The 55,935-nt window shown below is 60.7% G+C and carries 56 protein-coding genes and 2 pseudogenes (2 of these 58 cut by a window edge); 32 read left to right on the plus strand and 26 right to left on the minus strand.

The features are described from left to right. The 12 genes from JKL45_RS12030 to JKL45_RS12085 form a co-directional block, all read left to right on the plus strand. On the plus strand, positions 1-419 hold the 3' portion of the coding sequence (locus tag JKL45_RS12030) for a DUF5602 domain-containing protein (RefSeq protein ID WP_201861372.1). Its footprint begins 1 nt before the window's first position; 419 of the gene's 420 nt are visible here — the last part of the coding sequence; its start codon straddles the left edge of the window (only 2 of its three bases are visible, at positions 1-2); the stop codon is at positions 417-419. Then, positions 419-946 carry a plastocyanin/azurin family copper-binding protein gene (locus JKL45_RS12035; protein WP_201861373.1) on the plus strand — a complete coding sequence of 176 codons (528 nt, stop codon included), beginning with the start codon at positions 419-421 and terminating at the stop codon, positions 944-946. The genes JKL45_RS12030 and JKL45_RS12035 overlap by 1 nt, the downstream gene beginning before the upstream one ends. Before the next feature lie 90 nt (positions 947-1,036). Next, positions 1,037-2,839 (plus strand): family 1 glycosylhydrolase, encoded by a 1,803-nt coding sequence (locus tag JKL45_RS12040; RefSeq protein WP_246498498.1) that lies wholly within the window; start codon positions 1,037-1,039, stop codon positions 2,837-2,839. After that, positions 2,832-3,380 (plus strand): hypothetical protein, encoded by a 549-nt coding sequence (locus JKL45_RS12045; RefSeq protein WP_201861374.1) that lies wholly within the window; start codon positions 2,832-2,834, stop codon positions 3,378-3,380. Before JKL45_RS12040 ends, JKL45_RS12045 begins: the two co-directional genes overlap by 8 nt. A gap of 86 nt (positions 3,381-3,466) precedes the next feature. Next, complete coding sequence (locus tag JKL45_RS12050) at positions 3,467-4,177, plus strand: RNA polymerase sigma factor (protein WP_201861375.1); 711 nt, start codon at positions 3,467-3,469, stop codon at positions 4,175-4,177. Between the two features lie 68 nt (positions 4,178-4,245). Beyond that, positions 4,246-4,713, plus strand: a complete 468-nt coding sequence (locus JKL45_RS12055) for a DUF2231 domain-containing protein (protein WP_201861376.1) — start codon at positions 4,246-4,248, stop codon at positions 4,711-4,713. Positions 4,714-5,092: 379 nt separating this feature from the next. Further along, positions 5,093-5,359, plus strand: coding sequence for a hypothetical protein (locus tag JKL45_RS12060; protein WP_201861377.1), 267 nt, complete (start codon positions 5,093-5,095; stop codon positions 5,357-5,359). After that, positions 5,343-5,741 carry a nuclear transport factor 2 family protein gene (locus JKL45_RS12065; protein ID WP_201861378.1) on the plus strand — a complete coding sequence of 133 codons (399 nt, stop codon included), beginning with the start codon at positions 5,343-5,345 and terminating at the stop codon, positions 5,739-5,741. Before JKL45_RS12060 ends, JKL45_RS12065 begins: the two co-directional genes overlap by 17 nt. A gap of 612 nt (positions 5,742-6,353) precedes the next feature. Then, the gene (locus tag JKL45_RS12070; protein ID WP_201861379.1) at positions 6,354-6,659 is read left to right on the plus strand and encodes a hypothetical protein; all 306 of its coding nucleotides are present in this window, start codon (positions 6,354-6,356) and stop codon (positions 6,657-6,659) included. A gap of 355 nt (positions 6,660-7,014) precedes the next feature. Next, entirely contained in the window at positions 7,015-7,863 is an 849-nt protein-coding gene (locus tag JKL45_RS12075) for a LysR family transcriptional regulator (protein WP_201861380.1), read from the plus strand. 281 nt (positions 7,864-8,144) lie between these two features. After that, positions 8,145-8,585: a PAS domain-containing protein gene (locus tag JKL45_RS12080; protein WP_201861381.1), complete on the plus strand. Its 441-nt coding sequence runs from the start codon at positions 8,145-8,147 to the stop codon at positions 8,583-8,585. A 5-nt stretch (positions 8,586-8,590) separates the two neighbouring features. Further along, positions 8,591-9,133: a DUF488 domain-containing protein gene (locus JKL45_RS12085; RefSeq protein ID WP_201861382.1), complete on the plus strand. Its 543-nt coding sequence runs from the start codon at positions 8,591-8,593 to the stop codon at positions 9,131-9,133. A 50-nt stretch (positions 9,134-9,183) separates the two neighbouring features. On the opposite strand, the gene JKL45_RS12090 is transcribed toward JKL45_RS12085, so the two are convergent. From JKL45_RS12090 to JKL45_RS12100, 3 genes are read right to left on the minus strand one after another with little or no spacing between them, the layout of a single operon-like run. Next, on the minus strand, positions 9,184-10,161 hold the full coding sequence (locus tag JKL45_RS12090; RefSeq protein WP_201861383.1) for a bile acid:sodium symporter family protein: 978 nt from the start codon (positions 10,159-10,161) through the stop codon (positions 9,184-9,186). Between the two features lie 43 nt (positions 10,162-10,204). Next, positions 10,205-10,999, minus strand: coding sequence for a YoaK family protein (locus JKL45_RS12095; protein WP_201861384.1), 795 nt, complete (start codon positions 10,997-10,999; stop codon positions 10,205-10,207). A gap of 57 nt (positions 11,000-11,056) precedes the next feature. After that, the gene (locus JKL45_RS12100) at positions 11,057-11,209 is read right to left on the minus strand and encodes a hypothetical protein (protein ID WP_201861385.1); all 153 of its coding nucleotides are present in this window, start codon (positions 11,207-11,209) and stop codon (positions 11,057-11,059) included. 96 nt (positions 11,210-11,305) lie between these two features. On the opposite strand from JKL45_RS12100, the gene JKL45_RS12105 reads away from it, so the two are divergent. Continuing rightward, positions 11,306-12,016, plus strand: coding sequence for a FadR/GntR family transcriptional regulator (locus JKL45_RS12105; protein WP_201861386.1), 711 nt, complete (start codon positions 11,306-11,308; stop codon positions 12,014-12,016). Positions 12,017-12,222: 206 nt separating this feature from the next. Here the strand turns inward: JKL45_RS12105 and JKL45_RS12110 are convergent, their stop codons facing one another. Next, positions 12,223-13,170 carry a LysR family transcriptional regulator gene (locus JKL45_RS12110; protein WP_201861387.1) on the minus strand — a complete coding sequence of 316 codons (948 nt, stop codon included), beginning with the start codon at positions 13,168-13,170 and terminating at the stop codon, positions 12,223-12,225. Positions 13,171-13,659: 489 nt separating this feature from the next. On the opposite strand from JKL45_RS12110, the gene JKL45_RS12115 reads away from it, so the two are divergent. The 4 genes from JKL45_RS12115 to JKL45_RS12130 all read left to right on the plus strand — a co-directional run bounded on the left by JKL45_RS12115 (position 13,660) and on the right by JKL45_RS12130 (position 17,277). After that, entirely contained in the window at positions 13,660-14,619 is a 960-nt protein-coding gene (locus tag JKL45_RS12115) for a Bug family tripartite tricarboxylate transporter substrate binding protein (RefSeq protein WP_201861388.1), read from the plus strand. 12 nt (positions 14,620-14,631) lie between these two features. Continuing rightward, positions 14,632-15,510, plus strand: a complete 879-nt coding sequence (locus JKL45_RS12120) for an MBL fold metallo-hydrolase (RefSeq protein ID WP_201861389.1) — start codon at positions 14,632-14,634, stop codon at positions 15,508-15,510. 718 nt (positions 15,511-16,228) lie between these two features. Next, positions 16,229-16,810 carry a hypothetical protein gene (locus tag JKL45_RS12125; protein WP_201861390.1) on the plus strand — a complete coding sequence of 194 codons (582 nt, stop codon included), beginning with the start codon at positions 16,229-16,231 and terminating at the stop codon, positions 16,808-16,810. 17 nt (positions 16,811-16,827) lie between these two features. Continuing rightward, positions 16,828-17,277, plus strand: coding sequence for a DUF421 domain-containing protein (locus JKL45_RS12130; RefSeq protein ID WP_201861391.1), 450 nt, complete (start codon positions 16,828-16,830; stop codon positions 17,275-17,277). A 271-nt stretch (positions 17,278-17,548) separates the two neighbouring features. Here JKL45_RS12130 and JKL45_RS12135 read toward each other — a convergent pair whose 3' ends face one another. The 4 genes from JKL45_RS12135 to JKL45_RS12150 all read right to left on the minus strand — a co-directional run bounded on the left by JKL45_RS12135 (position 17,549) and on the right by JKL45_RS12150 (position 20,921). Continuing rightward, positions 17,549-18,031 (minus strand): nucleoside deaminase, encoded by a 483-nt coding sequence (locus JKL45_RS12135; protein WP_201861392.1) that lies wholly within the window; start codon positions 18,029-18,031, stop codon positions 17,549-17,551. Positions 18,032-18,055: 24 nt separating this feature from the next. Beyond that, positions 18,056-18,691 carry an ankyrin repeat domain-containing protein gene (locus tag JKL45_RS12140; protein ID WP_246498499.1) on the minus strand — a complete coding sequence of 212 codons (636 nt, stop codon included), beginning with the start codon at positions 18,689-18,691 and terminating at the stop codon, positions 18,056-18,058. Between the two features lie 153 nt (positions 18,692-18,844). After that, a complete protein-coding gene (locus tag JKL45_RS12145) occupies positions 18,845-19,654 on the minus strand; it encodes a pseudouridine synthase (protein ID WP_201861393.1) in 810 nt (269 codons plus the stop codon). A gap of 19 nt (positions 19,655-19,673) precedes the next feature. After that, positions 19,674-20,921: a Glu/Leu/Phe/Val family dehydrogenase gene (locus JKL45_RS12150; RefSeq protein ID WP_376771028.1), complete on the minus strand. Its 1,248-nt coding sequence runs from the start codon at positions 20,919-20,921 to the stop codon at positions 19,674-19,676. Between the two features lie 482 nt (positions 20,922-21,403). On the opposite strand from JKL45_RS12150, the gene JKL45_RS12155 reads away from it, so the two are divergent. Together JKL45_RS12155 and rnk (JKL45_RS12160) are read left to right on the plus strand one after the other, a co-directional pair. Continuing rightward, positions 21,404-21,850: a GreA/GreB family elongation factor gene (locus JKL45_RS12155; RefSeq protein ID WP_201861395.1), complete on the plus strand. Its 447-nt coding sequence runs from the start codon at positions 21,404-21,406 to the stop codon at positions 21,848-21,850. A 17-nt stretch (positions 21,851-21,867) separates the two neighbouring features. Next, on the plus strand, positions 21,868-22,305 hold the full coding sequence (gene rnk, locus JKL45_RS12160) for a nucleoside diphosphate kinase regulator (RefSeq protein WP_201861396.1): 438 nt from the start codon (positions 21,868-21,870) through the stop codon (positions 22,303-22,305). Positions 22,306-22,753: 448 nt separating this feature from the next. On the opposite strand, the gene rnk (JKL45_RS12165) is transcribed toward rnk (JKL45_RS12160), so the two are convergent. Both rnk (JKL45_RS12165) and JKL45_RS12170 read right to left on the minus strand, forming a co-directional pair. Then, positions 22,754-23,179 carry a nucleoside diphosphate kinase regulator gene (gene rnk, locus JKL45_RS12165; RefSeq protein ID WP_201861397.1) on the minus strand — a complete coding sequence of 142 codons (426 nt, stop codon included), beginning with the start codon at positions 23,177-23,179 and terminating at the stop codon, positions 22,754-22,756. A gap of 37 nt (positions 23,180-23,216) precedes the next feature. Further along, positions 23,217-23,384 carry a hypothetical protein gene (locus JKL45_RS12170; RefSeq protein WP_201861398.1) on the minus strand — a complete coding sequence of 56 codons (168 nt, stop codon included), beginning with the start codon at positions 23,382-23,384 and terminating at the stop codon, positions 23,217-23,219. A 676-nt stretch (positions 23,385-24,060) separates the two neighbouring features. Between JKL45_RS12170 and JKL45_RS12175 the strand changes: the two genes are divergently transcribed. Next, entirely contained in the window at positions 24,061-24,243 is a 183-nt protein-coding gene (locus JKL45_RS12175) for a hypothetical protein (protein WP_201861399.1), read from the plus strand. Positions 24,244-24,388: 145 nt separating this feature from the next. Here the strand turns inward: JKL45_RS12175 and JKL45_RS12180 are convergent, their stop codons facing one another. The 4 genes from JKL45_RS12180 to JKL45_RS12195 are packed head-to-tail and all read right to left on the minus strand — an operon-like array spanning position 24,389 to position 28,211. Continuing rightward, on the minus strand, positions 24,389-25,522 hold the full coding sequence (locus JKL45_RS12180) for a CobW family GTP-binding protein (RefSeq protein WP_201861400.1): 1,134 nt from the start codon (positions 25,520-25,522) through the stop codon (positions 24,389-24,391). Continuing rightward, a complete protein-coding gene (locus tag JKL45_RS12185) occupies positions 25,515-25,844 on the minus strand; it encodes a hypothetical protein (RefSeq protein WP_201861401.1) in 330 nt (109 codons plus the stop codon). Before JKL45_RS12185 ends, JKL45_RS12180 begins: the two co-directional genes overlap by 8 nt. A gap of 53 nt (positions 25,845-25,897) precedes the next feature. Next, positions 25,898-26,779, minus strand: a complete 882-nt coding sequence (locus JKL45_RS12190) for a polysaccharide deacetylase family protein (protein ID WP_201861402.1) — start codon at positions 26,777-26,779, stop codon at positions 25,898-25,900. Between the two features lie 52 nt (positions 26,780-26,831). Then, a complete protein-coding gene (locus JKL45_RS12195) occupies positions 26,832-28,211 on the minus strand; it encodes an amidase (protein WP_246498501.1) in 1,380 nt (459 codons plus the stop codon). Between the two features lie 762 nt (positions 28,212-28,973). On the opposite strand from JKL45_RS12195, the gene JKL45_RS12200 reads away from it, so the two are divergent. The 3 genes from JKL45_RS12200 (at position 28,974) to JKL45_RS12210 (ending at position 31,568) form a co-directional block, all read left to right on the plus strand. Continuing rightward, positions 28,974-30,308 carry a sulfite oxidase gene (locus JKL45_RS12200; RefSeq protein WP_201861403.1) on the plus strand — a complete coding sequence of 445 codons (1,335 nt, stop codon included), beginning with the start codon at positions 28,974-28,976 and terminating at the stop codon, positions 30,306-30,308. A gap of 12 nt (positions 30,309-30,320) precedes the next feature. Further along, entirely contained in the window at positions 30,321-30,692 is a 372-nt protein-coding gene (locus JKL45_RS12205) for a hypothetical protein (RefSeq protein ID WP_201861404.1), read from the plus strand. Between the two features lie 180 nt (positions 30,693-30,872). Beyond that, positions 30,873-31,568, plus strand: a complete 696-nt coding sequence (locus JKL45_RS12210; RefSeq protein WP_201861405.1) for a gamma-glutamylcyclotransferase — start codon at positions 30,873-30,875, stop codon at positions 31,566-31,568. Positions 31,569-31,586: 18 nt separating this feature from the next. Here JKL45_RS12210 and JKL45_RS12215 read toward each other — a convergent pair. Next, positions 31,587-31,766: pseudogene (locus tag JKL45_RS12215) on the minus strand (rhodanese-like domain-containing protein); the annotation flags it as partial. Between JKL45_RS12215 and JKL45_RS12220 the strand changes: the two are divergent. Further along, positions 31,723-32,103, plus strand: a pseudogene (locus tag JKL45_RS12220) (DUF2243 domain-containing protein); the annotation flags it as partial. The pseudogenes JKL45_RS12215 and JKL45_RS12220 sit on opposite strands and share 44 nt — an antisense overlap. Positions 32,104-32,113: 10 nt before the next feature. Here the strand turns inward: JKL45_RS12220 and JKL45_RS12225 are convergent. Then, positions 32,114-32,725, minus strand: a complete 612-nt coding sequence (locus JKL45_RS12225; RefSeq protein WP_201861407.1) for a DUF938 domain-containing protein — start codon at positions 32,723-32,725, stop codon at positions 32,114-32,116. A 1,186-nt stretch (positions 32,726-33,911) separates the two neighbouring features. Here JKL45_RS12225 and JKL45_RS29920 point away from each other — a divergent pair. The 3 genes from JKL45_RS29920 to JKL45_RS12235 all read left to right on the plus strand — a co-directional run bounded on the left by JKL45_RS29920 (position 33,912) and on the right by JKL45_RS12235 (position 36,661). Next, positions 33,912-35,630, plus strand: coding sequence for an AAA family ATPase (locus tag JKL45_RS29920; protein ID WP_246498503.1), 1,719 nt, complete (start codon positions 33,912-33,914; stop codon positions 35,628-35,630). Positions 35,631-35,656: 26 nt separating this feature from the next. Further along, positions 35,657-35,989, plus strand: a complete 333-nt coding sequence (locus tag JKL45_RS30660) for a DUF6634 family protein (RefSeq protein ID WP_312896951.1) — start codon at positions 35,657-35,659, stop codon at positions 35,987-35,989. Between the two features lie 531 nt (positions 35,990-36,520). Further along, complete coding sequence (locus JKL45_RS12235) at positions 36,521-36,661, plus strand: hypothetical protein (protein ID WP_201861408.1); 141 nt, start codon at positions 36,521-36,523, stop codon at positions 36,659-36,661. 3,219 nt (positions 36,662-39,880) lie between these two features. Here the strand turns inward: JKL45_RS12235 and JKL45_RS12240 are convergent. Continuing rightward, positions 39,881-41,758: a recombinase family protein gene (locus JKL45_RS12240; RefSeq protein ID WP_201861409.1), complete on the minus strand. Its 1,878-nt coding sequence runs from the start codon at positions 41,756-41,758 to the stop codon at positions 39,881-39,883. A gap of 140 nt (positions 41,759-41,898) precedes the next feature. On the opposite strand from JKL45_RS12240, the gene JKL45_RS12245 reads away from it, so the two are divergent. Beyond that, the gene (locus JKL45_RS12245; protein WP_312896952.1) at positions 41,899-42,924 is read left to right on the plus strand and encodes a helix-turn-helix domain-containing protein; all 1,026 of its coding nucleotides are present in this window, start codon (positions 41,899-41,901) and stop codon (positions 42,922-42,924) included. A gap of 18 nt (positions 42,925-42,942) precedes the next feature. On the opposite strand, the gene JKL45_RS12250 is transcribed toward JKL45_RS12245, so the two are convergent. The 8 genes from JKL45_RS12250 to JKL45_RS12280 all read right to left on the minus strand — a co-directional run bounded on the left by JKL45_RS12250 (position 42,943) and on the right by JKL45_RS12280 (position 51,171). Next, a complete protein-coding gene (locus JKL45_RS12250) occupies positions 42,943-43,911 on the minus strand; it encodes a hypothetical protein (RefSeq protein ID WP_201861411.1) in 969 nt (322 codons plus the stop codon). Between the two features lie 338 nt (positions 43,912-44,249). Next, on the minus strand, positions 44,250-46,025 hold the full coding sequence (locus JKL45_RS12255; RefSeq protein ID WP_201861412.1) for an ABC-three component system protein: 1,776 nt from the start codon (positions 46,023-46,025) through the stop codon (positions 44,250-44,252). Then, positions 46,022-46,273, minus strand: a complete 252-nt coding sequence (locus JKL45_RS30665; protein WP_312896953.1) for an ABC-three component system middle component 6 — start codon at positions 46,271-46,273, stop codon at positions 46,022-46,024. The genes JKL45_RS12255 and JKL45_RS30665 overlap by 4 nt, the downstream gene beginning before the upstream one ends. Next, entirely contained in the window at positions 46,270-47,199 is a 930-nt protein-coding gene (locus JKL45_RS12260) for an ABC-three component system protein (protein ID WP_201861413.1), read from the minus strand. The genes JKL45_RS30665 and JKL45_RS12260 overlap by 4 nt, the downstream gene beginning before the upstream one ends. 834 nt (positions 47,200-48,033) lie before the next feature. After that, a complete protein-coding gene (locus tag JKL45_RS12265; protein ID WP_201861414.1) occupies positions 48,034-49,305 on the minus strand; it encodes a tyrosine-type recombinase/integrase in 1,272 nt (423 codons plus the stop codon). A gap of 26 nt (positions 49,306-49,331) precedes the next feature. Further along, positions 49,332-49,577, minus strand: a complete 246-nt coding sequence (locus tag JKL45_RS12270; RefSeq protein WP_201861415.1) for a hypothetical protein — start codon at positions 49,575-49,577, stop codon at positions 49,332-49,334. Between the two features lie 231 nt (positions 49,578-49,808). After that, entirely contained in the window at positions 49,809-50,108 is a 300-nt protein-coding gene (locus tag JKL45_RS12275) for a hypothetical protein (RefSeq protein ID WP_201861416.1), read from the minus strand. Between the two features lie 367 nt (positions 50,109-50,475). Then, complete coding sequence (locus JKL45_RS12280; RefSeq protein ID WP_201861417.1) at positions 50,476-51,171, minus strand: hypothetical protein; 696 nt, start codon at positions 51,169-51,171, stop codon at positions 50,476-50,478. A 1,130-nt stretch (positions 51,172-52,301) separates the two neighbouring features. Between JKL45_RS12280 and JKL45_RS12285 the strand changes: the two genes are divergently transcribed. From JKL45_RS12285 to JKL45_RS12300, 4 genes are all read left to right on the plus strand, one after another. Beyond that, on the plus strand, positions 52,302-52,709 hold the full coding sequence (locus JKL45_RS12285; RefSeq protein ID WP_201861418.1) for a hypothetical protein: 408 nt from the start codon (positions 52,302-52,304) through the stop codon (positions 52,707-52,709). 89 nt (positions 52,710-52,798) lie between these two features. After that, positions 52,799-53,128: a hypothetical protein gene (locus JKL45_RS12290; protein ID WP_201861419.1), complete on the plus strand. Its 330-nt coding sequence runs from the start codon at positions 52,799-52,801 to the stop codon at positions 53,126-53,128. Positions 53,129-53,137: 9 nt separating this feature from the next. Continuing rightward, positions 53,138-53,392, plus strand: coding sequence for a hypothetical protein (locus JKL45_RS12295; RefSeq protein WP_201861420.1), 255 nt, complete (start codon positions 53,138-53,140; stop codon positions 53,390-53,392). 75 nt (positions 53,393-53,467) lie between these two features. Continuing rightward, complete coding sequence (locus tag JKL45_RS12300) at positions 53,468-55,117, plus strand: FG-GAP-like repeat-containing protein (protein WP_201861421.1); 1,650 nt, start codon at positions 53,468-53,470, stop codon at positions 55,115-55,117. A gap of 327 nt (positions 55,118-55,444) precedes the next feature. Here the strand turns inward: JKL45_RS12300 and JKL45_RS12305 are convergent, their stop codons facing one another. Beyond that, positions 55,445-55,935, minus strand: partial view of a recombinase family protein gene (locus tag JKL45_RS12305; RefSeq protein WP_201861422.1) — the 3' portion only. It continues 85 nt past the right edge of the window; only the last 491 of its 576 coding nucleotides appear in the window; the start codon falls outside the window, past its right edge; its stop codon occupies positions 55,445-55,447.

A 55,935-nucleotide genomic window follows, 5' to 3' on the forward strand; every position in this document is an offset into this window, starting at 1 on the left:
TGAGAATTGCTTTCACCACACTTGCCCTGGCTGCCGCCTTCAGCCTGCCGGCCCTCGCCGCCGACCAGGTTGAGAAGGCGCCACCGACAGGTGCCTACAAGAAGGTGAGCGAACTTGTGAAGATACCCGACTTCCTGCCGGGCCTCGGCCAGCTCTATGTCGACCCCAAGACCCTGCCGGCCGGCCCGTTCCTCGCCTATGACCGAGACGGGCGACTTGTGAGCACGGTCTACATGCTGCCCATCGAGGATCTCTCGAACAAGGACAAGCGCTTCGACGATCTCGCCGCACCGGGCGGCAAAGTCGATCATGTCGACGTCTACTTCAACGCCGGCCATCCGGGTGTTGAGAAACCTCACGCCCATGTCGTCCTGTGGCATGTGCCCAAGGCCGACGAGCAACGGGTGGCGGCGAAGTGATGATTTCACGCAGATACATCCTGCGGATCGGCGGGGGTCTCCTCGCCGGTCTGGCAAGGCCCCGGCTCTCGCTTGCTGGTGAACCGGTCGAGATCCGGATGCAGGGCAACACGGACAGCTCGCATGTCTGGTTCGATCCAATTGGCCTGCGCGTTGAGCCCGGACAGACCATCCGCTGGATCAATCTCGATCCCGGCAACTCCCACACGGCCACAGCCTACCATCCGAAGAACTTCGAGCGCCCGCAGCGCATTCCGGAGGGGGCAGAGCCCTGGGACTCGGACTATCTGCTGCCGAACGAGAGCTTCTCGGTCACGCTCACGGTGGAAGGCGTGTACGACTTCTACTGCGTCCCGCACGAGCATGCCGGCATGGTCGGGCGGATCATCGTCGGTCAGCCCGGCCGGTCTCCAGCTGCCAGCGTGTCGGCGCAAGCGGCCGGCGGGGAGCCCCTCCCCGAGATCGCTCTCCAGGCTTTCCCGTCCATCGACGAGATCATGCGCCGGGGCGTCGTCAGGCGCACGTAAGGGCTGATCCAACATTGGCGGGAACCTTCCTGGTTCCTTCCGATCCAATGGTCATCCCAAAGGGCCCCACCAGGCACAGAGGAGGGCGCCATGATCCGCTCGGTTGCCTTCACAAAGGCGGTTATCGCCGGCATGGCGGGCGCCATCGCTTGGGAGATCGTCGCCCGGCTGCTGATCTGGGCCGGCGTTCCATTCTTCGACCTTGTCATGACACTCGGGACACTGGTTCTTCCCAACGCGAGCCCATGGGTGTCCTGGCTGGCCGGCATGCTGCTGCACCTGATGGTCGGCGCAATCTGGGCCGTGTTCTACACCTATTTCTTCTGGTCCGTCCTGCCGCTGCGCCCTGTCCTCCAGGGAATGGCGTTCGCGTTCGTGCCGATGCCGCTGGCGATCTTCATCATGCATCCGCAGTTCGACCTCATGCACCCGCTCGTGCAAAGCGGTGTGATGTCCTCCTCCGGCCTGTTCGGTTTAGGCGGGGAAATGCACGAGCCGCTCTCTATCGCAGCCGGCCACCTGATCTGGGGCAGCGTGCTGGGCCTGCTCTACACCCGACCCGTCGGGTATGCGGCGAGCCAACCGCCAGCCCTGAATACCCGGCCTGGGAGTTTACACCTGCCTGTCAGTTCGTCCCGTGCTCCGGTCGAACACAGGTTCATGTTCGCGACCGGGATCGAGTGCAGCTATCCCACCCTTGAGGGTGGGCGATGGCGCATGGACCAAATGGCAGCCTGCGGCCATTACCACCACTGGCGCACCGACCTCCAGCTCGTGCGGGATCTTGGCCTGCGTTACCTGCGCTACGGCCCTCCCCTGCACCTCATCCATCGCGGCCCCGGCCAGTATGACTGGGCTTTTCTAGATGAGGTTGCCGCCGAGATGCAGCGGCTTGGCATCGTGCCAATCATGGACCTGTGCCATTTCGGCCTGCCCGACTGGCTGCAGAACTTCCAGAACCCGGAGGTGCCGCAGGCGCTCGCCGACTATGCCAAGGCCTTCGCCCAGCGCTATCCGTGGGTGCAGCTCTATACCCCGGTCAACGAGATGTATGTCTGCGCCAAGCTCAGCGCGCTCGAAGGATTGTGGAACGAGCAGTGCCGGGACGAGCGCGCTTTCGTCACGGCTGTTCGTCACCTAGCCAAGGCCAACGTGCTGATGATGCAGGCGATTGCGGCCGAGCGCCCAGATGCCGTATTCGTCAACAGCGAGAGCGGCGAGTTCTACCAGCCCTGCTGCCCTGATCCCAAGGTTCGCCGCATCGCCGCTTTCGAAAACGAACGGCGCTTCCTGCCGCTGGATCTCCTGTATGCCCATCCTGTGCACGAGGACACCCGTGCCTACCTCCTCCAGAACGGCATGCCACCTGACGAATACGCGTGGTTCATGCAGCAGAACGTGCGCAACCGCTCGATCCTTGGGGTCGACTATTACGAGTGGAACGAGAAGCTCATCGACAGCAATGGTCATGCGCAGGTGTTGGGCGAGCTTTTCGGCTGGTATGCCGTCGCCGGCCAGTACTACCAGCGTTACCTGCGACCGATGATGCACACCGAAACCAACCGAATGGATGCCCGCGATGGACCGCGATGGCTCTGGCGGCAATGGCACAACGTGCAACTCATCCGCCAGACAGGCGTGCCGGTCGTCGGCTTCACCTGGTACTCGCTTACCGATCAGGTCGACTGGGACATCGCTCTGCGGGGGCCGCTCGGCAACGTCAATCCGGTCGGCCTGTTCGACCTCAACCGGGACCCGCGGACGGTCGGCCTCGCGTACCAGCACCTCGTGAGCCTCTTCGGGGCTGACCTCAGCGAGGCATCTTCCATCGAGGCGGTGCTGGAGGAAGCCTCAAAAATCATGACACGGGAAGCGAGGAGGCTGCATGCTTAGGATGCTCCAGGCCCATGGCCTTGATGCGGGCCCGACCCAACGGCCATTCCTGGCAGGCGCCATCGCAGGCGTGATCGCCACGGTCCCGGCTTTGGCTGCCCTCATCGGTTTCCAGGCGCTCGATGCGCCTGCCCGGGCAACCGGCACGTCCGTGTTCGCTGCCGGCCTCGCCTACGCCGGTCTGATGCTTCTCGGCGGGGTTGTGTACGGTTGGCTGTTCCAGCGCGCGGCCAATGACCCGCGGGGTGGCTGGCTGTTCGGGATGGCATTCGGCTTCGTGCTCTGGATGCTCGGACCGGTCCCGCTGCTGCAATGGCTGCCGGACCAGCCCGTCCTGCGCGGCTATCCTGCTGCGGGATTGCTGCTGGCCCAGTTGCTCTGGGGCCTCGCGATGGGATTGATGTTCCCGCTGGTTCACCGCCGCCTGCATGCCAGCCTGCAGAGCGAAGCCCGAACAGCATCCAGGGGCACGGGACCGGAAGCGGCGGCCCAGAGGCAGATGCTTCGGCCGCTCCCGTCCTCCCAGCCCCCATCCTCCTGATAGGACCTGCCCTTCCCATGATCGGGGCCCGTTCGGGAACCTTTGTCAGCATTCCCCATCTAATGGATAGCAACAGGAGCTTGGCCATGCAAACGCAGGCGGTCGCGGCAACAGGGTTGGACGGGATCGATGATCTGGCGCTGGTTGAACGGGCCCGCAACCGGGACGGGGCCGCGGTCCGGCTCATCATGCAGAGACACAATCGGCAGCTTTACCGCGTGGCCCGCAGCGTCCTTCATGACGATGCCGAGGCCGAGGATGTGGTCCAGGAGGCCTATGTCCGTGCCTTCACCCACCTGGACGGCTTTCGCGGCGAGGCGCAACTCTCCACCTGGCTCACGCGCATCGCTCTCAACGAGGCGCTAGGACGGCTCCGACGGCGGCGCATCACGGTCGGCTTGAAGGACATCGATGCCATCAACGATCAGGGGGAGGCCCGCGTGATCTACCTGCCGTCGGCCCGCCAGGACGGTGATCCGGAAGCCGCCGCGGCCAGAGCCGAGGTGCGGCGTCTGCTCGAACGGGCCGTGGACCAGTTGCCTGATTCCTTCCGCATGGTCTTCGTGCTTCGGGACATCGAGGAGATGAGCATCGAGGAGACCGCCGCTCACCTCGGCCTGCGGCCTGAGACGGTGAAAACGCGGCTTCATCGCGCCCGGCGCCTCCTGCGGCAATCCCTCGACAGAACCCTGTCATCGGCCGTGGGCGACCTCTTCCCGTGCGCGGGCGCCCGCTGCGCCCGGATCACGGAAGCGGTGCTGGAGCGTCTCGGCCTGCCGGAGCCTCCGGAGGGATGACTGAGCCATTCGAGGAGATGAACAGCATCATCGCAGGATTTCATTTTGAATGAGGAATGGAGAACGTCATGCGAGCCGATAATCCCGTACGCACAGGAAATCCTCAAAGCACCGCGCAGATCGCCGGTCATCCGCTGCATCCGATGCTGATCCCCTTCCCGGTCGCCTTTCTCGTGGCCACCCTCGTGTGTGACCTGCTGTTCTGGAACACGGGCAGCAGCGCTTGGAGCATGGCTTCGCTCTACCTTCTGGGCGCCGCGCTCATCATGGCAGCCCTTGCGGCCCTTGCCGGCCTGACTGACTTCATGGGCGACCGGCGCATCCGCAATCTGTCCGCGGCCTGGCACCACATGTTCGGAAACGTCGTCGTAGTCCTGCTCTCATTGTGGAACTGGTATCGCCGCTACGAGGCCGGGGACGCCGCCGTTCTGCCGACGGGGCTCGTCATCTCGCTCGTCGTCGTTCTCCTCCTGCTCTACACCGGCTGGCGCGGATGGGAGATGGTCTACCGTCACCGCGTCGCCGTCTCGGATTAGGGGACCTGATCCGAATTCTCGACGTCGCCGTGCTGCCAACCGCCAGCAGCACGAGGTCGCAGGCAGGACAGAGTACCCAGAGAGAGCCGGTGTCCGCAGTTGGGCGACGTAAAGCAACGAAACCGGTCTCAGGGAGCAATACAATTCGTTTGATAACACTGCCGACATCCACCAACCTCAACCCACGAGGTTAGTGCACGGCGCACCGGTTGGAATGTTTCAAATGACCTGCACCTGACAAGGCGAACCTGCCCATAACCATCTCGGTCGAGGGCTTTGAAGGGGCCCTGCGACCCGGAGAGGTTCGAAGGCCGCAGATGGATGGTGGGAACACGCATGCGGTTGCAGCCAAGGACTGTTGCTGTGGGAGAGCAGGGCCATGGACGAGGACGAGCAACTTCACCTTCTGAATGAGGCTCTTCATTGGGCGCTCATGACGCTTCATTCCGCCAGGTCTGAATACCAAAGGCTTTCTCCCCCTGGCGATCCCTTTTTGATGGAGCGTAGCGAGTTCTTGGCCGCCCGGCGAAACCTGTACATCGCTGCGCATACTGTCGGGGAGATCAGACGGAGAATATCAAGCAGGAAGCAGGCGCTGGGGATCTCGTCGGAAACGTTGAGGGCTGACGATGTCGTCCTACACTGACGCCGTGAGCATCACGACGCGTTCGGCGGAAGAGGTCTTTGAGGATCACCTGAGGCTGAGGGTTGCCGGCAAGATCGAGGAGGATCTTCGCCGCAACTACGCGAAGAATGTTGTTCTGCTCACGATCAACTCGAATGTTCGTGGACACGACGCAATCCGGATGTCCGCGCGACGGCTTCGCGATCAACTCCCGGATGGCCGGTTCGAGTTCCTGTCGAAGCAAGTCAATGGTCCGTATGCGCTGCTTATCTGGCAGGGTCAGTCATCCCGTTTCAACGCGATGGAAGGAGCAGACAGCTTTGTGATCCGGGATGGAAAGATCCAATTCCAGTCAATTCATTATAGATTGGACCATCCATTGCCGCTGAATGCATTGCTCTGAAATCAAGCTTTGATCTGGCGAAGAGAAACTCCGGAGCTGACTGCAACGTACCATGACCTGGAACGGCGATGATTTCCGTGCCTGATCAGGTCAGATGCGCCGCCGCGGTGGCCTCCTCCCTCAGGCAGGTTTGGATCATCGTGCATTCGCCTTCTGCATCCGGCAAGGGATCCTCCTACCTGTGATTGGGGCCTGCGCATCCCCGCAACGCCGTTCGCACCCGGACCATGAGATGAGCACCCTGCTCGTGGGGGTGTCCACCCCGGCCGCTCCGCCACAGCAGTGATATAGGTGTCCAGGCGGACCAACGGAAATCTTGCAGTCATCACGCAAGATTATTCGTTTTCGTGATCCGGTTGAACGGCCTATCCTGCATGGGTGCGTCCTTGCGGCGCCCGGGCCCATGATCTGCGGGGCTGCCGTCGCTGCCGCAGGGCCGCTTGGAGGCCATCATGAGATACAGGTCTGTCGACGAACTGCGCGGTGCATCCGTGGTCCAATCAACCCTGCCGCAACCGATGACGCGTGATGAACGGCTCGGACGCTGGGCCATGCTGCTGGAGGCGAGACCCGACCGCCTGGTTCACACTTTGTCGGAAATCGAAACCAAGCATGGATGGCCGCCAGCGCGACGTCCTGCGTGCGGACAACTCGGCCCTGACCGTCGCGTTCGAAGATCCTGTCCTGCGGGACGAGGGTCTGCAAAGCGACACACTCGCCGATGCGATCACCTTCTTTGGGCTGTCCGAATGCGACGCCCATTATGTGCTGTGTTCATGCCTCAACGGACAGACGATGACGGCGGGCGCTGCAGCGTTGAAGGTGCGTGGGCTGGCCGGTCAGAAGGTGTCGCTGCTCGCAGCCTGCCTGATCGCTGGTGCGCTGATGGCAGTTCCGTTCGCGGTTTCCTTCATTTGAGTCCGGGTCCTGACAGCGCATGGACGACGAACCCAGAGGCTTCAGGACGGGACCACCCATCTCAGCCCCCGATGGGACACCGGCGACCCGTGAAGTCGAGCGGGATGGTGCGGAAAGATGCATCATGGGTTTCAAGCCCGTGGCGTCGCGGTTCATGAGGCCTGAAGCGACGACGCGCTGCCGTCTCGTCGGCATCGGAAGGCGTTGATGGCATGATCAGGTCCTGCGGCTCCACTTTCCGTTAGCGAGGGAGATCCGCACGTGAGCCCAGATTGATTGGGGCCCAGAAGGTGCGCATCTATAGGATAACTGGTTTTGATTGACATTTGAGTGCAGTTTCCTTGTTATAGAAGGCATGGACATTGAGCTCGCCCGGACGTTTCTTGAAATCGTTTCGACGGGAAGCTTTGTTCGGGCCTCGGAGAGGCTGAACGTCAGTCAGACCACGGTCAGCGCGCGGGTCCGCAACTTGGAACAGCAGCTTGGCCGGCAGCTGTTCGTCCGCCACAAGGGTGGAGCCTCTCTGACGCCGGCCGGCGAGCAGTTCCTGCGTCATGCACCCATGTTCGTTCAGTTGTGGCAACGGACGCTTCATCAGGTTGCGGTGCCGCCCGGCCGCCGCGCGGTGTTGACCGTCGGCAGCGAGGTGAGCCTCTGGCAGCCGCTTCTGCTGGACTGGGTCCAATGGATACGCCGTTCACTGCCGGATATCAGCCTTCGCGTGCATGTGGACGTTCCGCAGGACCTGATCAACCAGGTTGCATCCGGGCTCGTCGACGTTGCCATCATGTATGCGCCCCAGCAGCGGCCCGGACTGAGGGTCGATCTTCTGCGGGAGGAGAAGCTCGTGCTCCTCACAACCAACCTCGATGGACGCCTCCAGGACGGAACGGACTATGTGTACATGGACTGGGGGCCCGATTTCGTGCTTCACCACGGCATGAACTTTCCCGATGTCGTGCCGGATGTCTTTATCGATCTCGGCCCGCTCGCCCTTAACTATGTTCTTTCATCTGGCGGGTCCGGTTACTTCAGGATGAGCGCGGTTGAGCCCTATATTGCATCCGGGCGGCTGCACCTGGTCCGTGACGCGCCCCAATTTTCTTATCCGGTCTATGCGGTGCATTCCGTCACGGCGGACATGTCCGTGGTGAGCCCCGCCTTGGGTGGCCTGCACACGATTTCAGGCATGAAAGCCGAGTGAAGCAGCGGGGGCCCGCATTTGCAAGCTTGGTTCTCTGCTCGCAAATCAGGGTGGGGTATCATCAGGGGCAGGTTTCGGCGCGAGCTGAACGAGCTCCCCAGTACCGAAGTGCGGCGCGTCAGGTGCATCAAGCCTTCAGAGGCGCATCCCTGAGGACCCCCAAATAAGCCTGGAAATGGTCTGAGGAAGGAAAGACCGTTCCGGTCGCGGATCTGCTCCGATGCGGAGGTAGCATTCTGCCCGGTCCACCCCACATGACCTTGGCAGCAAAGGAGGCCTGAATGGAACTGACCGGACTGGTTGCCAATGCCATTCTTTCCGCCGCCGCGGATGCGGTCGTGGCGACCGACCGCGAGGGTATCATCCGCGTGTGGAACCCCGGGGCCGAACGGGTCTTCGGCTACCACGCCGACGAGGCGCTGGGTCAATCGCTGGATCTCATCATCCCGGAGCGCCTGCGCGCCCGCCATTGGGATGGCTTCCGGCACGTCATGGCAACCGGCGAGAGCCATTACGGCGCAGGCGATCTCCTGTCTGTCCCGGGCCTTCGCAAGGATGGCCAACGCATCTCGCTGGAGTTCACCATCGTGCCGCTCAAGGACGAACAGGGGCAGATGCACGGACTCGCCGCGGTCATGCGTGACGTGACCAGCCGCTTTGAGGAGATCAGAAGCCTGAAGCAGAAGCTGGCAAACGCAAGCGCTCCACCGAGCCCCCACTGACGGGCATGACAAACCCGTTCTACACCATCGGGCATTCCACCCGCTCCATTCCGGAGTTCGCGGATCTCCTGCGCGAGGCCAACGTCCGTCTTGTGGTGGACGTCCGGACCGTTCCGCGCTCCCGGACGAACCCGCAGTTCAACCGTGATGCCTTGCCCGACAGCCTGGCGGGTTATCAGATCGGCTACGAGCACATCGCCGAGCTCGGCGGGCTGCGCGGCAGGCAGCGCCAGATGCCCCCTTCCCCTAATGAGTATTGGGAGAACAAGAGCTTCCGGAACTATGCCGACTACGCCTTGAGCGACACATTCCGCTCCGGCTTGGCGCGGCTGCGCGATCTCGGCGGTGCGAGCGTCACGGCGATTATGTGCGCCGAGGCGGTGTGGTGGCGTTGCCACCGGCGGATCATCACCGACTACCTGCTCGCCTCCGGGTGCGGCGTGTTCCACATCCTTGGACCCGGCAAGATCGAGCCGGCGTCCCTCACGCCCGGCGCCCGCCCCTCCCCTGATGGAATTCTTTACCCCGCCCGGGACCAAGCCTCCTGAGACACCCCGGCTGAGCCGGCGCGCACCTGTCGTCTGCACTCCCGGACACTTCATCCAGAAACTGCCATCGTCGCCCCATTCTGCGCATAGCGCCGGGCAAGAACCGCGCCCACGAGGATCTGGATCTGGTTGTAGAACATGATGGGCAGCACGATCATGCCGAAGCCCGGCGCAGTGGCGAACAGCACCTTGGCCAGGGGCAGGCCTGATGCTAGGCTCTTCTTCGAACCGCAAAACACCGCCGCGATCTCGTCTCCCCGAGAGAAGCCGAAGCGGCGGGCGATGTACGCGGTGACGGCCAGCACGACGGTCAACAGAACCAGACACAGCACCGCCGTCAGGGCCACACTGGCAGGCGGAAGCCGGGACCACAGGCCGTCGACCACCGACTGCGAGAATGCCGCATAGACAATCAGCAGAATGATCGCCTGATCGAACTGGCCGATCCGGCGCTCGTGCCGGGCCATGACCCGGGACAGCCATGGGCGGACAATCTGGCCGGCGGCAAAGGGGACCAGGAGCTGGAGAACCACGTCGCCCAAGGCCCTGGTGAGGTCGAAGCCGCTCTCGACCGAGGTCCGAGTCATCAGAGACAGCAGCACGGGCGTCAGCAGTAGGCCAAAGACGTTGGACGCCGCCGAGCTGCAGATGGCGGCCGGCACGTTGCCCTTCGCCATGGCGGTGAAGGCAATGGAGGATGACACCGCCGACGGCAGCGCCGCCAGGTAAAGGAAGCCCAGCAGAAGGTCCGCGGGTACCCATGCTGATGGCAGCACGCCTAACGGCATCACGGCCACGGGAAACACCACGAACGTGATGGCGAAGATGAAGAGGTGCAGCCGCCATTGGATGAGGCCCTGAATCACCACCTCCCGCGGAAGGGCCGCGCCATGGACGAAGAAGAGCAGCGCGATGCCGAGGATCCCCAGAGTGTCAAGGATCTCGGCGCTGGTGCCCTGCGCGGGAAGGACGCTGGCCACGGCGACTGCCGCCATGATCAGCAGGAGAAACGGGTCGATCTTACGCATGATTGGATCCTGTTGGATTGTGGAGGGCAGTCGGCCGCAGGGCTCAGTAGTACGGCCACACCTGGGGATGATCCGGGTCTGGATCGCAATGCCGACGGCATTCCCGCGGACGTGCCGGGTGGGACTGTGCTCTCGCCAGCACGGGCACCGCACTGAGCATCGCGAGACTGGCGACCAATGCGGCCGGAACCGTCAGGGCCATCAGACCAAAGGCGCCGTGCAGGGTTGCGCCGGCCGCGGCCCCGGGCACGAGTGTGCCACAGAGGAGGGCATGGCCTCCCAATTGCCATGGCCGTGCCCTGCCGCTCAGGGTCTGACCCAACGCCTTTCCCAGGCTCACCAGCGTGCCGGTAATGAAGGTCGCGCCCAGCCGCACACCATCCACCGGCTGCATGACGGTGTTCTGCACGCCCATTGCCGCCACGAGCGGAAGGATCGAGGTGGAGATAGGCCATCCGGAATTGGCCAGAAGAGCGGCCCCCGCCAGAAGGAGCGCCTCCAGCAACAGGACAGCCGGGAGGCGCCATGCTTCAGCGAGACTGGCCAGGACGGTCGCAACCGCGACGCCCCCCAGGAACGAGCCGATCATCAACGCGCCCTGGTGGACCGGACTCCATTGGCCGTCGCCCAGTCCGACGCCGAGCGACATGCTGGCCCCGCTCATGAAAGACGCGAACAGCCCGCCTAGGCCGATGTACCCAATGGCGTCAACAAAGCCGGCCAGGGCCGTCAGCAACCCACCCATGGCAATCTGGTCCGCCTTATCGGCGAGCGGCAGCCGGACGTCCGATGCCGTGCGGCAGCTGGATGGCATCGTCTCGCTACTGCGGCAAAGCATGGCAGCCTCCCCGAGCCGGGTGCCGGACGTGGCGTTCGCGTCCAATCATTCCATCCCTCACAGAACCCGAAAGAAGCCGTCGATGACGATCCAGACGAACATCGGGTAGAGCGCAAGTCCCAGGGTGGTGCCGATGCGGCGGCCCCAGCGGACAGCCGGATCATGGGATGGCTCATCGCCGAAAAACCGGTCGACAACTGTGGCTCTCATCAGGCGTTCTCCTCGGCTTCCTGCTCCACCGCGGCTTTCGCGCTGGATCCAGACCTGCTACATAGACCCAACATAAATTGGTCTGAATGCGAAGCGATGCCCGGAACACGCCTGTCGGCGAATGATGCCACTCGGCGCCTGCGTGCCCATCTGCGGCAGCGGGCATACGGCCCGCAGGACAAGCTGGAGCCGGAGCGGGTCTTGGCGCCCAGGATCGGCTGCAGCCGCGAAACCCTGCGGGCGGCGCTTGATGTGCTGGAGAAGGAAGGCCTGATCTGGCGGCACGTGGGCCAGGGCACCTTCGTTGGCCCTCGCCCGGCCCATGAGCCGATCCGCCCGTCGGTCCTGGCCGAGATGGCCTCAGCCGCCGATGTGCTCGACGCCCGACTCCTGATCGAACCGCCCATCGCGGGCGAGGCGGCGCTGCGCGCAACCCCCAACGAGATCGCCCTTCTGCGTGCCGACGCGCTGAGGAGCAGCCAGGCGCCCGACTGGCAGGCCTACGAGCAAGCTGACGACGCCTTCCACAAAGGGATCGCCCGGATCACCGGCAATCCGCTGCTGATCGCCTTCCTCGATGTTCTGTCATCGGTGCGCGGCCGCGCCCGCTGGCAGCGGCAGCACGACCTCGCATTTCGCCGAGCACGCAAGAAGGAATACGCGGCGCAGCAGGGGCGCATGCATCTGGCCATCGTGGACGCCATCGCAGCGCGAGATCCCAAGGCGGCACATCGGGCCATGTTCGACCACCTGAGCGCCATCCGGAGCATCATGGTTCATGAAGGAGCCGGTCAGGCAGGCGGGTGAATGACCACCTTCTACCTCATTGCGGACGTTCGCTCTTCTTCCGCTCCGTGCCAATTCCTGACCTTCAAAGTATGTCCAAGCTTGCCCTGAAGCGTTGCATGCAACGCTTCAATCTGGCCTGAACCCTTGCAGGCTTAGGAAACCTGATTGCTTGTAGCCACTTGTAATCTGACCATTCGGGTGGTGCCGCTTTGCGCGCATTCCTCTCAAATGCATTCAGGGCCCGTAAGCATCCGCGATGTCACCTCATGTGCTCGTGCAACAAACGTCCCGAGCACTGGGCTCATGCTCCTCCCTTGCAGCTTCACCAAGCCCACCGGGCGTTCAGTCTCAGGAAGCTCCAGTGGGATTGCGACTATGGCAGGTTGAGCACCGGGAAAACGCAACATGGCTCTCGGAAGAAGCGTCAGGTGAGGACCACCGCTCATCAGGCTCAGCCGCAGTTGAAGGGAGGGGGCCACCACAGCAGCGCGGGGCGGCTCAAGTCCACGCACCCGAAAGATCTCGGCTCCAAATCGACCGAGCACCGTCTCCGGAGGGGGAAGAACCCAGGGCTGATCGATGAGATCGGCCAGGCTGATTGACTGGCGTCTTGACCATGGATTGTGTGCTCCCGCCGCCACCACAAGTGGGTCAGCAAACAGCACCTCCATCTCTAGGTCGCTTTCGGCATCAAGCTCCGGCATGCGCGTGAGCGCTACGTCCAGCCGCCGCTCGCGTATTGCCTCGTAAAGCACCGCTGTGTCGCCAACCATCACCTGAAACCGGATCTTGGGCATCAGAGCCAGAAGTTCGTTGATGATGACGGCCAACACTGGCGTGACGGGCTCGGGAGCGCCGACCCTCAGCTCCCCTTGCGTCGGATCCCGCAGGAACTCGATCTCGGCGAGCCCCTGCCTCAGGTCATCGAACACGGCGGCCCCATGCCTCAGCAGGGCACGCCCGTAGGCGGTCACCTCGACACCTCTCGGCGTCCGGTCGAGCACGGGCACGCCGAGCGTATGCTCCAGATCGGCAATGGCCTTCGAAACGGCAGGCTGTGAGACGGCCAACCGCTCGGCGGCCTTGGACATGCTCCCGGCCTCCGCGATCACTTGCAGCGTGTGAAGGTCCCGCAGCCGCAATCGCCGGCCGATGCGCTCGTCCCACTGCATGAGGCTCTTCCGAAAAGTTATAGGCCCATTCCAGAATACGAATTCTCTTTATAGCTCAACCAGGCAACACTCACGACATAAATGATGCGGAGGCGGCTATGACCTTGGGCGAGGCTGCGTTTCTGGCGTTCTCGGCGTGTAACTTTCTGCGGCTGGGGTCCTATGTGCCCCAGATCATCCGTGTGGCACGTGACCAGCACGGGGCGTCATGCATCTCGTTCACGTCGTGGTCGATTTTCCTCTTAGCCAACAGCACGACGGCGGCTCATGCGGCGGTCAACCTCGGGGACGGTTTGCTGGCCCTGATCAGCGCAGTGAACGCCATCTGCTGCCTGGCCATCGTCGGTCTCACAGCCTGGAAGCGTGCCGCTCTGAGGTCGGATCTCTGGCCTCGGGTGCTCTCCTGCCTGCCGCGTTACCCATACCGTTGGCCTCGGCGGCAAGCCACCGCCTCATGGTCGGGCCAGCGGCAATCCTAGGGAGGTTCTCATGAAATGGATGCTCGCTCCTATCCTGGCCCTGGTTGCTGGCTTGGTCTCCTCCGGGAGTTCGGCAACGGAAGCGGTCCGGCTTGTCATGCCGTTCGCCGCCGGCTCCGCCACGGACGCTCTCTCCAGGGTCATTGCCGACGAACTTGAGACAGGCCTGGGCCGGGCGGTCGTGGTCGAGAACAGAACCGGCGCGGCCGGACGCGTCGGCGTGCAGGCCGTCAAAAGCGCTACCCCTGACGGAGCCACGCTCCTGTTCACCCCCATTGCTCCCATGGCCGTCTACCAGCACGTCTACCCAGTGCTGGGATACGATCCTGTTCAGGATTTTGAGCCGGTCTCGCAGGTAGCCACATTTGACTTTGCGGTCGCCGTGGGGGCTGAGATCCCGGCAGACTCTCTGTCCAGCTTGGTAGAATGGCTCAAGGCTCATCCTGGACGGGCCAACTACGGCACGCCGGGGGCCGGCACTCTTCCCCATTTCTTTGCCGTGCTGTTCGGCCGTGAGACAGGTCTGGATCTGCGTCATGTTCCCTACCGGGGGACGTCGGCAGCCATCAACGACCTCCTCGCCGGCCAGCTCCCGATGGTCTTCACCAACACGGGCGAACTGCTGGAACTGCATAAGGCAGGGCGCATTCGGATCCTGGCGACTTCCAGCACCTCACGCTCGCCTTTTCTGCCGGGCGTTCCGACCTTCCAGGAGACGGGCTACGCGATTGCCGGAGCAGGCTGGCACGGTGTCTTTGCGCCCCGTGGCACACCCGCGGACGTTCTTGACCGGTTCAATCAGCTCATCACTGCTGCTTTGCAGAAGGAGCAGGTGAAAGAGCGGATCATCGCTATGGGATTTGAACCGACCGGGACATCCCGTTCACGGCTTGCCGAAATCCTGAACCGGGATGCAGCAATGTGGGCCCCGGCGGTGAAGGCAGCTCGCTTTACACCCGACCAGCAGTGAGAGGACCTGCCAATGTTCCACGACGCAACCCCATGCGATCCTCCGGCCGAGGACAGGCTCATTCTTCTGGGCACGAAGGGTGGGCCACGCCCGAGCCTCCTGCGGTCCAACCCGGCCAATCTGATCCTCTCCAAGGGCTCAGCCTATCTGGTCGACTGCGGCTACGGCACCACACGGCAGCTTCTGTTGGCAGGAGTGCAGCCTCATGAACTCGACGCGATCTTCATCACACATCATCACTCCGATCATACGCTGGAGCTCGGGCCACTGCTCTACCAAGCCTGGGTCGGAGGTCTGCGCCGACCCATTGACGTGTTTGGACCGCCCCCTCTCGCGACACTGATCAACGGCTTCTTTGCATCTCTCTGGTTTGAGATCGCCACGCGCATGGAGGATGAAGGACGCTCCAATCCACAGCACCTCGTTCGCATACACGAGATCGATGCACCAAGCGTTGCGCTGGAAACAGCGAAGATCCGGGTGACGGTCGGCCCGGTCCACCACCCTCCCCTGCGGCATGCATTTGCGTATCGGTTTGATACCCAGCACCGTTCACTTGTCCTGTCCGGCGATACGGCCATCTGCCCGGAGCTGGTCGCGTTGGCTCGGAAGGCGGATGTGCTGGTGCATGAGGTCATGCGAGTGGAGAGCCTGCCGAGGCTGATCGCCGGATTGCCGAACGCACCTGCGCTACACGCGCACCTTCTGGCCAGTCACACCACTACGGAGCAGGTCGGCGCTGTTGCGGCCCGGGCCGAGGTTGGAACGCTGGTGCTGAACCACTTCGTCCCGGGCGACGATCCTGCGATCACTGAGGAGATGTGGCTCGCCGCACCAAGGAGGGTGTTCGAAGGCACTGTGATCGCGGGCCGCGATTTACTTGCTGTGTAACAGTTGGTCGTCCGCCTTGGGTCAAAAACGTCGCTTAAGCATTACTTAGTAGAGGTCCGCTCACGGCGCCGATGCAGAAATTCAGACATGGTCCGCCCTGTGCCACACGGCGGCATTGTAGTCTGGTCTTCCATTTCGCAAAGCAAATGAACGACCTTGATCGAGACGGCCTCCAGCGATCAGGAATGGCCAACGGCGTCGGTTCTTTGCTCAATTCACACTGGAAGGGCACGGCCTGCCAACTCGACCCAATAAGACACCCCATAGGGGATGGCCTCATCGTTGAAGTCAAAGGCTGCGTTGTGGACGGGGCGCTGTCGCCAATGCCGATCAGGATATACGCGCCTAGCACCTGACGCAGGATGAAAGCGAAGTCCTCGGACCCCATCAGGGGGCTGCAGCATAGGTTTCATTTTCGAGCCAGCGAATAGCCGCTTCAAGCCGGGATCGTGGGTCGGTTGAATTCCAGAGGCTGGGCTCCATGTCCATTGGATCATGTTCGGACCTTTGTCGCAGAAACGGTACCTGACCCGCGCCGGGAGCCTTCAAACGGGCTCATAACCTGGCTGGGGAGGTGCGCCTCATAGGCCCTCCCAGCCGGGCGGACATGCTCTTCCAACACGCATGATTGATCAAGCGCCTCGCCACAGGCGTACCGTACGCCCGTCGCTAAACGGAGCGACCGTATGGGCACGTCACGAGACCATGTGAGGAACAGGTGAAACCTCGCCATAGCAAACTGGCCTCCCTGGCCAGCGACGACGCCTATGCGAAGGCCTCCGGTCGCAACTCCAAGCCAAAGGAAGCACGCTCGGTCCAAGTCGACGAGGACATGGTCTGGCAGCGACGGACGTGGACTATCCAGCGCCTCGGCTGGCTGGCCATGGGCGGTCTGGTCCTAACCGCTCTGACCGGGGTTTTCGGGTACGGCCCCGTGAGCTGTCAGCAGGCAACCGACCCGGCTGGCCTCGTGCGGGTCGAGTATGAGCGCTTCCAGCGCCAAGGATCCGAATTTACCTTGCGAGTGGACGTCGCGCCTCAAGCGACTGCAGACAACGTCGTCCCGCTTCGCGTGAGCGGCAGCTTCCTCGATGCGGTCGAGGTGAAGGGGATTGCTCCCGAGCCCCGGGAGGCCAGAAGCCTAGGAGCCGATATCGAGTACATGATCCCGGTGGCGCAGTCGGGCCAGGCGGCCACGATCCGCTTCGCGCTGAAGCTGCGGGAGGTCGGCTCCCACTCGGCCGAGATTGGTCTGAGCGGACGCGAGCCGGCCCGCTTCACCCAATTCGTCTATCCCTAAGCCCTGGAGCCACAATCATGGACTCGGTGCTCAGAGCCGCCTTCATCTATTTCTTTCTACTGATCGTGTTCCGCATCGCAGGCCGCCGCACGCTGTCCGAGATGACGACGTTCGACTTCGTCCTGCTGCTGATCATCGGCGAGGCGACCGAGCCGGTGCTGCTTGGCGACGATCCGTCGGTCGTCTATGCAGCCATCGTGATCATCACGCTGTTGTTCATCAACATCGCTATGTCGCTGATTAAAAGCCGCTGGAAGACCATGGAAAAGCTCATGGACGGTGTGCCGACGATCATCGTTGAGCATGGTCGTCTCATGCAGGATCGTATGAGCACGGCGCGAGTGAGCCGGGATGACGTCATGGAGGCCGCACGTCGCATGCACGGGATCGAGCGGCTGGAGCAGATCAAGTACGCCATCGTCGAGGTCAGCGGCGGCATCACCATTGTGCCCCAAGCGAGCGGTTAGCACTCGCAGGACATGCATTGGCCTCTCCCGCAACCTTGGACAATCTGCCATGAAATCGATGTACAGGATCCTCTATCGCCCGCTGCCACGTGCGCTGCGGAGACGCCCTGCCACAACCGCGGAGGACATCAGGAAGGCTACGCGATGGCATGCCGGCCTGGCGATCATTGTCGCCGTTCTGGCGTGGGCACTCTATGGATTTTACCATTGACAGGGGTGGACGCGATCCTGTCAGCCGCAATGGACTCGCCCGGCATGTCCGTTCCGACGCCTATTCGCCTGTCACCGGAGGCGCACGGCTGTGATCCCGCCACATCTCGTAGAGATCACCCTCCTCAGGATGGACGGGCAGGTAGGTAACTTTTAGCGACTGGTGTGCCAACGGCTTTGCCAATTCGGCATAAATGGCCGCCGTGGAAAGTCCACAGGGCTCGCCGTCCTCGTTGGAATAGGCGTAGGTCGCTTCACGAATACCAGTCAGATACATGGCTGAAAGGCACATTGGACAGGGCTGGCCGCTGGCATAGATCACACAGCCGTCGAGACGCGGGCCGCCGAGCGCCCGGCTTGCGGCACGGATCGCCTGGAGTTCGGCGTGGGTGGTCGGGTCCTGCGTTGTATGGATCTCGTTGACGCCCGTGGCGACAATGGCACCGTCCTTGACGAGGACCGCTCCAAATGGACGTCCACCCTTGCGCACATTCTCGCGCGCGAGATCGATGGCTTCACAGAGGAAATTCCGGGCCGTGGACATGTCGTTCCTCCTCTCCTGGCGCGATCAGCGGGCGCCAGCCGCCGTCAGGAGCTGCTCGATCCCGCGATAGCCCCGCTGGCGCGCATGCTGCAGCGGCGTGACCCCGTCACGGTCGGCGAGGTTGGCGTTCGCTCCCGCGTCGAGCAGCAGGTGAACAATTTCAGCATGCCGCGGCCCGCCGTCCCCGAGGATGATCGCCTCCAGCAACGCGGTCCAGCCCAGCTTGTTCACGTGGTCGACATCCACACCAGCTTCAATCAAGGTGCGCACCGTCTCCACGTGCCCGCGCTCGGCAGCGGGGATGAGCGCCGTGCCGCCATAGCGGTTCGTGCTCCTGAGATCGGCGCCATGGGCCAGCGTGAGGCGGAGGATCTCAAGGTAACCTCTGGCCCCGGCGAGCAGATAGGGACTGTCGTTGATCTCGTCCTTCGCGTTCACGTCGGAGCCGATCTCGATCAGGGCTCGTGCGGTCGCGACATGGTTGTTCTGGACCGCTGCCATGAGGGCCGTGCGCTGGCGGCTGTCACGCGCGTCAATGCTCGCCCCTTCACCCAGGCCCCGCCTGACGCCGTCGGTATCCCCCTGCTCCGCGGCGGCGATGAGTTGGCGGTCGAGCGGCGAAGGGGAGCTGGTCGAACCAAGACCCGTGAGTGTGCTCATCAGCAAGGCTCCCAATACCATGACAGGAAACAACAGTCTCATCATCGTGCCATCCACAACATCGGTCAGGCCCTTCCCGGTCCGGGATATTGGCCCGCCATGCAATTTGGGAAGAGCACGCACGGTGCGAAGGGCGATTGATCGTGGCATTCCTTACCGAACTCTGGAGTGGCCGAGTAGATCCGAGGCGGTCTGGACCGGAATGTCCAGCATCGCCTTCTCGGCGGGCGTGAGATGCCGGACGGCGCCCCTCGGGAGATCGCCCAGCCGCACTCCGCCCACATCGATCCGCACGAGGCGGAGCACCTCCGCATCGACGGCGTCGAGCAGGCGTCGGATCTGGCGGTTCCTGCCCTCGCTGAGAACAATTTCGAGCCATGCGTTGCGTGCTCCGGCACGGAGCAGGCTGGCCGATTTCGCGACGAGGCGCTCGCCGTCGAGCACCATGCCGGCCTGGAGGCGTTCCAGCATTGCCTCATCCGGCATGCGGTCGATTTGGACGTGGTAGACCTTCTCGACGTTCGACGCGGGATCCAGCACACGCTGCGCCCAGCGCGTGTCGTTGGTCAGGAGCAGCAGGCCCTCGCTCGCCTTGTCGAGGCGTCCCACGGGCGCAACGAACGGGAGGTCGAGCCCTTCTAGGCAGCCGTAGACCGTCGCACGCTCGTGCGGATCGTCGCGGGTTGTGACCAGGCCGCGTGGCTTGTTGAGCATCAGGTACACCTTGCACTCGGCTACGACCGGTTGGCCATCAACAGTGATGCGAGCGCGTCCTGGATCAACGCGGGCCGCCACGTTGCGGACGACCCGGCCGTCGACACGCACGCGACCCTCCAAGATCAGGACCTCGGCCTGCGTGCGGGAGCAGAACCCGAGCTTCGACAGGGCGCGCGGCAGGTTCACCACGGCGCCGTTTTGACGCCGGGGCCCACCCGCGCCCCGCAATCGGGGCGGTGGTTTCATGATCGTGTCGGTCCGGACGTCAGCTCGTGAAGAACTGCTGCGTGCCGTGCGCCTCGATGGCGCCCGCAAGCCGCGAGAGCGCATGCACGTAAGCGGCGCTGCGCAAGGTGATGCCCTTGTCCCGGGCGAGCGCCCAGATGGCGTCCCCTTCCCGCTCCATCATCGACTTCAGCCGCGCATGCACATCCTCGACCGGCCAGTAGTAGCCCTGCCGGTTCTGCACCCATTCAAAGTACGAGACGGTGACTCCCCCCGCGTTCGCCAGGATGTCCGGCAGAACGACGATGTTCTTGGCCGCCAGGATCTCGTCGGCCTCAGGGGTGATCGGGCCATTGGCGAGTTCGAGCACGACGCGAGCCTTGACGCCCGAGGCATTGCCCTCGTGGATCATGTCCTCCAAGGCGGCCGGGACGAGCAGGTTGCAGTCCACCGAAACGAGCTCGTCGGCAGGAAGAGCGGAGATGCCATCAGCCCCGGCGAGGCTTGTGACACTCCCTTGGGCCTTGGCTGCGAGCAGCTTGACGATGTCGAGGCCGGCCGGGCAATGGATCGCGCCCTTCGAGTCGGAGACCGCCACGATCTTGTAGCCGTCGGCTGCCAGAAGCCGCGCGATGTGCTGGCCGGCATTGCCGAAGCCCTGGATCGCCACCCGCGACCCCGGCTCCAATCCAAGCTGCCGGGCGAGGCGCTGGACGAGATAGTAGCCGCCACCGGCGGTCGCGTCGTCACGCCCGAGGGAGCCACCGAGCGCAATGGGCTTGCCCGTGATCACGGCTGGCGTTGCCTCTCCCACGATAGAGGCGTACTCGTCGGCCATCCAGCCCATGATCATCGAATTGGTGTAGACGTCGGGCGCCGGGATGTCCCGGTCAGGCCCGATGATCTTGGCGAAGGCCTGAACGTAGGCGCGCGACAGGCGCTCCAGTTCGGCTTTCGAGAGGGTGTGGGGATCGACCTGCACGGCACCTTTGCCGCCGCCATACGGCAGGTTCATCACGGCACATTTGAAGGTCATCCAGAAAGCGAGCGTCTCCACCTCCTCCATGGTCGAAGCGGGGTGGAAGCGGATGCCGCCCTTGGTCGGCCCGCGGGTGTCGTCATAGCGACAGCGCCAGGCCATGAAGGATTTGCGCGAGCCGTCGTCCATGCGGATCATCAGACGGACCTTCGTGGTCTCACGCGGGTACTTCAACTTTTCGAGAACGTCCGCGTCGAGGGCGAGGTGCCGGGCTGCTTCGTCGAGGCGTGTCAGGGCCTGGTCGAGCATGGAGGCTGCATGCAATTGATCTCACTCCTGTGTGTTGGTTTCGTTGTGCGCAGGTTGTCGCTGGGGAGCTTAATGGCGGCTTCCGCTCCGGAGCGCAAGATTTCGGGGATCACTGCGTCGATCCGGAGTAGGCTGGGTGCTGCCGCTAGCCGCGCCGGGCCCGTACTCCCTGCGCACGAGCGCCTGCGTCAACCGAGAGCTTGCATTCCCCGGCGTCGGGCGTATCTTGAGAGTGTCATGATGAAGCTCGTGAGAAATCTTCGCCTCTTTGCGCACGCGGGCTGCCTCAAAGCAGGCACGTAAGCCCCAGGAGCCGGCTTGACCCGCTGTGGTCGCCGGCGCTCCGGGGCACCAAATCTCCCTCACACAATCTTTGAGCTGTCGCATGCGCCGTTCAGGCGTGTGTCGGCCCGTCACGTCCGTCCGCCCTGCGGGAACGCGTGCCTGCGTGTCCGGCAGTTGACCGTCTTGAGGAGGCTTTCATGAGCAAGCAGCAACAGCTCCCCCCAATCACCCTCGCAGCCAACGACTACAACCGCCTGCTGTTCACCGCGATGATCCAGCAGAAAGACAAACGCATGGCATCCGACTTCCTGCTCACGGAGTTGCGTCGCGCGCACGTCTGTCATCCGGCGGCGCTGCCGGAGGACGTCGTCTCGACGAACTGCCGCGTGATCTTTCGCATCGACGATGAGCCGAAGTCGCGGGCGCATCTGCTCGTCCATCCCGAAGACCTGATCTGGCCCGGCGCCGAGATCTCCGTGACCACACCGTTGGGGACGGCGCTCCTGGGCCTACGCGTTGGCGACCGCATGTCGTTCGTGGACAATGGCGCGCTCCATGAGGTGTTCGTGGAAGGCATCGGCCTTCGCTTCCTGGACGACGGCACGACGGTCACGCGCATCCCCGGCAGCATCACGTGGGCCTGAGGCGAGTCGAGGACACGATGATCAAGCAAGAGTCACTTCCACCCGTGACGATCTCGACGGGCGACTACGACCGGCTCGCCTTTCTCGCATCGTTCGGCCTGACCTTCCAGCAGGACCGCCCGGCAGCGGCGATGCTCGCCAATGAGCTGCTCCGGGCAACGGTGGTGACGCCATGTGCTATTCCGCCATTCGTGGCCACGATGAACTCGCGGCTGGAGTTCCGGGATGACGCCACTTGGGATGTCCGCTGCGCAACACTGGTCTATCCCGAGGAGGAAGACGGCGAGGCGGACCGGGTCTCTGTGCTGTCGCCGGAAGGCGCGGCGCTGATCGGCCTGAGCGAAGGCCAGTCAATCACGTGGCGGACACCCAAGGGATGGCGCAGCCTGACGCTGCTGCGCGTCCTCCATCAGCCGCATGGACGCTTCGTCGAGCCATGGCGGGAACTGTCATAAAGCCCTTCCAAGCAGCATCGCCAGAGCTGCTTGGATCGTTTAGCCTATGGATGGAGGCCTGAAATGATGAGCCAAGTGCTTTCGTCCATCGTGCTCATCCTGGGTTGCTTCCTTGCCTACCAGGCGGCCGTTCGCTCAGGAGCCCCGCAGCACCCAGACCATCACAATGCTCGGGAGTGAATGTTCAAGGGTTCGCTCAGAACCACATCACCATCGTCGGCATGACGGGCCAGGTGCTTCGGGCTGGCGACGCTTGGAACGGTGGCTGGCCTTCGTGCTGATCGGGCGATGCGGCTTGCGTCATTGCACGTGCGATAGCGCCGATACAGTTGGTTTCGGCCATTCAGTTCTCGATTGGCAGCAATTCTGTCGATTGCAGCAATGAGGCCGCGCGGCCGGCGAAGGCCGCGTGGCGTGCTGTTCATGCGGCGTGCCGCGGCATGCGCGCTTAGGCGGGCTGGCCCTCCGTAACCGCAGGCTCGCGCACCTGCAGCACTGTCAACCGCTTCGACTCCCCGGTACGGGTTGTCCAATCAATCGACTTGCCGACGGGAAGACCGATCAGGGCGGTTCCGATGGGCGTCAGCACCGAGATCCTTCCCTTCGAGATGTCGGCCTCCTGCGGGTAGACGAGGATCACCGTCTGCACCCGCCCCGTCATGTCGTCGCGGAAGTCAACCTCGCAGCCCATGCAGACGGTGTCGCCGGGATGGCGGCCCGCGGCAAGGACATGCGCGCGGTCGAGCTCGTCCGCAAGTTCGGCTGCGACCTCGGGCATGGTGTTCGCGGCCGCATTGGCGAGCACCGAGAGCTTCTCGTGGTCGGTGGCGGTCAGGATGATGCGGGGCTTGGCACCGCCAGCTTTCTTGGTCATGGGATGTCTCCTATTCTGTTGGACGCGACGGCAGGATTCAGGCTGCCGACGGGCCGGGATCATTGTCGTCGCCAGGTGTTGGCGGGCTTGGGGCCCGCTCCGTAGCGGGGCGCCGCCGAGGCATCAGCCGGACGACCTTGCCATCCGGCTGCTCCGTATCCTGCGGCGCGGGCTTGGATGACGGTTCGTTCGGGGACTGACCCATGGCACGGTCTCCTCTGCTTTCTGCATTTCTCTGGGCAAGTGCTGACCTGAGCACCTCTGCCAGGAATTCGGCTGTGGGACGTTCGAACGCGGGACGCGCTGCGTCCATTGGCAGGCTGCGCCACTGGCCTGCAGCTTGCATGGGCTTTGGCGCCGCGAAGCGGAACACGAGGTTGAAGAATTGTTGAAGCATACCGCCACACCGGATGCGCCAGCACCCGGCCTCACAAGATGTCCGAAGGTTTAAGGATCTTGCGCTCCCCCGAACTCGGGGTGCGGATGCACGTCGAGCTCGGGGCTACTTGCCCGCGATGAGGTTGCCTGCCCGATGCAGGCCGCGACGGTATTGTGCGATGCTCAACATGATGCCTCGATGCTGGTACACATCGTCCCGTTTGTCAAATCGCCGAAGCGCGGCGTGATGGGATGTCCGGTTTATGGTGACGCAAGCTCGAAATACAAGCGGCCGTTATCCTTGAAACCGTGGAGATGGCCACCTCACCGGATTGGCACGCCCAGGTCCGCGGCGGCCCTCCTCACCGTCGCCGCGATCCTGCTGGACCTGTTCGACCTGCTCGGCAGCGCCTACCGGCTGGCGAAGATCTGGCGGGCTTGTACAGGCGCGGTTCAGGCTCCTTGGCCTAAACACCCGCAATCGCTGACGAATGAGGATCATCATGCTGATCTGGACCGCTCTTGCCGCGGCCCTGCTGTCCGGCCTGGCACTTGGCTTGTTGCCGAATGATGCGCCTGAATGGGCCACCCAGACCGTTGAGCTGGTCACGGTCGTGGCGGTGTTCGTGCTGGTCTGCCTTGTTGAAACCACTGAAGCGCGCTCGGACAAGTCAAGTTCCCGTTAGGTCATAGAAGACTCCGGGTGTCCGTTCCTAAACCTGGACACCCGCCACCGTGGTCGTCGGAACCGCGGCACGGTAGCGGGTGTCCATAAAGCCAAGCTTGCTTTTTCAAGAGCCAGTGCCCGCCGCGCGGGCCACCTGTTGCTCTTCAGGACACCGATACTGGGCATGCACGCGTCGTCACGTCCGGCAACCCATTCGACTGCAAGAAGGCGGACAGGGAACGTTCAATCAGGGCACGATCAAGACTATCGACGATGAAGACGAGGCGCGAGCGGCGGTCCTCGTCCGGCCATGCCGTCATGTGCACGGGAGGGTGGACCAGATGCTGCACGCCATGGACGGCCACGGGCGCGGGCGAACCCGCAACGTTGAGGATGCCCTTTACACGCAGGACCGCTGTCCCGTGGCGATTGAGCAGCATGGTCAGCCAGATACCGAATGCCGTCCAATCAAGCGGCTTGTCGAACACCAGCGCGAACGCATGGATGCCGTCGCAGTGGCGGCTCGGGTTATGGCCATGCACTTCCCCGGCGCCGCTTAGGCGGCCCCCTGTGCTGTGATTCAGCCCATCTAAAGGGTTTCCGTAACGACGCCATCTCGCCTTGACCTCGTCGGCAAACCAGCGCTGCGCCATCTCGCTCTTGTCTGACAGCTCAAACGTACCGTGCGAGAGAAGTGCCTCCGCATCCAGAGGGTCGTACGGGGCACGCCAGAGCGGAGCGGAGGGATTGAGCTGGCGAACATCTGAGATGACGGTCTCGGTGGTCCGCTTATCGGCCAAATCCGTCTTGGTGAGGACCAGCCGGTCGGCCACTGCCACCTGTCTGGCACTCTCCCTTTGACGAGCGAGTTGGATGCCGCCGTTCACGGCATCAACCGTGGCGATCACATTGCCTAAGCGGAAGTGGTGCTTCAGCACTGGATCGGCCTGCACCGTTGAGAGGATTGGGAACGGATCCGCCAGCCCTGTGCTCTCGATCACCAGCCGTCGGAAGAATGGTATCCGGCCGCCCTCGCGCCTGGCGTGCAGATCCTTGATCGCGGACGAGAGCTCCCCCCGGATTGTGCAGCACAGGCAGCCAGACTGCAGAAGCACCGTGGTCTCGTCGATGCGCTCCAGCAGATGATGATCAAGGCCGACCTCGCCGAATTCGTTGATCAGGACAGCCGTGTCGGCAAGGGCCGGATCCCGCAGCAGGCGCTGAAGCAGGGTTGTCTTGCCGGAACCCAGGAAGCCGGTGATCAGGTTGACCGGGGTCAATGATGCCGCCTCAGTCATGCGCCGCCTCAAGCCGGGCGATCAGCGCCGGGTCGAGAGGATCGCAGAGGCGGCCGGTCAGCTTCTCGGCCTTGATCCACAGGTGGGCGAGATGATCGACTATCTCCGTCTTGCCGGTGGCGGTGGAGAGCAGGAAGGCGGAGCCCTGCCAGTCGCTCAGCTTCAGACCGTACAACTTCAGTACCCGGTTGGCACACTGCACGCGTCGCATGCGCTCGCGCCGACGCTCAGCTGCATCCGAATTGCGGCTGAACACGCCTGGACGGGCGATGGCGTCCGTCCAGTGATCGGCATTGCCCAAGACGCCGCACAGCGCACACATGGTTCACTCTCTCCTCTTGCGGCAGCCTGGCAAAGTGCGGGAAGCTGCCGGGCTTACTTCTTTCGTGGGAAGCGCCGTGCAAAGTCATCGGCGATCTCGTCCATGGTGACGAAGCGGACGCCCGGATGGCTAATCATGTGATGATAGAGGCGCTCCAGCATCATCAGCACCTGCGGTCGCCCGGACACATCCGGGTGGATCGTGATCGGGAATACCGCATAGTCATACTCGCGGTAGACCCAGTCGAACTGGTCGCGCCAGAGCTGCTCGATATCGCGCGGATTGACGAAGCCGTGGCTGTTTGGTGAGGCCTTGATGAACATCATCGGCGGCAGGTCATCGAGATACCAGCTCGCCGGGATCTCGATGAGGTCCGTCTCCTCGCCCCGAACAAGGGGCTTCATCCATTCGGAAGCCTTCTTTGAGTAGTCGATCTTGGTCCAGCGGTCGCCGACGCGCACGTAGTACGGCTGATAATCATGGTGCATCAGTGAGTGGTCGTACTTGATGCCGCGTTCGAGCAGCAGCTCGTTGGTGACGGTTGAGAACTCCCACCAGGGGGCGACATAGCCTGTAGGCCGACGGCCGGAGAGCTGGGTCACGAGCTCGATGCACTTGTCGAGAACCTCGGTTTCCTGCTCCCGGGTCATCGCAATCGGGTTCTCGTGGCTGTAGCCGTGGATGCCGATCTCATGGCCCGCGTCGGCGACGGCCTTCATCTGCTCCGGGAAGGTCTCGATGGAATGACCCGGAATGAACCAGGTCGTTTTGATGCCGAACCGCTCGAAAAGCTGTAGCAGGCGCAGGCTGCCCACCTCACCCGCGAACAGGCCCCGGGAGATATCGTCCGGGGAGTCCTCACCTCCATAGCTTCCAAGCCAGCCTGCGACGGCATCGACGTCGATGCCGAAGCTGCAGAGAATTTCCTTCGCCATGAGTGCTTCTCCTCCGGTGGTTAGTAATGCGTGGGAAAATGGCTTCGTGGGTTTATCCTGCCGGGTTTCGGATGATGCCTTCCGCCGTCAACGCCGCCGCGAGCAGATGATCATCCCGTCCAGGGCCGCCCGACAGGAGGAAGCCTGTTGGCATCCCCTCCGCATCGGTTCCGTTGGGTATGGAGATCCCGCACCAGTCGAGAAAGTTGCCCAGAAGCGTGTTGCGCAGGGTCCTCATGTTGGTGCGCACGAACAGATCGTCGTCGGCTTCGAGGGCGTCGATGGATGGCGCAACATGGGCGACTGTCGGATAAGCCACGAGCCAGCCCTCCGCCAGCATCGCAGCCGTTTCCGCCACGAGCCTGCGGCGGGCTTCCATGATGGCGATATAGGACGTGAGCGGCGTCGCAGCCGCAAGCCTGATCCGGGAGGCCACCCGCCGGTCCATGCTGGCCGCGGCTTCACCCTCGACGCGTTCCCTGTGCAGGGCGTAGGCCTCGGCATTCACGATGGGACCGTATTGTGTATTCAGCGCGATGATCTCGTCGAGAGCGGGCAAGGTACTCCGCTCGATATGTGCTCCGGCGTTCTCCAGGCGGGTCAGCGCGGCCTCGAAGTTCGCGACAACGGCTGGCTCGCACCCGTCAAAGACCACATTCGTGGGCACGATCAGGCGCAGATCGCTGATGCCGCTCCGCCGGAGATTGGGCGCAGCAAGACCTCGGGCTGCCGCATCGACCAGGATCGCATCAAGCACGCTCAGGCAAAGGACCCCGAGCGTATCCAGGGTGTTAGACAGCGGATAGGCGCCCCGCATGGGCCAGCGCCCGCCGGAGGTCTTGTAGCCGACGATGCCGTTGAAGGCCGCCGGAATGCGGACAGAGCCGCTGGTATCGGTTCCGATGGAGACCGGCAACAGACCTCGTGCGACCGCGACGCCAGAGCCGGAGGAGGAGCCGCCCGGGACGCGGCGTTGCCCGTGTGGATTGACGGGGGTGCCGTAATGCGGGTTGAGGCCGATCCCCGAGAAAGCGAACTCCGTCATATTGACCCGACCGATGCTGACCATGCCCGCTGCTTCGAGCCGCGTGACGATGACCGCGTCGGCAGCGGCCGGTTGAGCATCGGCAAGCAGGTGCGATCCGGCCGTCGTCGGCAGGCCCGAGATGTCGAAGAGGTCCTTCCACGCGACAGGCGCACCATCGAGCCATCCGAGGGAGCGTCCGTCCCGCTGCCGCGCGGAGGCGGCTCGTGCTGCGGTGCGGGCCCGCTCGGGTGTTGTCAGCGTGAAGATGGCCGGGTCATCGCAGGTTTCGACAGCGACCAGCGTCTGCTCGATGGCGTCGGCGGCATTGACGATCCCGGCCGACAGTTGCGCCGACCACTGAACGGCGGAGCGGCGGGCCGGCATATAGCTGAGTTTTCTGCCCATGATGCAACCTGACGAGCGCTGATCCCTGTGCGTCCACGTGAGCGGCATCGCGAATGCAAGGGCAGAGCCGATGTGCCATGTGCCTCAATGCGGCCCTTCGATCCTCAACGGAGCGTCCATGGCCAAGTTCCATTAGCTCGGCGGCCCCAGCTCTCCGGTGGAGACAGCAAAGCTGGGAGGCAAGGGATGGATCAGGCTTTGCCTCTGCCCTGCCATGCGCCGCTCGCGGGGACGCGCAGGATAGGATCGGCTGCGGTACCGCCGTGCCTCTCCTCCGACGCAGGACCCGTATCCTCCTTCAGCATGTTCGCTCGGAGACCGCGCCACGCCATCTATTGCTTGGCGTGGCCACACCAGGACTCCCACGGTTGTTGTCACGCCAGGGGGAAAGCTCTGAACAACGCGAAGATCACGCTGTCGAACGTGCTGCTCGACGCGCGCATGGACGTGCCTCGCCACTACGCCACGCCGGTTCTGCCGGTCACCCTCTTCATCGGCGCGGGCGGATAGCTCCGGTCCGCCCACGTTGGCGAGATTTCCCGTGAGGCATTGACGGGCGCGCTCAACCGGCTGCTGGCGGAGTAGTCGAACTACGGTGAGGGGCTGGCGCCAACCCCTCATTGCCCGGGAGGCGCCCTACGACGCGCCGCAGCCTTCCCTGCTCTTCCGCCTTGTCTTCACAGGCCAAGCTTGTTGTCCTACCATGTGGCAAACGACGCTGCGGCCATGGGCCCGGTGCGGCGGGGCATACGGAGGAACGCCATGACAAGCGAAGCCGAGTGGTCGCCCCAAGAACCACCCATTGACGATCAACAGCCCCCGGAGCCGGGAGGGATCAGCCGCCGTGGGCTTCTAACCAGCGTCAGCCTGGCGGGCCTCGGGGCCGCCGTGGGCGCCAGCGTCCCCCTGTCCTCAACCATGTCAGGCGCGTTGATCCCGTCGGCTCTAGCGCAGGGGTCTCCCCCATCAGGTGGTGCTGCCCAGCCCTCAGGCCCACTGCCTCTCGACTATCCCGGCAAGGAGAAGGGTCTTGTCGTCCTGGGCGAGCGTCCCTTGGTGGCGGAGACGCCCGAGCACCTGCTTGATGACGAGACCACGCCGATTTCGAAGTTCTTCATCCGCAACAACGGTCAGATCCCGGAGCCAGCGGCGAACCCTGATGCCTGGAAGCTCACCGTCAACGGCGAGGTCAACAACCCGCTTGAGCTGACGCTGGCCGAGCTGAAGTCCCGTTTTCAGCCCAAAACCTACCGCATGGTGCTCGAATGCGGCGGCAACGGCCGCTCCTCCTATCAGCCCCAGGCCCGCGGCAACCAATGGACCAACGGCGGCGCCGGCTGCGCCGAATGGACCGGCATTCCGTTGAGCGAAGTGTTGCAGGCCGCGGGGCTGAAGGACACCGCGAAATACACCGCCCATTACGGCGCCGACCCGCACCTCTCGGGCGACACGACCAAGGAGTCACTCTCGCGTGGCATGCCTATCACCAAGGCGATGGAGCCGCACAGCCTGATCGTCTACGCCATGAACGGCGAGCCCCTGCCCAATATCCATGGCGGACCGCTGCGGCTGGTGATCCCCGGCTGGCCGGGCTCGCTGTCGCACAAGTGGCTGACGCGGATCACGATTCGCGACCGCGAGCATGACGGCCAGGGCATGACCGGCACCTCCTACCGGGTGCCGAATACACCGATGGTCCCGGGCGGCAAGGCGGACGAGAAGGACTTCCGCATCCTCGAATCCATGCCGGTGCGCAGCATCATCACCAACCCGGCGAACGGCACGAGGCTGCCGGCCGGCACGCGGGAGGTGGCCCTGCGCGGAGCCGCCTGGGCCGGCGATCTCACAGTGAGCCGTGTCGACGTCTCCACGGATGCCGGCCAGACCTGGACGGAGGCGACACTTGCCCCGACCCGTAACCGCTACGACTGGAACCGGTGGACGGCGACCCTGCAACTGCCGTCGGACGGCTACTTCGAGATCTGGACAAGGGCCACGGATTCGAACGGCCGGATGCAGCCGCCGGTGGCTCACAACTGGAACCCGCAGGGCTATGGCGGCAACACCATGCACCGCGTGGCTGTCCTGGTAGGGTGAGGGGCGTTGATCGTGCGTCTGTTTCACTGGCTGCCGATGCTTGCCCTGGCGGCATCGGCCTCTATCGCTCCCGCAAAGGCCCAGCAGGGACCCGCAGCTGCCTTCACGCCCAAGGACGAGCAGATTGAGGACCTGCCGGAGGGGCCGGGCCGCGAGGAGACGTTCGGCCTATGCACGGCGTGCCACGGCTACAGGCTTGTGTCGAACCAGGGCATGACGCGGGACAGATGGGACGAGACGATGACCTGGATGACGGAGCGGCACGGCATGCCAGACATCCAGGGTGCCGACCGCGACCTGATCCTCGACTATCTCGCCAAGCACCACCCGCCCAAGGCGCCGGCGCGGGCTGGCGGGTTCAGGAACCCGTTCGCGCCGCAATAACTCCCCGACGGTCGAACGGGCGTCACTTGTTCGAGCCGGTGCACCATGCGTGACACTGCCATGCGCCGGCGGCATGAACATCCCAGCCCCCAAGACTTACATACCGACCGATGGCATGCAGAGAGCCGAAGTGAACCGGCCCCCCACGTCCACGCGAGTGCCGACCCAGTGGAGATTGGAATGGAAGGATCTGCCGCGCCGAAGCGGTCTCATCGCTTGACCCGGGAAACCCTCCGGGATGGCTTCGTGCATGAGATGATCGCCCGCTCCGGGACCAATCTGCCCGTGCTGAGCGATGCCGAGCGGCATGCATCCCTCCAGGCGACCCTGGCCGCGCAGCCCGCGCCGGGCGATGTCTGGCTGTTCGGCTATGGCTCCCTGATCTGGAACCCGGCCTTCCACCATGTCGAGCAGAAGCCGGTCCTGATCCGGGGCTGGCACCGCGAGTTCTGCCTGTCCACACCCATCGGGCGCGGCACCCCGGAAGCCCCCGGCCTGGTACTGGGGCTCGACCGAGGCGGCTCCTGCCGGGGCGTGGCCTTCCGCATCGCCCGAGCCGAGGTGGAGGCCGAGCTGGAACTGGTCTGGCGGCGCGAGATGGTGACGGGCGCCTATGTACCGTGCTGGGTCAGGCTGCACGGCCCCGACCTGCCCGAAGACACGTTCGGCATCGCTTTCACGATCAACCGCAAGGCCCCGAACTATGTCCGATCCGCTTCGGAGGCCGACACGGCCCGGGTGATCGCCACCGCCTGCGGGGCTCTCGGCTCCTGCCGGGACTACCTCTTTGACACCATCCATGGCCTGGAAGGATTCGGGATCCACGACCGTCATCTCAACCGCATTGCCCAGCAGGTGCGCGAGCACCGGAGCTGAGCGACCGCTTGGGAAGGTTCAGCGGCCCTCTTCGATGGACGCCCCTGCCTGCTGGAGGGCAGCAAAGCCACCCGCGACATGCGCCACGTTCCCGATGCCCATCTCTTTCAGGGTCTTTGCCGCGAGCGCCGACCGGCTGCCGGAGCCACAGTAGAGCACTAGGCGCTTGCCGCCGCCCAGCTCGGCCTTGTGGGACGGTCTTTTCCACGCCAGCACCTACATCTTCACAGTGCTTGGGCTCTGGATCCTGTGGCGCTACTCACGGACCAACCACATCCGGTGGTCGGGCAAGCTGTTGATGGGGACGTTCCTGATGGGCTTCGGCATCTTTAACCTGATCGAGGGCATCATCGACCACCAGCTTCTCGGCATCCACCACCTCAACGAGACCGTGCCGCGGGACCAGTGGATCTACTGGGACATGGCCTTCCTGGCCTGGGGCGCGGCCATGTTGATTGGCGGTTGGCTCCTGCTGCGGGCCGGCCGACGGGAGACCGCAAACAGAGCCACAGTCCCAAGGCACCGTTCCGCCTGATCGGGGCTTTCTATCGCCGGAACACGAGGCTTAGGTTGTTGGCGGGCATCGGAATGCGCTCGACGAGTTCCAGCCCATGGCCTCCCGCCAATTCCGTCACCTGCTCAAGATCCCGGACACCCCACTGCGGATTTCGGCGCCTGAGGTCCTGATCGAAGGCCTCGTTGCTGAGAGCCGTGTGGGCGCCGCTCTCCTTGTAAGGTCCATAGAGATACAGCACGCCGCCACGCGGAAGTGTCCGCCCTGCCCCGGCCATCAGTCCCTGTGTTGCCTGCCAGGGTGAGATATGGACCATGTTGATGGCCATGACGGCATCGGCCCGCTCCACGGACCAGTCCGGGGCGGAGGCGTCCAGCCGCAATGGAGAAAGGAGATTGGGCAACCCTGACGCTGCGCGGTGAGCGGCGATGCTGTTCAGCGCCTGCTCGTCCTGATCGGTGGGCTGCCATGTCAGGCGCGGCAGCGCGGCGGCGAAGTGAACGGCGTGTTCGCCCGTACCGCTAGCGATCTCTAAAACCATTCCGGCCTGGGGCAGGATCTGTTGCAGGATGGTGAGGATCGGACCGCGGTTGCGTGCCACTGATGGCGACGTCAGGGCTCCATCGAAATTCTGTGAGTTCATTGCATAGTTAGTCCTCAGGTGTCCGTCAGATGGGCTTAGATCATCATTCAGGACTAGCGTATCAGCATACAACAATTCCCTCAGTCACTCATATACTCCTAGTCAAACCATCACCTGCAGTACGAGAGCATCTTTTGGCAGATCCGCTCGGCCTGCTTCTGCCAGTTTGACGACAGATGATGAACGGAAGACCCGTGTAGCTACGTACTCGCTAAGACGGAGATCCGCCGCCGGAGCCCCTCGCCGCTTGTAGAAGTGGGTGGCAGGAATTCGATACCTGCTGCCTCAAGAGCGAGACGTACGGCCTCCACCGTCTGAACACGCCGTGGGCCATACGTCGGATCATCTTGAGACTCGATCCTCATGAGTGAGCGACGCTCAATGTTGGCGCGCTTCGCCAAATCATCCTGCGAGAGGTTTAGCAGGGCTCGGGCAGCACGGATTTGGGCTGGCGAAGGCCAGTTCAATTCTTCAGTTCGCTTCGGATCACCCTCAACCATGTCTCTACTACTGATGGATAATACGACGGTTTTCTTCTTGATCCGCGGGCGAACTGTCACATAAAGTCACTGTGACAAAATGTACAAACAGTGGTCGTATCCGATGGAACCCGAATCGCAAGATTATAGCCCAAGCACCCCGGCCCAACCCATAGCCAGTGCTAAAACTAGGATGGAGCTTTGCAGCTCTGCCCCTGATGGGGAGAGCCCGCTGCTAAGTGGGATAGATTCTCAGCAAGCTATATTGGATGGCAGGGGGAGCCTACCCATAGACCTCGATAGCTGGCGAACGATGGAGCCTAGTGTATTCGATGGCGAGAGATGTCTCCAGTTTCGCGCCGCGCTTTTAGAGATACAGGCGAGTACTGATATCACTCGGGATCCTGCTGTGTGTGTTGGAGCAGCACTCGATCTGATGTTCGGTGTTGGTTTAACCGCCCCTGAAACAAACCTGGTGATGAGCGCTATCTTGCTGCACACCTTGCAAGGTGATTTCACCGCGCACCTGGTTCTCATCCAAGCATTACGGCGGCTTGCCCGATCTACTACTGGTGACCACAGATCCTCAGAACTCGCAACCCGCTGGGCTAAATGGAACCCTGCGGAAGCACCTCTGCGGCTAAATCAACTATCCCATCCTTGACCTCCATTGACCCTGCTCGGCCTCTTCTTCTGGAGGACCACCTATGCCGTCTATCAGCACGTCGTTCGCACGTGAAAATCTCCTCATCCATTTTCCACGGGTATTCCGTGCAGCTCTAAACGATGACGTCCTGACCGGTAGCGTAAGACGTCAGTTAGTGCAGGATGCCAACGCTCTGGACCCGGCACTCGGCGCCCTCGCCGAGCAATGGCTGTCGCTCGGTCAGGATGGCATGGCCGTACGATCCTGGGCTCTGACTAACCGACCGCTGCCAGACAATGCCACAAAGCATAGAACAAGAAAGCTATCAGGCGGGACCGTCGCGCGCCACCTCCGTACCGCCCTAGAGCGTTTCGCGGCTGATCACGATAGTCCCACAGCCCGTGATCTTGCTGATGTGCTGCTGGTGGTGGCTAGCACGGCTACTGATCGCCAGACTGCCGCAAGGCTCGCAGCCGCAGCTTGGAGAGCTCTGCATTGGGTGGAGCTGTACAGGTCCGAGTTGCTGGACTTGGGTCGTATGCTCGGTTTCGGCGCAGACAACCCTGCGGCTGCGACAGCGGATGGCGTGGCAGAGCCCGCGTCTCCTAGTGCCGGAGCGGCCGAACGGCGCGATGCGTTCGAGGTCGCCTTCAGCGACCTGGCCATTGAGGCGCGCCAGCTGGCGCTCGGCTTGAGTGCGCTCGCCGTCGGTGAACTCCCGAACGAGCTGGCCACCGCGAGGCTCTCATCCGCGGCACGGACCATAGGACGACGTATCCTCGCCCCTGCCGAAGACCGAGCCCGACAACAGGAGCGACGCAAGCACGAGTCAGCCAAAGCAGCTGTTGTCGAAGAGCCTATCTTCGACCCGATGGCTGGGCTGGACGAGATACACCCTGAAGGTGCTCCTGTCCCGGAGGGACATGTTGTCGTATGCCGCGAACTCAATACCAAGGGAGCGAGCAAGGGCAAGAATGTTGCTCAAGGCTATGAACCCGTGATTGGCGCGGCTCTACCTCTCGCGCCAACACCTGACGTAGGCCGCGTGAGGACGACGCTTCTCGCCAGGTTTCCTCATGCCGAAGACCTCATTGATTATATCTGTTGCGAGGTTGAGAACCATCCATGGGTCCGATTTCGACCAATCTTAATTGATGGTCCATCTGGTGGCGGCAAGACCCGCCTCGTCCGAGCGATTGCAGAGGCACTATCTGTTGGGCTTTACCGTGTCGACGCGACTTCTGACTTGGGAGGAGGCTTTGGCGGCTTGGAACGGCGCTGGTACTCCTCTGAGCCTTGTGTGCCACTGATGGCTGTTGCCCGCTACAAGATTGCTAATCCGCTTGTGCTCGTCGACGAGCTGGACAAGGCCTCAACGCGTACTGACTACGGAAGGATCTGGTCGGCACTCCTTCCATTCCTTGAGCCAGAACAGGCAAGCCGGTACCCAGATCCTTGTTTCCAGACCGACCTGGATCTCAGTCACGTAACGATCATTGGAACCGCGAACGAAACTTGGCGGCTGCCTTCTCCCCTCCTCGACCGTCTCCGAACCGTGACGCTGCCTCTTCCATCGGCCGAACACATGAACGCACTCGTTCCCAGCATTCTAGCTGACTTGGCCGCCGAACGCGGCCTTCACCCACAGTGGTTTGAGCCTTTGGATGGGATTGAGCACACCGCGTTGCGGCACCGTTGGCGCGGTGGTTCGCTCCGAAAACTAAGGCGTCTTGTCGAGGGCGTCCTACGTGTGCGTGACCGTCGCTCAACTTCCCACTGAAATTTGCACAGCCACAGGAGAGCACCTTGCCATACGAACGTGCAGAGCTTACGCGCAGCCTTCCAATTCTTGAACGCCTCGTTGCCGACCTTCGTCACCTTGCCTCTGGCGGCGAGGCAGATCCCGCGGCCCTTGCTGCAGCCCCACTTCTGGATTCCTGGACGGTCGGCGCAACCTGGGTTCCGGAGCGCATGCTGGTTGGGCGCGTTACAGATCATCCAACCATCCCGGATGGTCCCTGCCAGACATCGCGGTTATTCGTTATCTCCCCTGATGGAGGTTACGCCAGGACACTCTCGCGTTGGTACCGCCTAGGCGCCCCTGCACGCTTCCATGGAGGAGGCGCCTATGACGCCTGAATAGACTGTGAGTTGCTTGGTGCCGGCGCCAGCCCAGGATTATCCTGTGACCAAGGAGCTTACTGCAATGCCCTTACTCCACTGCAGGCACTGCAAGGACCGATCAGAGTTCCGTTGGCGAGGGTCGGTCCCCAGCTGTTCGGTTTGCGGTGAGGCCGACACCTACGCTCAGCTCATTGATGCCGATTTTAACGATTGTTCGGAACTGGCCACCCTGCGTGCTGACTTGGAGGCTGGATTTCAGGGTGTAGTGGGAACGATCCAGCTCCACGGTTGGCGCCCCTTACGGCAGCAAGGCAGATCGCGGGAGAGCCACAATCCTTCTTGGGGCGCCTAGAAGCCTTGTTCAACTGCAATTTCCTTCTGTTTGCTGGCCAAACACAGTGCACCTCCTTCGTTTCGTGTCGACACCACGTTTGAGGAGATCGTTCATGTCCCACCTCAAGAGGCATAAAAGGGGTTTCAAATACCACTGGTACATCAGCAGTTCTGCTTGGCTCCATAACGCAGCTCGCTTGGAGGAGCTTCGGCTTGCTGGTCACCGGTGCCGACTTTGCCGCCGTGGGCGTCCGCATGTACGGCTTCACGTACACCACGCGACATACGCTCGCTTGGGCCACGAGCGGCCCTCTGATCTTTGCGTTCTTTGCGAGGAATGTCACAGGGGCGTGACGGACATGCTGCGACAACGCCGGTACCGCCGTCGGCGCTCCCTACCCCTCTTGGATGTGCGCGTGCTCGTCCCAGAAAGGCGGCTTGTCGATACAGTGCTGGAGGAGTTGTGATGGCATCCTTTGAGACAATCCATGTCCGATTGACAGGCGTCGCGCCGCTGTTGATGAGGAGCGGTCGCCTCGCCGACCCACTCGACCCGCACGCCCGAGAGATCGACCGTGTCGCACGAAAACGTCAAAAAACGGCAGCTGACTTAGAGGCGCTCGCACGCCTAGAATGGTTTGGAGGATTGTGGGTCGATGCCGGCCGGCCTTGTGTCCCAGCGGAGGCCATTGAAGCCTGCGTCGTAGAGGCGGCCAAGCTGCGCCGCGCCGGGAAGACAGTCAAAGCCGGGTTCATGTGCCCCTCCAACCCGTTGCTCCTATACGATGGACCACATGAGCTTGATGAGACGTTCGCGGATACGAACTTCCATCTGCGCGTTGCCGTGCAGATCGCAGGTAAAAGGACAATGCGAACACGTCCATGCTTCCGTGCATGGTCTCTAGAATTCGATGCGCATTTTATGCCCACAGTACTGGACCGACGCGATGTATGCGAATACCTGAAAGTTGCAGGCGACCGCGTTGGACTTGGAGATTGGCGACCGAGATTCGGAAGGTTTTCGACTCAGATCCTGAGCTAACCGCTTGGGACGGCTATTCGCAATGAGGCGAGGCCGGGCCAGGCACGGCAAGGCTCAGCCATGGTGAGGCAAGCTCTGGCATGGACCCCTTCTGGGGCGTTCCCGCCGCTCGGCGCCGGGCGGGATGCGGACGCACGCGCATCCCAACCTCATGCCTGCGATGAAGGAGGTCAGCACGATGTCTGAGACTGAACGAGAGATAAACCCGAACTATGATACCGGCCGTTGGGTGTGTGTGGCATGCTGGACGGAGGGACTAGGTAGCCTTCCTTGTGCCTGCCCCTCGTGCGGCAGCGTTCGACTGTGGGCAACAGCAAACGCTGGATCCGTCCATTTCCGCTCAATGCAGGATTGCTTTTACGACTATCTTGGAGCCGCAGTGGCAAAGCATGGGATATGGATAGGAGAGATGCTCGGTGACGGCTTCACCCGAGTTGCCCCTACGCCCCGTATCGCGACGGAAGCCGCCATTTCGGCCGTCGAAATGAGAAGGACCACGTCTCCACTCCTCCTGGAGGAAGGAGGCGGCCCGTCCGAGTCGGAGCTTTCGGCAGCTCCGACCCTTGTCAACTGGCACCTTTCCCTTGGCTCAGACAATCGCATTCGGGCAGCTGGCCGAGTCCGCTTCGGGACGACAGAGCAAACCTCAGTCATCAGCACAACAGCCGTGATCCTGCTGGATCCTGCTTTGAGGTGGTTGCGGACTCTCACCACGGTGTACAACTTAGGTCGAGGCTATCCACTAATCCACGGCGTCCAGAGCGCCGAGAACGCATGATTGAGGCTCAGTTCGCTCAGCAATGCCGAGGAGGCAAGCGACGCTGGGAGAAACGGTTCGGTCCTCCGCTACCGCCAACAGGGAGCGGGAGATCCGATTAGATAATTGATTAGCCCAGCGGCAGAGGACCGTATCTCAGTCGCGCTTTCCAAGTCCAGCTTCGAAGATCGGCGTTCCAAACCTCACTCCTCTTGATGAGATCGGCACCCTCTTGGATCAGAGCGAGCACGGTCAGCTCTGCTGGAATGTCTCAGGGCTCACTTACTGAAGGAACTAGTCCATGCCAAAAGAGAAACAGACTGCCTCGATACCATCTATCCGCCCATTCAAACCTTTTAATCTCGGTAAGCATCTCGATAGGCAGCGAGGAGCGGCTTCTCCACCAATTCTAGCCATTGATGGGCACGAGGTTGTGACTGAGCTTCACCCAGAATTTCGATCATTTCTTCAAACACTTGGACGTTGGTCGGCACGAAAAGCCCTACGGAATGGCGACCTATCATCCAATGATCAGCACTGACCGCGTAAAGTGATGCCTTGAGCAGTCAAGTTCCTTTGCTCATAATGGAGCTAGGGACCGAAGCCTAACGTGGGCGGCTGTCCAACAGGTACGCTCAGACTTAGCGCCCTTGGACTTGGTCGATGTGGCTTTTGGTGGGGCTCAACCGTGCCAGTGTCGGTTTCCGGCAGAACCTATCTCGATGTTGCCCCGAACGGAATGAACGTCATCAGGGGCAGCTTATGACGAGCGCTAGATCAGCCAATTTGTAACGTACGTGCTTTAGCCTCGGCTTACCAGCTGGGCTTCGAACGCGAACTCCCATGTAAGCACCAGAGACTTGGTTCTGGAAAAAAGCCTGCTCAATCGCGAACATTACGTGACGCATATTCCTGAATGAGCACCTTTTCTTCCCATCCAACAAACTATTGATGTTACTGCGATATCAACTTTTTGTACCACCGTGCTGATTGTGGCATCGCCTTCAATCGACGGGATCAGACACATTCTGATCCTAACCCAAGCCCTGATCTCCCCGCTCCCGGTGGTGCGAGTACCCACGCTGTAGGTCTCACTACAACGCGTGCTCGGGTGTCGCTATGCAGGAGGTGGGCTGTCAATGCCTGCCGATTGCAAACCACGACGAGGCGCAACCATGCTTTTGAGATGAGTGGCATCGAGGCTAAGCCTAGCGTGATGAAGCCACAGGCCGCGATAGGTATGTGGGTAATGCTGGTCTCTGAAGGTGCGTCAATTTTCACGACCACATTTCTCGGGAATCTTGAAAGATCAAGTTTTCATGTTCACGACCCACTCTGGCCTCGAAGCGGCATCGCGTCTACATCAGCCTCCCATTGCGTGTACCAGCCTCTCTAGACCTAATGCTGGATCAAACGGCAGAGGCGTCACAAGGCTTGATCAGAATCCCCTGGTCTCGTGGAAGAGGCAATTGTGCGGGATTTGAAGCCTTGTTCATTCGCGGGGCAACATGTCGTGCTTTTTCCTAGTGCCGTTCTTCTCACTGACACCTGAGTTTGCCTGCTAGGGTGTAGGGTCCGTTCGTCGCGGCACTATCGGGGAACAGATTTCGCACAACTGCTTGGCCCCTCGTGGCTTGATGGGAGAGGAAGAGCAATCGAGGTCGTGGCCTACCCGCTCCTAAGAGCAGCGCCTCGCAGCCCCCGACCTTGAGACCATAAGGTCAACCCTATCTTCCAGATCCAGCTTTGGATGCGTTGCAGTGACGGATTATGTCTACCGTACCTTTGGCTTCTTCTTTGCCATCGTTGGATAATGTCGCCCCAAGACTGGTCCCTTGGGAAGAAACGTCACTTCACCCTCGTATCGGATCCGTAGCGGGGGGTGATCGGTGTCCTTCTCACCGTCGAAAGGCTCAACTGCCAACGTGCCGGCATTTGCGTCGTAGACGTAAATGACTCCGCTGGGCATTCCAGTTCCGCCGGCAATCGCATGTAGCGAGCCCTGGATTTCTAGCTGAAACCTTCTCGCACGCGGCTCACGCCTGATGACGGCCTTAAACATGGCCTTAAATTTCCTGACGGCGCTTAGTGTTTCAGGATCCTTAATCTGCTTAAGATCGTACGGAAGATCCTTCAACAAGTCGCTCAGGCTTTCCGCGTAGCTTGCCAACTGAGATGCGACAACCCTCTTTGCGCGCCCGCTCTTCGCAGAAGCAACGATCTTCTCTAAACGATCTATCTCCTCCTTGATGCGAGTTCGCTTTTGTTCGAGATATTTGCGCTCATCGTCGTCACAATCATTGACGATGAGCTTGTCGAAGACCGCAATTTTCTCAGCCTTCAGGCGCTTGAGGTTTTTTTCCGCCGAGGCCAGGCTGTGTCCGAGACCTTTTTGCGCCTGTTCGATCTCAAGATTTTGGTGACGCTCAAATTCTGCGCTGGCTCGTGGATCCATCAGGAAGCGCTGGACCGCCTCAAGCATGCCACGACTAAGATCCTCGTCCGGCACGCCAAGCGGCCGTGTGCAGACCCGCTCGTTCTGCCCATCCACCTTCCGATCCCTGCTTCCCCAACAAACCCAGCGCGAGCGTTCAGGTCCAAACCGGCTATCTGCCACCATGGTACAAGTCCGCCCACACTCGCAGGTTAGTCGTCCTGTCCACAGGCGCTCTTGCGCGCCAGCCCGCTTTCTTTGAGCCGCCTTGATCTCCGCTCGCTTGGCTTGGGCAGCATCCCAAAGCTCTTCTGAGACCAAGGGCTCAATGTGTTGCCACCGATAGTTGGCTTCTGGCCCTTCAACGAGTTCCCTTTTTCCGCTGAGCGGATTCTTGAACACCTTGTAATACCCTGCTCGCCGTGTGCCTTTGTACGCCGGGTTCGGCACAATCGCGCTCATTATCGTATTAGGGTTCCAAGCCTCTGCGCGAGGAGGACGGACGCGCCGTTCCATCAAAGTTTTGCAAATTTCGGGACCGGTTAATCCGTCGGCCACCGCTCGGAACAGCCAAACCACATGCTCAGCGAGTGCGGGGTCCGGCTTGAGAAATTTCATAGGCTTGTTGCCGACCTGATCCCATCCGTCCGCTAGGAGAAAGCCCCAAGGAGCTGGCCACATGGCATGACCTCGTTCGAAGTGCGCCCTCTTCCCGCCCTGAACGCGGTTGAAGAAAATTTTGAGCTCCTCGCGGGCAACAAGCACTTTGATGCCGGCTACGAATGGATCGAGGTGGCCAGAGTCTGCAGCGATAACTTCAATGTCTTTTGATCTGCAAACATCAAAAATTCGTTCGATAGCCGAACTTACGCGTGCAGCACGCGATGCCTCTGCCAGATAAATTCGCTTGAACTTACCGGACATGGCATCTTCCAGCATCTTGCGCAGACCTGGCCTTTCTCGGTCGTCGACAGTGCCGCTCATGTCGTCGATGTAGCGAGCTATGAGGACGTCATCTGGGCGCAGCGCACGGGCCAGCGAGCAATCCGCAATCTGACGCTCTAGAGACAACCCGGAGTTGAGAGTGCTGTCACTTAGCCTCGCATACTCAACAACTGGAACCTGTGATGGCAAGCACTTTACTGGAAAGTAAGTAACGTTACCTTCCGGAAGCTGGAGCTTCTTCCTGACATCCCTCATGCCGCTCAGATCCATCATTGTTTTGTGTTACGCTACATGTACAATATGGCTGTGGGCGATGGGAGTCAATGCTCTTCTGTGTCGGCTCCTGCTGATCTACGAGTAAATTAAAGCTCGTACCGAATACCGTCTGTTGCGGATTGAGAGTGGGAAACCTAGTGAACAAAGCTCGGCTCTACGGCAACACACTCGTCGCCGAACGTCTGAAAGCGGCGCGGAAAGCGGCAGGCTTCTCTTCAGCACGGGCTGCGGCCGCTATCCATGGCTGGCCCGAAAGCACTTACCGCAGTCACGAGGCTGGCGTGCGCGCTATTCCGAATGCCGACCTTGCTAAGTATGCCGCCGCGTTCAACATCCCTGCGGACGACCTTCGATCTGGGGACATTCCATATGGAGGCAGCTTCGGAGAGCCGGCGTTCTACTCTCCGGTGCCGGACACCCACGCAAATCCCCAGGCAGATCGCAGCTCCAATGCCAAGCGCAAATATAGGTCGCCTAATCACCAGCTGATCAGCGCGCGTTTAGCGGCAGGCTTCAAAACTGCGGCGGCTGCCGCGGATCGGTATGGGTGGCGGCGCTCGACCTACTTTGCCCATGAAAATGGACAGAACCAAGTCACCAAAGACATTGCAGAACTCTATGGTTACGCTTTTGGTGTGGACCCCGCCTGGATCCTGGGCCGGGAAGATGCAGATAAACCAAGCTCGACCCAAGCACGGCATCCGGACGAGGTGCGACAATGGCAAGAGGCATTGGAGCACCGTCAGCGTGTTTCTCGTGAAAGCGGCCTAGATCCCCGTCTGCAATTCTTACCAGAATTCCCCACTACGACTTTGGCTCTCGCTAACACCGAGACCACAATCAAATGGTCGCAAAAGACTACTGGTCGTTCTTGGGGCATTCCAGCCGACTACCTTGATGAGGTGATTAACGCCGACCCAGGATCTTTGGTGTTTGCGGCTCTGAACCTACCGGACACGAGGCTAGGATTGCAGCCGGGAGATCGGGTGTTGATCGATACTTCAGACCGAGATCTGGGCACGAGCGAGCCTTTTGCCAGGGTTAATCCAGACGGCCTCCTAGCCGTGGTTTGGCCGGCGGGCGGATCAGAACCAGCCTCAATCTCCGGTGTTGTTGGGAGGATCGTCGCCTTTATAGCCCGTCCACGGCATGGCGCGGCCTGAGCAGCCGGGTACCATTCCTCAGGTTGTAGGTGTCAGACCTCTCGCATCAATGATCCGCCCTGAGACCTGATCGCTGTTCGCGTTCGCCTGCCAAAATTCGAATAGGTCAAGTCCTTGGTCAAGGAGTTCGTGGTGAACCACCTGCTCGGTCTCCTCCTCGTCATAGGGCGCGGCTAATCCCGCGAGGGTTCCGGCGTCGCCAAGCACGATATAATCGAACCGCTTCAGGTCGCCAGCGGCGGGACTGGCGATACCGCGCGGGATCGGCAGCTTCGCGCCCGGGTTCAATCCGATGCGGTAAATCTCAGGCCCCACCACTTCATAATAGGCTGGCTCCGGATGCACCCAAGGATGAAAGAGAAGGTGTTGTGGCGAGAGGCACCGGCTTGGCACCTCGACCGTAACCGTATGGGTGCGCCCGCTGGTGTCCGCGCGGTAGACGGTGAGTTCCAGCACCTCCTCAATGGGCCGGTCGGAAGTGGTCTGGAGTAGGATCTTTCCGTCGGAGGCCATGGCGATGCGGCTCAGGTCATCTGGTGTTTCTATCCTGGGGAGGCTGGTGGCGTAGACCGAGGCGACATTAACCAGTTCCCGCGAACCCCGGAGGTTCCAAGCGGATGCCCAGAGCTCCTGCGAGCCCCGAATGCTGCTATAGGCCTGTGCGTTTGTGTGATGGAACAGCGACAGCGCAAAGTCACCATCGTCCAAGCGGCGACATCTCCCGGCTGCGTGATGGGCCAAGCGCTCTGGTCCTTTGATCTCGCAGGCATAGAGCTGGGCCCCGTCAGGATAGGTGCGGACGCGGCCATCCGAGCGGATGCGGATCAACAGTCGGGCTGGGCGCGTGCCACGCGGCGACGCTACGTCGACACTGAAATCGGCTAAATCGCGATCATCCTCGCCATTGAAGGCGAGGATGCAGGGACCAAAGAACGACGGCTGAAAGAAGCGCCAAGGTCCCGCTTTCGCGAAGATCAAGTCCGGCACAAGTACACTGCCCCTTCGGCTGTGCCCGAGCCGCAGTTTGACAAACCCTGTGTAGGTTGTGGCCTCGCTTATGTCTTTGGCGGATGAAAAGCGAACGGGAATGCCTGAAAGCATCGGAGTTTCGGTGGGAAGCCTTGTATTGTCCATCTGACTTAACCCTGCATACGGTTCAGGTCCAGGCGACTGTCGCGCGCTTGTTGCGGCGGGTTCGACTCCTGTCCAAGCTCTCGGACAACATCTAGAGCCGACACCGTAACGCATCCGTCCGAACCGTCTGAATGGCGCGCCCGAGCTATTTCCGCTCCCAAATCGCCACTGGTCGACAGCGGCTCGCGCAATCAGTCGAATTGGAACCCGAACAGGCCGCCGGTCTCGCTCTCATCCGAGAGGTGTGTTGGCACCACGATGAGGTTACGGTCCAGACTGTCCGGCAACGGCAGGGTGTCGAAAATATCCGAATTGAGGGTCACGATGTACTGGCCGCCGAGCCGCGTGGCGGTGGCGGCCCCCAGGTCAAGCGCATTCGCGACCTGGCGCTCATCGACACCGTCGAAAAGATGGCTGTCGTGGATGAGGAACCCTGGGCCTTTGCCCCGTCTCGACCAGATCGAAAACAGGGCATGGTCGAGGCAGAAGATCTCCATGTTGGAAATCCCACCGCCCCGGTCCCCCTGGATCGAAATACGGAATTCCGGTCCGTTCTCGGTAGCTTCCACCTCGAACTTCCCCTGCCGGTCCTCGTAGAGGAAGCTAATGGCTTCGCCTATCAGGAGGATTGCCTCGTCTAGCCGATCCCGCCGCAGGTGATGGTCTTCTTGAAGCCGACGCTTAATGCTCTTCCGGTCGATGCCAAGCTGGGTGGTTTCACTCTCCAGGGCTTCCGCGGCCTTGAAACGCTCACGCAGAGAGGCGGCCTCCGCCTCGGCGTCGGCAAGCCGCTTCTGCAGCGCCGTGAAATCCTCCAGGGCGCCGCGTCCTTCCAGCATCCGCAGGATCTCGCTGCGCTCAGCGTCCAGTTCCGCTGCCCTGGTCTCGCCCGCGACGAGCTCACGCTCGATGGCGTCGGTCTCCTCCCGGAGGCGCAGCCTGCGGTTCTCTACCACGGATTGATGAAATCGTTCGACATCCTCGAACCGACGCTTCGCACTGTCTGGAAGCTCGATCCCAACAGCCTGATAGAGACGAGTGACGTCATCCCGTTCGGGAAGACGCTCACGCTTCAGAACTTCCTGGAGGTGTGCGAGGGTTTCCCGGAGCGGGACGGCCCGGCGGGCGAGAGATTGCATTTCCGTCTTGGCGCTGACCGCTCGGCCCATCATTTCCTGGTAGGCCTCATGGACCTGGAACCGGCTGAGTTGCTCGCGCAGCTTGGATGCCTTAGCCTCAGCGAGGACAACGGCCGGACGAAGCTCCGCCACGGTTCCGATCAGATGGCCCAGCGCTCCGCCCTTGGCCGCCTTCTTGAGCTCTTCCAGCTGGCCTTCGCGTTGCCGCACCATGTGCAAGTCGCGGGGGATGCGCCAGTCGAGCCCCAGCAGATAGGATAGGTTCACCTGCCAATCCCAGCGCTGCTGGGCCTCGGCCTGCTTCTCCGGGTGCAGGAACGCGCCCGATCCGTAACGCCGTGCAAAGTACGCGAACAAGGCGCGGAACGATGGGGTGTAGCTCTCCTCGAAAGGCGAGCCTTTCACAACCTCGGGAAGGTCGAAGAACCGATGGGCTAGGAAGTCCTTCCACTCTTCGTTTGACACGAACTCGGCGCCCGTGTCCTTGTCCTTCTTCGTGGTCAGCCCGAAAAGCTTCGCATTGTCTCCGTCGATGAATACTCGTGATGCCTTGGAACCGCTACGTGTGACGTCCACCTCCCGGCTGCCAATCAGGAACCGGCCGCTGAAGGTATAGGCGGCCAGCGCATCGTGGCGGAGGAGGCTGTTGGGATCTGCCTTCCCGCCTAACAGGAAGTGAATAATCTCGATCAGGCTGGTCTTTCCCGCGCTGTTGCGCGTCTGCCTCTCGTTCGAGCCCGGTGCCTTGGTCGACAGGACGACGTTGAGGCCCGGATGGAAGGTCACGCCCTTGAAGGTTGGCAGGCTACTGCTAATGGACAGGATCATGGAGCACCCTGCCCGGGCCGCACCAGACCGTCCGCGTCCTCCACTGCATAAATCGTGTACAGGAATGTCAAGGCGAGCACGAACCAATCAAATGACAGGGGCGCCCCAGCCTGACGGCTGCCCCGTACCGCACGCACACGATCCCACAGGTCGGACACCTCGCGGGGACGATCTAACTGGGCCAGTATCTCCGCCCCAACGCCGATCAGGGCGCGGTGGGGGGAAAGATGTTTGCCGGGAAGAATCATGCGTTCACCTTGGAAGGATGATCCTCAAAGATGTCGCAAGCCTCAAATAGGTAGGCGAGCAGGGCATGAGCAGCCACTTGGCGCTCTGGCGTCACGCTTCCGATGCCGGTGACTCCTTCGTAAAGCGAGCGCATGATCGCGTTCGGCGACAGCCCTTGCATATTCAGATCCTCGTAGCGATCCCTGAAAATCTTCGCCAAACGTGTTCCCAGTTCAGCGTCGGGGTGCTGGTCGATGTAGTAGCGGACATGCGGGGTGTTGCGAAACCCAGACAAGAGCAGGTGACTCCAGCATCCTGTGATCTTATTGAATTCGAGCTTGTCGTACGGCACGGCCGCGACTGGGCCCGCATCCAGCTGGTCCGCGTCGACGCTCAGCATGACCGCCTTGATCAGATCGCTGACCTCTTCCAGCCGCATGTTCTGCGTGTCCTCGGCAGTTGCTGCCGGCCCGAGCAAGGCGATGATGTGGTCCTCTGCAAGCCGGAACACACGGTCCTCAAAGCCTTGCGGCCCAATGGCGCCGAAGCGATGGTTCCGGTTCGCGGTCTCAAGCTCCTTGAGCTTGATAAGGGCCTCCACCGGCAGGCCGTCAAACAGGTTGTGGACGAAGTGCCACTCCTGCATGATCGGGGCGAGCCCGGCCGCTGCCTTGGCATAGTCGTCGCTGATCTTGTTGACGACGTTATCCACGTTCAGCGCCGCATCGTGGAGCTTGCCGTAGCACTGAAAGAGCTGCCCCGATTGAAGGAGATATCCGTCGCACCCCTTGTCACCCCGGCGTCCGAACGCGCGCACGGGCACGAAGTCGTCACCATGCAGCTTGGACATGACCTTGGAGAAGAAGCCCTGGAACGCGTCGCCGTGCAGCCGCCGCAGGGTCAGTTCCAGCAGGGCTTGCCACTGCCAGCGTTGTTCAGAGGTCATCCAAGAGGTCATTCAGGGTGTGATCTATGAAAGGAACCGTTGACGTCCAGTGAAGGACGGCCGCGCCCGGCCTGCAATGGAGGAGGCTGAACTATCACAACTTTCTTGCGCAACCAACGTGCGGCAGGCCCGGTTCCGTTCCTTACCGTCCATTATGTGGGGGTTCTGTCAGGCGAGTAGCTGTGCCCGCTCCTACATGGCCGAATTGGCCGGTGTCCGGAGCAACGTGCGGCTGTTGAGCCAGGCACAGTGGCCATAGCGTTATGTGGGTCAGTGTTGATTTGGATTCGGGGAGATTGAGCCAATCTTGGAAGCCGGATTAGGCTTGGTCGCAAGCTTTGTCGCCTCGCAACGGCTTCAGTGGGTCAGTCTGATCTCGGACCAACAAATGAAGCACCCGTAGTATGTGGGTGTCCGCTGGGTTAATCCGTCAACAGACGGCCATGCAGGGCTCAGGGTCTCCGATGGTATTTGCGTCCTTCTGTGGCGGACGTTGAAACTAGAATTAAGCTTTCGGCACCCAAATTGCAAACTTTGTAACGCCTGCTGGATCGTGAGTTGATCTGTGTCCCCTCAGGCGCACCGTACAAAAAGATTGCCGCGCAACGCACCAGCAGGTCTAGGCGAATCGAAAGACTCGACCCGAAGCGTTGTACAAATGTTGTACAGCACGAGTTCGGAACAACCATCCCTCAGAGTGGATCGGCACTCCAAGTCTCTGTTATTTATAAAGGATTGTTTGGAGCGGGCGATGGGAATCGAACCCACGACATTCAGCTTGGGAAGCAAGATTTCCGACAAGCCGAAACCCTTACGCTGCAATAGTTTCAGAGGTTAGGCCCACAGCCGTGTGGGGTTCTGTGTGGGGTTTTCGGTCGGAACCTCGACCTGCATCCGCTTTGCATCGAGGGCTTCACGAGCTAACTGAGCCTGTCGCATAAGCTCAAGCCTGACGCTACCCATGTAGCGTTCGGTCGTACCAAGGTCGCCGTGGTTCATGCTATCGCGGACGATCAGCGGGTCAGAGCAGGCTTCGGCCAGACGCCCACCGGCAGCGTGGCGCATGTCGTGCATCCGCACATTGGTAAGCTTCTGCGCCTTCTTCCACCGCGCCCACTCTGTCCCGATGCCCTCGTAGGTCAGCCGGTAACGCTCTCCCGTAACGTGATCCTGACCCGTCTTGTTGTTCCAGAAGGTCCGCTTCCCAATGTAGGTCCACACATACTCCGGGTTGTAGGGCTTCTTGGTCTCCGGGTCGATCTGCGACAGGATCAAGTTCTCGATACTCGGCGTCATCGCAAGCACGTAGGGCTTAGGCTCCTGTCCCTTCCTGGCCTGCTTCTTGAGGCTCTTGAAGGTAATCGTCCGCTTCCGCCAATCGATATGATCCCACCGAAGGTCAACGAATTGTTCGCGCCGGGGGCCACCGGCCAAGGCGAAGCACAGGGCCGGAAGGTGGTCCTTGCGATAGGTCTTGAGCATCAGTTGCTCATGCTCGTAACTGAACTCAGTATGGCGCGGGGTCTCCTTGACCCACACCACTTCCCACCGGATCGGTTGGATTTGCCGCCCCTTCGATTCCATGTGGGAGAGGAACCACTTCATCCGTTCCCCGACCGAAATGTTGACGGTTCGGGCCGAGACGAGCTTGCGCGGCTTCGGCTTGCCGGTCTCCTTGTCGATCTTCGGTTTACCGTCCTTAGTCCGCAGGGTCATAAACTCCTTCTTCCGCTTATTCACCATGTCGATGATGGTTTCGGTGTCGATGTCCGAGATCATGAAGGTCGGGCCAAGGTAGCCGACGATACGATTGAAGTCGGCCTCGATGTCCTTGATCCCCGACCACTGCCCCTCGTGATCTTCAAAATACTCGGCTACGGCCTCATCGAGGGTCTGGTCAACGATTTTGCCCTTTGGGTTGCGGACGCGGTTCGCTTCCGCTGCCCTCATCTCGGCAAGCATCTCTTCGCGCCACTGCTTTTGAAGAGCGTTCGCCTTGTCTTTGTTCTTCTTTGATCCGGTCGCAAGGATGTCCGTCATGCGGGTATGCCGCTTGCCCTCGATCTCCCATTCGGCCCGGAAGAAGCCTTTGTAAGCGTATGCCATTGGTTCTCCTGTTGTAGAAAAGGCGGCTATGCCGCCGCCTTTTCAAATCGTGCCATGAAGCTCTTGCGTCCCGCAGGACGGGTCGGCCTTCGGGTATGCTTCGGGGTCGGTTCGGACACCCGCGCATTCTCAATTGGGCGGCCCATATAGGCGAGAAGATCGGTCTTGCTGACCATCCGCCGCCGCCCCTCCTTCCGGTAGCCCAAACCGCCAAGCGTCACCGACTTGTTGGTGAGGGCACGAACGCTGTCCACGTCCTTGTACCGGAGCACTTTCGCAACTTCCTTCAGTTCGAGCCACAAGGGCCACGTTTTAGGGTCTTTGGGGTCGAACCCCCCTTCGGGTTCAGAATTGTTGTTCACGTAAATCTCTGTAGGTTTTGAAAAAGTTGTCCGACGCACTCGAAAAATGGTGTCGCGACGGGCGCTTGTTGCATACTCCGCCGATGTCTCGCTCTTGCACTCTAAGGACTGACAGATGAGGTATCCCCACCAGTACAGTCCTTAGAGATCGCCTTCGTGGGCGATGTATTCGGACCACCGAAGTTTAAACATGGTGGCCGTAGGCAAATCGGTGAACCAAAATCCAATCGAGTCTGCTTTCATCATCTCCACAGACAACGGCTTGATCTTACTCTCATAGAGCCAGCCGAAGATTTCGAGAACGACATTAGGGAAACTCGAACCGATAGGGACCAATTCATGGGAGGACCACCCATGGACATTCAGCGAGAACCAGAATTTGTAGATCGTGGAAGGGGTCGTGCTACCACGCTTGCGGCGAAAAACAGTTGGGGTTGTCATCTCAATGCCCCTCGTGCCAGCGCAACTTGAACAGCACCGCATCCGCCTCTCTCTGGAAACAGAAAACGCAATACGTTCCATTACAGGCCCACTGCCCTGCCCCAGCATTTTCATCGAGCCAACTCACAACCTCTTCAGTCGGTTGGCAGAACGAATCCCACACGGGAAAGTTCTCCGCATCGACGCTGGCAGTCCAAGCGTCTACCAACATCCGGTAGGATAGCGGCCTGCGAAAATTTGATTCCTTCATTATTCGGCGCATCACCCTGCGCTGAACGTCATTGGTTATGCTAGTCTTAATCCTGGCACACAGTTGATCAATATCAATCACGGATAACATTCCTTCAGAAAACAAGTTTAATCAAAGCTAGAACGGGCTACTGTTCGTGAATATGCGCGTCTGTAAATCAATTTGAGGCAACTCTTGTGGGCCGAGACGATCCCGCTGAGCCATCCAGTCTGCCTCCTTTTCCTTTGCCTCTCGCTGTTGATCCAACAGCGCCTGACCCTTTAGGATAGCTGCATGGGTTGGTGCCCCCGCCTTACGGCGCACGCCAGCCTTTCTCGTCGGCTTCATGCCATCAAGTTCGACATGTGCGCCGTCATTGTAAACAAACCCGCTGAACACCCCTTCCTTAGTCCGTGCAACGACGACGAACTGGCCGATGAAATATTGGGTGCCTGGAGGGCTCGATATGTGGCCCATCTTCACCAGTTCAAAGCGTTCATCCTGTTTCATTTCCATCGCCATGGTCGAAGCATCGGAATAAAGGGCCAGCATTTCAGCATCCATCTCATTAGCCTCGTGCTTCTTATTGGCCCAGGTCAGAACCACTTTTGGTTCAACCAGTTGCACAACCCGCCACCATTCCGGCTTCTTCAGGTCGATGTTCCATCCCGAAGTCCAAGCGAACAGCTTCAAAGCGAAGTCACTCTTGCCTTTGATCCGAGCGGCCACAGACCGATTATCGAAGAACTGAGCCTGAAGAACAGTAATCGACTCTATGACAGGCAAGCGAGCCCACGATGCGTCTTTCGACGCCTTGATTAATTTTTTTGACATATAAAATACCCTAAGTACAAAGCATAACAGTTGATCTCGCTACACATAAATCGTACAATTTTTTAACTTCTAAATTCGATATTATTTTTTAATGTTTCTCATTAGTATGGTCGATAGATAGATATACTAATATTTACTAATGAGAAACCGAGCTTAAGATCGTTTCTTCGGCCTTTCAGGCCGTATCTAATATCGCTTTCGCTATCTATCTCCTTCCAGTCGATACAAAATCTAATAGGTCAGCCGCTCCGCGCCTGCCCTTGACGGCACTCGCCAGGGCTCATGCGTCAATTCAATAGATGACGGGCTGTTAGCCACCGCGTCTTCGATTGATGGGAAGAGATCAAAGGAGCGAATTCGCTTCCGCTCGGCTGCGCCTCGTCAGGCCCTAAGGACAGGACCAAGTCGAGAGAAAGCCATCCCGTATATTGGCAACGTCGAGACACGACGCCGCCCAAGGCCCCATCGCCCATTCGCGATGGGTATCTGGACCCTGGTTCTCCGACCAACTCAAACCATCGCGGTGGATCGAGCGACATCAGCCTCAGCGGATCGCTCCGGGTCTTGGCCAGGATGACGATCTTCACTCGCCTATGGTCCTTAAGCCGATACTCGATCAGGCTATCCGGCATCATCTCGGCAAGCATCGAGACTATCTGCAACATCACTGCACGGCAGTGAGAGAGCAGGCACGTGATTTCCGCAGAATGGTGCAGCCTGCCATCCCCGGCGTGGGTGCAGACCTTGTGGAACTCGGCAATTTGACAGGCGGCACTCACGGCGATCTCCTAAAGCAATGACAGGAAATATCCATCGCATTGGATAGTTGTAAAGATAAAATTGCACCTAGTTCCAAAGTATTAAAATAGTAACACGAAAAAACTATACGTTGTATTAGCGATCTTAAATCAATTAATAATAAAATCGTAACCGAAAATATTATTTGGCGGGCATATGCGTCATTAGAGAGCGCATAAATACGTCCAGTGCGCCACACATGCCAATCCGCCCATCGCTGTAACCAGACTGTCTGCGAAACCTGCTGCTGGCGGTATTGTGGCCGCGTGGCTCGCCAAATCCTCCGAGTGAAAGCTGGCGAGGTGTGCCGGTTCGAATTTGCGGTTCCTGGCATGACACAGGACAGCTTCAGATCGTGGCGGATAACAACCCGCAACTTCATCGACTATCAGCGCAGAAAGTGTCCCCTGTGGAAGTCAGTCGGCCTATACGCTTGGCTGACCCAGGATGGCACCATACGAGGTGTCATCAATCTCGGCTCACTCGCTTCAACAGAAATTCTGGCCAGTTTCAGTTCGCGGTGGCCGACCGTCATCGAGGCTATCGAGCCGAAGGAGTTGCGTGCAGAGCTTTATGCGATTGTTCACCCATCCGTAATCTCGACCGGTCCCGGCTTCGGAAGGCGTTATCAGTCTATGAAGCTGGCAATTCATCCCTGCCGGAGAGATCAACTGATCGCGCAGTCATCCGGACGCTCGTCACCTCGATATTCATGCGAGCCAATGCCGGTGCTGATCTGAATAAATATCATGAAAATTCGACCCCTGGTGTGCGTCAGCGCCGGAGCCACGAGTGTCAAAGAAGAAATACATCGAAGGAGCCTGCACCAGTGCGCGAAACCACCTCAGCAATCTATCCGATCTCGCTCGACCAAGCCCACGAACTCGCAGAGCGCATCAACCTGCCTGGGCTGCGAACGACCATAGAAGGCACGCTCTACTGGGGCCACCTCTGCTCCAACTTGAGCGATGCGACCCTGTTTGCACTTCGATTCGACGCGCAGCGATGGCCTGCTGACGATCCGGATGTGTTCTTGATGATCACATCAAACCCTGAAGTGACCAAGGACTGGTACGACGAGATCAGGCTTCCAATGGTTGCAATTGAATTCGGAAGCCTCAATGACCTTCGCCGCTTCGAATTGGCATTATGGGCTTGAGTGATGAGATTGTACGAAATCGACATAGCAGGGGATATTCGCCGCTCCCTCCAGCGTTCCACACCGAGCGGCGTATGCCGGTCGGAATTGCTCCAGGCACTGTACGGTGATCCCGAGCGCTCTGAGGTCGAGAGGTTGCAAGCCGACAAACTGAAGGCTGAGATTGCGCTGAAGCTGGCAGATGCTGAGAAGAAGGACGCTGAGGCCGAGAAAGCGCGAGCGATGACCCGAGCCCTTCGGATGGCCAATCACCAAAAAGCATAGTGGATTTCCCTGGCCAGGGAACGATAGATTGCGTGCAATCTGCTCGTGCTACCAATGCGAGCGCCGGGGGCAAAAGTGGCTTACACGACCAAAACCTATAAGTGGTCCTATTCGGGATCAATCCTCTCCTATGGCGTTGGCGACTTCAATCGCGATGGTCGCCTAGACTTTGCCTTCGGTGGCCCTGAAACGCCATTCAAGAACGTTACCCGCCCCTTCGACATCATCACGGTCACGGCTTCGGGTTCGATCCTCGACTCGACCAAGATCATGAAGACGGCTCCCAGAGCAGTTCATGCCCGCGAGATGTTTGTGGCCGATTTCAATAACGACGGCGCTGATGACTTCTTCTCAGCCAATCACGGCTACGATGGGCCTTCGTTTCCCGGCGAGCGCAATACGATGATGCTATCCTCCGGTCGGATGATGATGGACGCATCCAAGACCCTGCCGAACCGAGTAGGGTTTTCCCATCAAGTATCCGGTGGGGATATCGACAATGACGGTGATATTGATCTGTTCGTGGGCGATGCCAACTGGTCAGAGTTTGGACCGTATCTACTGATCAACGATGGCAAGGGAAGGCTAACCCAGCGGGACGAGGGCATTCCTGATCGGATCGGTAAAGGCTACAACGACGCTGCAAATTCGCTGCAATCGAGCCTATTGACCGACATCAATGGCGACGGTTCTCTTGATCTGTTGGCGGGGTTTACCAATGATGCCTCCAAGGCGGGCGTCACCTACCTCAACGACGGCAAAGGCAACTTTCTGCTAGAGACCGAGGTCGAACTTCCCCGTGGCATCTACGGAGCCAAGAATACCTTTGTGAACGATATCATAAGCATTGATATCAATCGCGACGGCTTCAACGATCTGATCCTCAACACGACTCCGTTTAAGCCATACTACCAGGGCCAGAAGCTACAAATCTTGATCAATGACCGGACAGGACATTTTCGCGACGAGACCAAGGCCCGGATCAAGCAGGACGGTAAAGGGCATTGGAATCAGACCATCCAAGCCGTGGACATCGACAACGATGGTGACAAGGATTTGGTCGTCCAGAGCGATCTGGGCTCGCCCTCAAGCCAGACTATGATCTGGATCAATACTGGCGGCAAATTCAAACCAGCCCCTTCGTCGATGCTCAAGGATTTCCAGGGCACTATTCTCGCCATGGATTTCAACAAGGATGGGCGTATGGATTTCCTGTCCTATCAACAAGAAGGCAACGCCAATGGCTGGATCGGCACTGACAAGTGGACGTTCAAGACACATCTCAACACGTCCACCAAGGCCGCTTATCTGTGGGGTACGCCTTATAAGGACCAATTGAAGGGCGACAGCGGCAGCAACAAGCTTGTAGGTGGCGCTGGCAATGATGTCCTCACTGGCGGCAAAGGCAAGGACGCCTTTGTTTTCGACAGTCCGCTTCGGCGCAATGTGGACACGATTAAGGACTTCAACGTGAAGGACGATTCGATCTGGCTTGAGAACGCGATCTTCCACGGCATCGGCTGGGGAACCCCAGCGCGTCCTCAACGGATGGCTGCTGACATGTTCAAGCTGTACGGCGAAGAGGGTGGCGCCAAGATCATCTACAACAAGGCCAGCGGTAGCCTGTTCTATGACGCTGATGGGTCAGGCGATGGCGGGATGATTAAACTCGCACAGACTACCAAGAACCTGAAACTCACGGCAGCAGATTTCTACCTGATCTGAGCCCATATCCGAGCGAGGGCTGTTTCTGATAGAAAGCGACAGCCCTTCCTTGTCCTCCAAGTTGGCGATCCTAGCGCCACTGAAGCTCGACAAGTTCAACCTCTCCATATTTCCGGCGAAGTTCTTGGACGACGAGAAATTCGGATGCGTGAAGCACGCGCACGGACGTGGAACTGATTGTCCAGGCCCTGCTGGCGTCTGATCTCTTGTATCTGAAACGAACCCACGCCAGCGGTCTGATCGACACTTATTTCTCCCTCTCACTCTCTACAGGAGTTTCGGTGATCCGTTTGACGGTCTCTTCGACAGTGGACCGGATCATCCTTATCAAGCTCCGGGTTCGCTCGGACCAGTCTCGCTGAGGATGCGGTAGACGGATGCTCGGCTGATCTTCAGGCGCTTGGCGATATCACTGGGCGCGACACTCTCAGCCTTGAGTTTCGCCACTTCGGCACTTTGTCGGCGGGCAGTGGGCACTCTCCCGCGAAACTTGCCATCCCTTCTGGCCTTTGCGATCCCAATTTTCTGACGCTCAAGCATGATCTCGCGCTCCCATTGGACGATACCGCCGACGAGCGTCATCATCAGCCGCCCATTTGGCGTGCTGGTGTCGATATCCAGATCGAGAATGCGCAGGGCAACACCTTTTTTCTCAAGGTGCTGTACGATCTCCCAGAGATGCGGAACGGATCGGGCGAGCCTGGAAAGCGACGTGACAACGAGCGTGTCGTTCTTTCGGCAGAACTTCAGCACCTCGTCCAAAACAGGCCGCTTCCCAACCGAACTGGCCTCCTCGATGAAAAGGTGGTCATTCTCGA

Source organism: Microvirga soli (genome assembly GCF_016734765.1).
In the GTDB taxonomy this organism is placed as follows: Bacteria; Pseudomonadota; Alphaproteobacteria; order Rhizobiales; family Beijerinckiaceae; genus Microvirga; species Microvirga soli.

What these genes read in the sequence shown, in the direction of transcription:
- JKL45_RS12035 (WP_201861373.1), top strand. Translation starts at nt 419, where the DNA reads ATGATTTCACGCAGATACATCCTGCGGATCGGCGGGGGTCTCCTCGCC.
- JKL45_RS12040 (WP_246498498.1), top strand. Translation starts at nt 1,037, where the DNA reads ATGATCCGCTCGGTTGCCTTCACAAAGGCGGTTATCGCCGGCATGGCG.
- JKL45_RS12045 (WP_201861374.1), top strand. Translation starts at nt 2,832, where the DNA reads ATGCTTAGGATGCTCCAGGCCCATGGCCTTGATGCGGGCCCGACCCAA.
- JKL45_RS12050 (WP_201861375.1), top strand. Translation starts at nt 3,467, where the DNA reads ATGCAAACGCAGGCGGTCGCGGCAACAGGGTTGGACGGGATCGATGAT.
- JKL45_RS12055 (WP_201861376.1), top strand. Translation starts at nt 4,246, where the DNA reads ATGCGAGCCGATAATCCCGTACGCACAGGAAATCCTCAAAGCACCGCG.
- JKL45_RS12060 (WP_201861377.1), top strand. Translation starts at nt 5,093, where the DNA reads ATGGACGAGGACGAGCAACTTCACCTTCTGAATGAGGCTCTTCATTGG.
- JKL45_RS12065 (WP_201861378.1), top strand. Translation starts at nt 5,343, where the DNA reads ATGTCGTCCTACACTGACGCCGTGAGCATCACGACGCGTTCGGCGGAA.
- JKL45_RS12070 (WP_201861379.1), top strand. Translation starts at nt 6,354, where the DNA reads ATGGATGGCCGCCAGCGCGACGTCCTGCGTGCGGACAACTCGGCCCTG.
- JKL45_RS12075 (WP_201861380.1), top strand. Translation starts at nt 7,015, where the DNA reads ATGGACATTGAGCTCGCCCGGACGTTTCTTGAAATCGTTTCGACGGGA.
- JKL45_RS12080 (WP_201861381.1), top strand. Translation starts at nt 8,145, where the DNA reads ATGGAACTGACCGGACTGGTTGCCAATGCCATTCTTTCCGCCGCCGCG.
- JKL45_RS12085 (WP_201861382.1), top strand. Translation starts at nt 8,591, where the DNA reads ATGACAAACCCGTTCTACACCATCGGGCATTCCACCCGCTCCATTCCG.
- JKL45_RS12090 (WP_201861383.1), bottom strand. Translation starts at nt 10,161, where the DNA reads ATGCGTAAGATCGACCCGTTTCTCCTGCTGATCATGGCGGCAGTCGCC.
- JKL45_RS12095 (WP_201861384.1), bottom strand. Translation starts at nt 10,999, where the DNA reads ATGCTTTGCCGCAGTAGCGAGACGATGCCATCCAGCTGCCGCACGGCA.
- JKL45_RS12100 (WP_201861385.1), bottom strand. Translation starts at nt 11,209, where the DNA reads ATGAGAGCCACAGTTGTCGACCGGTTTTTCGGCGATGAGCCATCCCAT.
- JKL45_RS12105 (WP_201861386.1), top strand. Translation starts at nt 11,306, where the DNA reads ATGCCCGGAACACGCCTGTCGGCGAATGATGCCACTCGGCGCCTGCGT.
- JKL45_RS12110 (WP_201861387.1), bottom strand. Translation starts at nt 13,170, where the DNA reads ATGCAGTGGGACGAGCGCATCGGCCGGCGATTGCGGCTGCGGGACCTT.
- JKL45_RS12115 (WP_201861388.1), top strand. Translation starts at nt 13,660, where the DNA reads ATGAAATGGATGCTCGCTCCTATCCTGGCCCTGGTTGCTGGCTTGGTC.
- JKL45_RS12120 (WP_201861389.1), top strand. Translation starts at nt 14,632, where the DNA reads ATGTTCCACGACGCAACCCCATGCGATCCTCCGGCCGAGGACAGGCTC.
- JKL45_RS12130 (WP_201861391.1), top strand. Translation starts at nt 16,828, where the DNA reads ATGGACTCGGTGCTCAGAGCCGCCTTCATCTATTTCTTTCTACTGATC.
- JKL45_RS12135 (WP_201861392.1), bottom strand. Translation starts at nt 18,031, where the DNA reads ATGTCCACGGCCCGGAATTTCCTCTGTGAAGCCATCGATCTCGCGCGC.
- JKL45_RS12140 (WP_246498499.1), bottom strand. Translation starts at nt 18,691, where the DNA reads ATGAGCACACTCACGGGTCTTGGTTCGACCAGCTCCCCTTCGCCGCTC.
- JKL45_RS12145 (WP_201861393.1), bottom strand. Translation starts at nt 19,654, where the DNA reads ATGAAACCACCGCCCCGATTGCGGGGCGCGGGTGGGCCCCGGCGTCAA.
- JKL45_RS12150 (WP_376771028.1), bottom strand. Translation starts at nt 20,921, where the DNA reads ATGCTCGACCAGGCCCTGACACGCCTCGACGAAGCAGCCCGGCACCTC.
- JKL45_RS12155 (WP_201861395.1), top strand. Translation starts at nt 21,404, where the DNA reads ATGAGCAAGCAGCAACAGCTCCCCCCAATCACCCTCGCAGCCAACGAC.
- rnk (WP_201861396.1), top strand. Translation starts at nt 21,868, where the DNA reads ATGATCAAGCAAGAGTCACTTCCACCCGTGACGATCTCGACGGGCGAC.
- rnk (WP_201861397.1), bottom strand. Translation starts at nt 23,179, where the DNA reads ATGACCAAGAAAGCTGGCGGTGCCAAGCCCCGCATCATCCTGACCGCC.
- JKL45_RS12170 (WP_201861398.1), bottom strand. Translation starts at nt 23,384, where the DNA reads ATGGGTCAGTCCCCGAACGAACCGTCATCCAAGCCCGCGCCGCAGGAT.
- JKL45_RS12175 (WP_201861399.1), top strand. Translation starts at nt 24,061, where the DNA reads ATGCTGATCTGGACCGCTCTTGCCGCGGCCCTGCTGTCCGGCCTGGCA.
- JKL45_RS12180 (WP_201861400.1), bottom strand. Translation starts at nt 25,522, where the DNA reads ATGACTGAGGCGGCATCATTGACCCCGGTCAACCTGATCACCGGCTTC.
- JKL45_RS12185 (WP_201861401.1), bottom strand. Translation starts at nt 25,844, where the DNA reads ATGTGTGCGCTGTGCGGCGTCTTGGGCAATGCCGATCACTGGACGGAC.
- JKL45_RS12190 (WP_201861402.1), bottom strand. Translation starts at nt 26,779, where the DNA reads ATGGCGAAGGAAATTCTCTGCAGCTTCGGCATCGACGTCGATGCCGTC.
- JKL45_RS12195 (WP_246498501.1), bottom strand. Translation starts at nt 28,211, where the DNA reads ATGGGCAGAAAACTCAGCTATATGCCGGCCCGCCGCTCCGCCGTTCAG.
- JKL45_RS12200 (WP_201861403.1), top strand. Translation starts at nt 28,974, where the DNA reads ATGACAAGCGAAGCCGAGTGGTCGCCCCAAGAACCACCCATTGACGAT.
- JKL45_RS12210 (WP_201861405.1), top strand. Translation starts at nt 30,873, where the DNA reads ATGGAAGGATCTGCCGCGCCGAAGCGGTCTCATCGCTTGACCCGGGAA.
- JKL45_RS12225 (WP_201861407.1), bottom strand. Translation starts at nt 32,725, where the DNA reads ATGAACTCACAGAATTTCGATGGAGCCCTGACGTCGCCATCAGTGGCA.
- JKL45_RS29920 (WP_246498503.1), top strand. Translation starts at nt 33,912, where the DNA reads ATGCCGTCTATCAGCACGTCGTTCGCACGTGAAAATCTCCTCATCCAT.
- JKL45_RS12240 (WP_201861409.1), bottom strand. Translation starts at nt 41,758, where the DNA reads ATGATGGATCTGAGCGGCATGAGGGATGTCAGGAAGAAGCTCCAGCTT.
- JKL45_RS12255 (WP_201861412.1), bottom strand. Translation starts at nt 46,025, where the DNA reads ATGATCCTGTCCATTAGCAGTAGCCTGCCAACCTTCAAGGGCGTGACC.
- JKL45_RS30665 (WP_312896953.1), bottom strand. Translation starts at nt 46,273, where the DNA reads ATGATTCTTCCCGGCAAACATCTTTCCCCCCACCGCGCCCTGATCGGC.
- JKL45_RS12260 (WP_201861413.1), bottom strand. Translation starts at nt 47,199, where the DNA reads ATGACCTCTGAACAACGCTGGCAGTGGCAAGCCCTGCTGGAACTGACC.
- JKL45_RS12265 (WP_201861414.1), bottom strand. Translation starts at nt 49,305, where the DNA reads ATGGCATACGCTTACAAAGGCTTCTTCCGGGCCGAATGGGAGATCGAG.
- JKL45_RS12275 (WP_201861416.1), bottom strand. Translation starts at nt 50,108, where the DNA reads ATGACAACCCCAACTGTTTTTCGCCGCAAGCGTGGTAGCACGACCCCT.
- JKL45_RS12280 (WP_201861417.1), bottom strand. Translation starts at nt 51,171, where the DNA reads ATGTCAAAAAAATTAATCAAGGCGTCGAAAGACGCATCGTGGGCTCGC.
- JKL45_RS12285 (WP_201861418.1), top strand. Translation starts at nt 52,302, where the DNA reads ATGACACAGGACAGCTTCAGATCGTGGCGGATAACAACCCGCAACTTC.